Raw genomic sequence first — 46,269 nt, forward strand, 5'->3', positions numbered from 1 at the left:
CGGGCCGCGCCCGGCCTCGCCTGCCCGGGCCGCGCCGAGCCGCGCTGGGCCGAGCCGCGCTGGGCCGAGCCGGGCCGCGCCCGCGGCGCCACGCCGGACAATCCCGCGACGCCACCTCGTCGGGACAGTCCGGACACGAGCCGGCCCGGCGACGGTCGCCACCCTCGTGGGACGACGGCGCCGGACCGCTTCGACGACGCCGGCGGTGGGTAATACGGCGCACATCTGGGGCGCTCTATGACCAGGGCCCGTTGGGCCCCGGTAGTAGCCTGACCGACGGTCCCCCGCGGGGGGAGGAACGGCGAGGTGATCATGGCGGTGCGTCGGCACGCAGCGCGGTTGGCGACGGTCTGCGCGTTGCTGGGCGGCCTGGTGGCGCTCGGTGGGTCGCCGGCGCTGGCCGACGACGACCAGGTCCGGGTGCGCTCGGCGGGCAGCTTCACCGCCGGTGGTTCCGCCGAGGGCGTCTCGATGGAGGTACGCCGGCGCAAGGACGGCTGCGTGCTGCTGCGTACCGCGCTCGGGCTCCGCCTCCCCGGCGTCCGGCCCGACCAAGTGACTGTGCAGGTGAACTACGGCGGTCGCTGGTTCCCGGTGCCGCTGTCCGGCGGCGGGGGCAGTGTGGCCAGCACGACCACCTCGCCGGCGAACCCGCGGCTGTGCAAGGGCAAGAGCATCACGGTGCGCTACCGGGTGGCGTTCGCCGCCGCCGCGCCGAGCGGCCGGCTGACGGTCGCCGGTGAGGCGACCAGTGCCATGGGTCAGCTGCTGGGTCGGGGTGCGGTCGCGTCCCGGGTGGTCGGCGGTCGCGCCTCCGCGTCGCCGACGCCGTCGAAGAAGCCGTCGCCCACGCCGAGCGTGGCGCCCACCGAGGAGGCTGTCGACGACGTGTCGCCGGTGGCCGCGCTCGCCGCCGGCGGGGCCGCCTCGAACGCCGCCGAGGAGTCGTCGGGCGGTTCCCTGGTGATGTTCTTCGGCATCGCCATGGTGGCCGTCGGGATCCTGCTCATCGTGCTGCTCTTCCGCCGCTCGCGGGCCGACAAGGAGCACGTCGACGACGTACCGCTGCTGCTGGGGAACCCGGGCGGCACCACCTACCGCTCCGGGCAGGGCCCGGCCGCCGCGCCGGTCCGGCCCGGCCCGGTCTACGGCCAGCAGCCCCCGGCCACTGGCGGGGTGTACGGCGGTATGCCCGCCCCGCGTCCCGCCGGTGGGGTGTACGGCGGCCGTCCGACCGCTCCGCCCGAGGCGACCCAGGTGATGCCCGGCCGGCACGCCGCTCCCGCCCCGCCGGTCTCCGGTCCGCCCGCTCCACCGGTCTCCGGTCCGCCACACCCGCCCGCTCCGCCGGTCTCCGGTCCGCCGCACCCGCCCGAGCCCCGGCAGCCCGGGGCGTCGCCGGTCGCACCGACCTCGGCGCCGCCCGGGCGGCCCGGCACCCCGCCGGAGCCCGACGACGGGGGCGACCACACCGTCTTCATGCCTCGGCTACCCGGCTGAGCCGGGCAGCCCGATGGCGCTCCGATACGCTCAGGCCGTCGATGACGTGCGGCTGAGGAGTGGAACCGGTGTCTGATCTGTCCCAGATCGTGAAGGCTTACGACGTCCGTGGGACGGTGCCTGACCAGTGGGACGAGCGTGCCGCCGAGGCGCTCGGGGCGGCCTTCACCCAGGTGCTCAACGGCACCGGGGAGCCGGGCGAGGCCGTCCTCATCGCGCACGACATGCGTGCCACCGGGCCCGGCCTGGCGGCCGCGTTCGCCGCCGGCGTGCGCGCCGAGGGGCGCTCGGTGATCGAGCTCGGGCTCGCCTCCACCGACCTGCTCTACTACGCCTCCGGCTCGCTGAACCTGCCCGGCGCGATGTTCACCGCCAGTCACAACCCTGCCCAGTACAACGGGATCAAGATGTGCCGCTCCGGCGCCCGCCCGATCGGGCAGGACAGCGGGCTGGCCGAGATCCGCGACCGGGCCCAGGCGCTGCTCGACAAGGACGAGTCCCGTCCGGCGGGCGAGCCGACCGCGCCCGCCGAGCGGCGTGACCTGCTCCCGGACTACGCGGCCTACCTGCGGGAGTTGGTCGACCTATCCGGCATCCGGCCGCTGAAGGTGGTCGTCGACGCCGGCAACGGGATGGGCGGCTACACGGTGCCGACCGTGCTCGGCGACGCCGCCCTGCCGGCGCTGCCGCTGGAGATCGTGCCGCTCTACTTCGAACTCGACGGCACCTTCCCCAACCACGAGGCCAACCCGCTGGACCCGGCCAACCTGGTCGACCTGCAGCGCGCGGTGGTCGAGCACGGCGCGGAGATCGGGCTCGCCTTCGACGGCGACGCCGACCGCTGCTTCGTGGTGGACGAGCGCGGCGACCCCGTCTCGCCGTCGGCGATCACCGCGCTGGTCGCCGCCCGCGAGCTGGCCAAGCACCCCGGCTCCACGGTGATCCACAACCTGATCACCTCCAACGCGGTGCCGGAGATCATCCGTGAGCACGGTGGCGAGCCGGTGGTGGCCCGGGTCGGCCACTCCTTCATCAAGGCCGAGATGGCCCGGACCAACGCCGTCTTCGGCGGCGAGCACTCCGCGCACTACTACTTCCGGGACTTCTGGTTCGCCGACACCGGCATGCTCGCCGCGATGCACACGCTCGCCGCGCTCGGCGAGCAGTCGCAGCCGCTCTCCGTGCTGGCCAGCGTGTACGAGCGGTACGTCGCCTCCGGCGAGATCAACTCCACGGTGGCCGACCAGGCGGCGAAGGTCGCCGAGGTGCGGGCCGCGTACCCGGAGGCGGAGGCCGACGAGCTGGACGGCCTCACCCTGCGCTTCCCGGACGGCGCGTGGTTCAACCTGCGCGCCTCTAACACCGAGCCGCTGCTGCGGCTGAACGTCGAGGCGCCCACCGCGGAGCGGATGACCGCCCTCCGTGACGAGGTGCTCGACCGGGTTCGCCGATAAGATCGCCTGCGCCGGTCGGCACCGCCGCCCGTGACGCCGCATACGTGGAAGGAGCCGCGCCGTGGCCCTGGACCCGCAGTTGCTGGAAATCCTCGCCTGCCCGGACACGCACCACGCCCCGCTCGACTACGACGCGCAGGCGCAGACGTTGACCTGCACCGAGTGCGGCCGGATCTTCGAGGTCCGCGACGACGTGCCGGTGCTGCTGCTGGACGAGGCGCGCGGCCCCGCGGAGCGGTCGTGATCGACGGTACGGCCGGGGTCAGCGGCCAGCGTGACGCCGACGAGGCCCTGCTCGACGACCCCGCGGCGCTCGCCGAGCGCGACCCGGGCGGCATGCTGCGGCACATCGCCTCCGCCGGGGCGCAGGTCCGCGAGTCGGCCGCACTGGCCGCCGAGGCCAACCTCCAGGTGCTTGCCGACGAGGGGCGGCCCCGAGCGGTCGTCATCGCCGGCATCGGCACCGCCGGGCGCACCGGTGACGTGCTCGCCACGGTCGCCGGGCCGCGCTGCCCGGTGCCGGTCATCCCGCACCGCAGCGCCGGCGTGCCCGGCTGGGTGGGCGCCGCCGACGTGGTGATCGCGGTCAGCGCCTCCGGCCGCAGCCCCGAGGCGCTCGGCGCCGCCGAGGCGGCGCACCGGCGGGGCGCCCGGCTGGTCGCCGTCGGCGCGCCGGATTCACAGCTCCAGTCGGTGGCCGAGCGGGCTCGCGCCCCGTTCATCCCGGTGCCGCGGCGCGCGCCGGCCCGGGCCAGCCTCTGGGCGCTCACGGTGCCGGTCCTGCTTGCCGCCCGTACGCTCGGGCTCGTCAAGGTCAACGAGGCGGACCTGGCGGAGACCGCGGCCCGGCTGGACGCGGACGCCGACCGGTGCCGGCCCACCGCGGAGTCCTTCGTCAACCCGGCGAAGTCGCTCGCCCTCGGCCTGGCCGGGTCGATCCCGATCGTCTGGGGGTCGTCGCCGCTGGCCACCGTCGCCGCCCGCCGGTTCGGCGACACGCTCTCGGCGAACGCCCGCTACCCGGTGGTCAGCGGGGCGCTCGGCGAGGCCGGCCGGGGACGGGTCGGCCTGCTCGACGGCGTCTTCGGCGGGCTGGTCGAGGGGGGCCGGGACATCTTCGCCGACCCCGAGGAGAGCACCGGCGACGCCACCCGGCTGCGGCTGGTGCTGCTGCGCGACGGCGGGCTCAACGCCGAGGACGACACCGACGAGCCGCTCGCCGTCGAGGAACGCCGCGCGGAGGCGGTGCAGACCCTCGCCGAGCGGCGGGGGGTGCGCTGCGACGTGGTGACCGCCGAGGGCGGCTCGGCGCTGGAGCGGCTCGCCTCGCTGATCGCGGTGCCGGACTTCGCCTCGATCTACCTCGCGCTCGCGCACGGACTGGACCCGATGGCGGTGCCCGCCATCACCGAGATGAAGGAGCTGGCAAACCAGTGAGCGCCAATGGCGGGACGAAGGCGATCATCGCCGCCCTGCTGGCCAACGTCGGCATCGCGATCACCAAGTTCATCGCGTTCGCGCTGACCGGCTCGTCGTCGATGCTGGCCGAGTCGATCCACTCGGTCGCCGACTCCGGCAACCAGGGTTTGCTGCTGCTCGGCGGGCGGCGGGCCAAGCGGGCCGCGACCCCGCAGCACCCCTTCGGCTACGGCCGCGAGCGGTACATCTACGCGTTCATCGTGTCCATCGTGCTGTTCAGCGTCGGTGGCCTCTTCGCGCTCTACGAGGCGTGGCACAAGTGGTCGGACCCGCACCCGATCGACGAGTGGCAGTGGGTTCCGGTCACCGTGCTGGTGGTCGCCATCGTCATGGAGTCGTTCTCCTTCCGTACCGCGATCAAGGAGTCCAACCACATCCGGGGCAAGCAGTCCTGGGTGCACTTCGTCCGCCGGGCGAAGGCCCCGGAGCTGCCGGTGGTGCTGCTGGAGGACCTCGGCGCGCTGGTCGGTCTGGTCTTCGCGCTCTTCGGCGTCACCATGACCCTGATCACCCACAACGGCGAGTGGGACGCGATCGGCACCGCGATGATCGGTGTGCTGCTGGTGATCATCGCGATCGTCCTCGCGATCGAGACCAAGAGCCTGCTGCTCGGTGAGGGCGCCGAGGCGCACGACGTCGCCGCGATCGAGAAGGCGATCACGGACGGTCCCGAGGTCGAGCGGATCATCCACATGAAGACGCTCTACCTCGGCCCCGATGAGCTGATGGTCGCCGCGAAGGTCGGCGTGCCGGCGTGCGACAGCGCCGAGGAACTGGCCCGGGGCATCAACGCCGTCGAGGCCCGGATCCGCGCCGCCGTGCCGATCGCCCGGGTCATCTACCTCGAGCCGGACATCTACAGCGCCGCCGCCGCGCAGGCGGGCACCGGCACGGCGGCGCACACCGCCGTGCCGCAGCCGGAGCCTGGTTCGGACGAGGTCGCCGGGCGGCCCGGAAGCTGATCCGTGGAACTGCTGTATGGGCCGATCAAGGACTACGCCTGGGGGTCCCGCTCGGCCCTCGCCGAGCTCCAGGGGCGCCCGGCGCCAGCCGACGGCCCGGAGGCCGAGCTGTGGCTGGGCGCCCACCCGGGCGCCCCGGCCACGGTCGACCGGGGCGGCGCCCGGGTCAGCCTGGCCGAACTGCTGCGCGCCGAGCCGGGGCACTGGCTCGGCGCGCCGGTGGTCGACCGGTTCGGCGCCCGGTTGCCGTTCCTGCTCAAGGTGCTGGCGGCCGACGCGCCGCTGAGCCTCCAGGCGCACCCGGACGCCGAGCAGGCCCGGGCCGGGCACGCCGCCGACGCGGTTCGCACCGACGGGCACCGCAACTACGTGGACCCGTACCACAAGCCGGAGCTGCTGGTCGCGCTCTCGCCGTTCGAGGCGCTCTGCGGTTTCCGGGACCCGGCGGTGTCGGCCGCGGCGCTGGCCGCGTTCGGCGTACGCGAGCTGGAGCCGGTGGTGGCGGCGCTGCGGGCCGGGCCGGCGGGTCTGCGTGACGCGGTACGGCTATTGCTGACCTGGCCGCGGGTGGAGCGGGAGGCGCTGCTGGCGGCCGTACGGGCGGCGGGGCTCACCGGGCCGGACGCGGAGCTGGCCCAGGCGTTGGCCACCGCCTACCCTGGCGACCCGGGCGCCCTGGTCGCGCTGCTGCTCAACCGGGTGCGGCTGGCGCCGGGCGAGGCGATCTGGATGCCGGCCGGCAACCTGCACGCCTACCTGCGCGGTACCGGTGTGGAGATCATGGCGGCCAGCGACAACGTGCTGCGGGGCGGCCTGACGCCCAAGCACGTGGACGTGCCGGAGCTGCTCCGGGTGCTGCGGTTCGAGGTGCTGGCGGATCCGGTGGTCCCGCCGCGTCCGGTGGCACCCGGGGTGGTCTGCTGGCCGGTCCCGGTGGAGGATTTCGCGCTGCACCAGGTGACCCTGGGCCCGGAGGTGCCCGAGGTGAAGCTGGCGCTGGCGGGGCCTCGGGTGGTGCTCTGCTGCGGGGGTGAACTCGTGGTGGACGACGGCTCGGGCGCGGTGAAGCTGGGGCCGGGTCGGGCCGCGATCGGCTCCGCCGCCGGCGGTCCGCTGGTCGTCGCCGGAGCGGGTCATGCCTACGTGGCGACCACCGGCCTGCGCTGACCGTTCTCCCGCCGCTGGCCATGAGCAGGCGTTCAGGTGGTGAGCCAGCACCCCAGCCGAACGGCAAGTCCGACTTTCCCGAAATAGCTTGACGCGCTTCTTGCGCAGTGTGACTCTATGGGTGCGCAGCGTTATCGCGACGACGGTCCGAGAACGCGCGGGGGAACCAAACCGGGGGGATGCACGGGGCGGCCGGCGAGTGGACGGAAAGTCCGTCCATGACCGACCGCCCCGTGCGCTGTCCGCCGGCCGACCCCTGTCGCGCCCTCCGTCGACGCCCCTGCCCGCTGTCCGCCGGCCGCCCCCTGCGCCGTCCACCGACACGCGTAAGGTGGGGGGTCGCGCAGGACAACGTTCGACAGGAGCTTCCATGACCAGCACCCTCCCGGCGTCCGCCAGCGGCACGCCGTCCGAGGCCCGGCCGCGCACCCTCGCCGAGGGCGACTACAAGGTGGCGGATCTGTCGCTCGCCGAGTTCGGGCGTAAGGAGATCCGGCTCGCCGAGCATGAGATGCCGGGTCTGATGGCGATCCGCCGTGAGTTCGCCGAGGCGCAGCCGCTCGCCGGTGCGCGGATCACCGGCTCGCTGCACATGACGATTCAGACGGCCGTCCTGATCGAGACCCTGGTCGCGCTCGGCGCGCAGGTCCGCTGGGCGTCGTGCAACATCTTCTCCACCCAGGACCACGCGGCCGCGGCGATCGTGGTGGGCCCTGAGGGCACTCCGGAGGCCCCGGCGGGTGTGCCGGTGTACGCCTGGAAGGGCGAGAGCCTGGAGGAGTACTGGTGGTGCACCGAGCAGGTGCTCGCCTGGCCGGATGGTGCCGGCCCGAACATGATCCTCGACGACGGCGGTGACGCCACGCTGCTGGTGCACAAGGGCGTCGAGTTCGAGAAGGCCGGGGTCGTCCCGCCGGTCGAGTCCGCGGACTCGGAGGAGTACGCGGTCATCCTCGGGCTGCTGCACCGCTCGCTGGCTGAGGACGGGCAGCGGTGGACCCGGATCGCCGCCCAGATCAAGGGCGTGACGGAGGAGACCACCACCGGCGTGCACCGGCTGTACGAGATGCACCGGGCGGGCACCCTGTTGTTCCCGGCGATCAACGTGAACGACTCGGTGACGAAGAGCAAGTTCGACAACAAGTACGGCTGCCGGCACTCGCTGATCGACGGCATCAACCGCGCCACCGACGTGCTGATCGGCGGCAAGATGGCGGTCGTCATGGGCTACGGCGACGTGGGTAAGGGCTGCGCCGAGTCGCTGCGCGGGCAGGGCGCCCGGGTGGTGGTGACCGAGGTCGACCCGATCTGCGCGTTGCAGGCGGCGATGGACGGCTACCAGGTCGCCGCCCTGGACGACGTGGTCGAGCAGGCTGACATCTTCATCACCGCGACCGGCTGCTTCGACGTGATCACCAACGAGCACATGGCGCGGATGAAGCACCAGGCGATCGTGGGGAACATCGGCCACTTCGACAACGAGATCGACATGGCCGGGCTGGCGAAGCGTTCGGACGTGACGCGGGAGAACATCAAGCCGCAGGTCGACCTCTGGAAGTTCGACGACGGCCACGCGATCATCGTGCTGTCCGAGGGGCGGCTGTTGAACCTGGGCAACGCCACCGGTCACCCGAGCTTCGTGATGTCGAACTCGTTCGCCAACCAGACCATCGCCCAGATCGAGTTGTTCACCAAGACCGACGAGTACCCGGTCGGGGTGTACGTGCTGCCCAAGCACCTCGACGAGAAGGTCGCCCGACTGCACCTGGACGCCCTCGGCGCCAAGCTCAGCACCCTCACCAAGGAACAGGCCGCCTACCTCGGCGTCTCGGTGGAGGGGCCGTTCAAGCCGGAGCACTACCGCTACTGATCCGACGCGCTCCCGAACGGGCCGGCCGCATCCGCGGCCGGCCCGTTCGTCGTCCGGGGCCGGCCGCCCGCCGCCCCGGCCGATCAGCGTGGGCCGTGGCGGGTCAGCGCGGGTTGGGGCCTCGCCGGGTCGGGCGGAACCAGGTCCACACGCACCAGACCAGCCAGGCCAGCGAGACGACGGTGGCGAGCGCCCGCAGCCGCAGCGCGCTGAGCAGCAGCACGACGGCCAGCACCACCAGCCACGGCCCGAAGCCCCTCACGACCGCCACCGGCCCCGCACCATCCGCCGCACCAGCGGCGGCGCAATCCACGACCAGACGCAGAACAGCAGCCAGGCCAGCCCGAACAACCCGGCGAGCAGGTCCAGCCCGGACAGGTTGAGCGCCATGATCACGGCCACCGCGATCAGCCAGGTGCGCAGCGTGCCGAGCCGGTAGAGCGGGCGCAGCGGGCGCAGCAGCGGGTGGGTGTACACCCGGAACTCCCAGGCCGCGTCGGCGTAGTCGGCGTCGGTCGGATCGTGCGCCACCGCCTGGCCGAACGAGCGGTGGGCCGCGTCCACCCGGCCCCGCTGGGCGGCGGCCGCCCCGTGCAGCGCGAGCGCCACCGGATGGCCCGGCCAGGCGCCGAGGAACTCCCCGGCCACCCGCTCCGCTTCGCGGTCGTCGCCCCGGGCGTACGCCAGCTGGAAGCGGGAGGCGAAGACCGGCGGCGCCTGCGGCGCCAGCGCGGCGGCCCGGGCGACCAGCCGCTCCGCCTTGTCGGTCTGCCCCACCGCGCTGCACAGGTCGGCGTACTGGCAGAGCAGCCACGGGTTCTGCGGCTCGATCGCCAGCCCGTCGAGCAGCGCCCGCTCCGCCGGGGCGTACTCGTCGAGGTGGCGCAGGGCGAGGCCGAGCCGGCCGAGCAGCTCCGCGTCCGGACCGACCTCGGCGAGGCCCTGTCGGGTGACCGTGGCGACGTCGGCCCAGCGGTCCAGGTCGGACAGCGCGGCGGCCCGCAACCGGAACGCCGTCACGTCGATGGCGAGGGCGGCGGGGAGCCGGCTCAGCTCGGCCAGGGCCTGCTCGGCCCGGTTCAGCTCCAACAGCTGGGCGGCTCGGACGAGCGCCGTGTCGGGGGCGCTCATGCGGCGGCGGCCAGCAGGGCGATCAGCAGTGCCTCGGCACCGCCGAGCAGCAGCACCGCCGCGATGCCCGGTAGCCAGAGCGACGCCGGGTCGCCGCCGCGCAGCTGGTACGCCCGGAACCGGCCCTTCTGGGTGGCCGAGACGACCAGCCAGACCAGGGCGCCGGCCAGCGCGCCGATCAGCCGGACGGGTCGGCTCGCCTCGCCGGCGAAGACCGCCAGGGTGATCCCGGTCCGGGCGACCACGGCGGCCAGCCCGGCGCCGGCCACCGCCAGCCCGGCCCGCCGGGGCAGGCCCAACCGGGCGGCGTTGACCAGCGCGAGCACGGTGACCGCGGTCGGGCCGCCGAAGACGGCGGGGAAGAGCAACGACTGGGGACGCCACGGCGGGCGTTTCGGTTCGTACGCCGCCGCGGCGATGGTGGGGGTGAACAGGTCGTCGGCCACGGGTGGTCCTGTCTGCGATAGGGGCAGGCCGGATCCTGCCACAACCGACCCGTCCGGGCGGACCTCCCGCCGCGTCAGCCGAGGCGGCCACGCGCCGGCGCGGCGACGGTCACCCGCCGGGGCGGTCGTCGGGCACCGTCGCCGGCCGCAGTGTGGGCGGGCCGGCCTGCGCGGGCACGACCACCGGCGGCTCGCCGGGCACCGCCGGCCGGACGAACGACGGTGGCGCGGCGGTCGGCGGGGACGCGGTGGCCGGTGCTGGCGTCCCCGCCGCCGCGGTGGCCGGTGGGGTGGCCGGGCCGGGCAGCAGCTCCGGCCAGAGCGCCGCGGCGACCGCGCGTCCCCGGGCCAACCGGTGCCGCGCGCGGCGGTGCCGCTCACCGAGCACCGCGGCCAGGTAGACCGTCTCCGGCAGGCCCGGCGGCGGGGGCGGGGCGATCACCGCGGCGACCTCGGCCCACAGGCCGCGGGCCAGCCGACTGCGCGCCGGCTCGGCCAGCTGGTGCACCCGGGCCAGGTACTGCCGCGCGGCCAGCGCCAGGCGGTCGTCCAGCCGGCTCAGGTCCAGGGTGTACGCCCAGCCGACCAGCGCCGGCACCGAGGTGGCGACCGGTCGCCAGATCGTCGCCGAGCGGGTGTGCACGACCAGCGTGCCGGCCACCAGGTCACCCAGGCGCCGGCCGCGCCGGTCGGTCAGCATCACCGTCACGCCGGCCACCCAGCTGAGCAGCGGCAGCACCAGGCCCGGCCACTCCACCGCGACGCCGACCAGCGCGCGGGTCAGCGACTGCCGGACGCCGACCGGAGCGCCGTCGGCGCTGACCACCCGCAACCCGACCGCCATCTTGCCGGGCGTCCGGCCGTGGTTGAACCGTTCGAAGAGCACCGGGTAGCCGACCAGCACGGCGACCAGGGCGACGGTCCCGAACGCGTTGCTCAACGCCGCGTCCACCACGACCATCGGCAGCGCGGCGAGCACGATGCCGACGAGCATGGCCAGGGTCAGCGCGAGCAGCAGCTGCGCCAGCACGTCGAGCAGCAGTGCGAGCGCCCGCGAGCCGATCCGGGCGGCCCGCACGTCCAGCTCCACGGCCTCTCCGCTGACCAGCCCGGCGTCGCCCCAGCCCGGGGAGGGGGCCGGCGGTCGTGGTTGCGCGCTCACCCCGACAGTGAACACTATGATCCCCGGACGGGGGTGGGCGGTGGATCTCGACGCGTACGTCGCGGAGCATGGCGGGGAGTGGCGTCGGCTCGAGGTGTTGACCGGCCGGCGCCGGTTGGACGCCGACGAGATCGACGAGTTGGTCGTGCTCTACCAGCGGGCCGCCACCCAGCTGTCGGTGCTGCGCAGCCGCTCGCCCGACCCGGCGCTGGTCGGCCAGCTCTCCCAGGTGGTGCTCCGGGCCCGGGCCCGGCTCACCGGGCGGCCCCGGCCGTCCTGGGCGGCGGTGGGCCGGTTCCTGCTGGTCGGGTTCCCCGGCGCGGTCTACCGGGCCTGGCCGTGGTGGTGCGGGGTGGCGACCGCCTTCACGCTGCTCAGCTTCTTCCTGATCTGGTTCGTGGCCGGCAACCCGGACACCGCGGCGGCGTTCATCGGCGAGGAGGCGGCCGCCGAGCTGGTCGAGTCGGCCTTCGTCGACTACTACACCGAGTACTCGGCGCCGACGTTCGCCCTCCAGCTGTGGACGAACAACGCCTGGGTGGCCGCCCGCTGCCTGGCCGCCGGGGTGCTGATCGTCCCGGTGCTCTACCTGTTGTGGCAGAACGCGTTGAACATCGGCGTGACCGGCGGGGTGATGGTCGCGCACGGCCGGGCCGACGTCTTCTTCGGCCTGATCACCCCGCACGGGCTGCTGGAGCTGACCGGGGTCTTCGTGGCCGCCGGGGTCGGGCTGCGGACCGGCTGGGCGTGGATCGCACCGCCGGCCGGGCTGACCCGGGGCCAGGCGGTGGCCCGGGCGGGCCGCCAGGCCATCCTGGTCGCCGTCGGCCTGGTCGGGCTCTTCGCCGTCTCCGCCCTCGTCGAGGCGTTCGTCACCCCCGCGCCGGTGCCGGTCCCGCTCCGCGTCGCCGTCGGCGCCGCCGTCTGGCTGGCCTTCCTGGCCTACGTCCTCATCCTCGGCTCCCGTGCCCCGTCCCGCTCCGCCTCCGCCGCCGATCCGGTTGATCATGAGGTTGACGGCGTTCTCGATCTCCATAACCGCCGCTAACCTCATGATCAACAGCGGGGCTTGGCGAAGGGGGTTAGAGCTGGGCCTGGGATTTGAGGCGGAGGTAGGTGTCGGCGAGGGTGGGGGCCAGGCGGCCCGCGGGGGCGTCGACGACCGTGACGTTGTGGCGGGCCAGGGCGGCGCGGATGCGGTCCCGCTCGGCCAGCGCCCGCCAGCCGGCCGCCGCTGCGTAGGCGTCCCGCGGCTGGGCCGGTGCGGCGGTGGTGAGCGCGGTCAGCACCGGGTCGTGGGTCGCCGCGATCAGCACCCGGTGTCGGGCGGCCAGCCGGGGCAGTACGGGTAGCAGGCCCGCGCTCAGCGCGCCGGCCTCCAGCGCGGTGAAGAGCACCACCAGGCTGCGCTGCCGCTGCCGGCGCAGCAGCTCGCCGGCGATCAGGTCGAAGTCCGTCTCCACCAGGGCCGGTTCCAGCGGGGCCAGCGCGTGCACCAGCCGGGGCAGCAGCGCCGGCCGCCCGGTCCCGGTCACCGTGGCGCGTACGGCGGTGTCGGCGGCCAGCAGGTCGACCCGGTCACCGGCGCGCGCGGCGAGGGCGGTGAGCAGCAGCGCCGCGTCGATCGCGGTGTCCAGCCGGGGCTCGTCGCCGACGCGTACCGCCGAGGTGCGGCCGGTGTCCAGCACGCAGACCAGCCGCCGGTCCCGTTCCGGCCGCCAGGTGCGCACCAGCACGTCGGCCCGGCGGGCGCTGGCCCGCCAGTCGATCGAGCGCACGTCGTCGCCGACCACGTACTCGCGCAGGGTGTCGAACTCGGTGCCCTGGCCGCGCCCCCGGGTGACCTGGGTGCCGTCGATCACCCGGAGCCGGGAGAGCTTCTCCGGCAGGTGCCGGCGCGAGTCGAAGCGGGGCAGCACGCGCAGCGTCCACGGCGGCGTGGCCGGGCGGCCCGAGCGCTGGCGGAACGCCAGCCCCAACGGGCCGAGGGAGCGGACGGTCAGCGCCACCGCCGGCCGGTCGCCGCGGCGGGTGGGGGTGAGCCGGCTGGGCAGCGCGACGGTCTGGCCCGGCTCCACCCGCACCACCCGCTTGGGCGGGACGTCCGGGCGGGCGCCGGCCGAGGGCACCCAGGCGTCGCGCACCAGCGCCCGCAGCGTACGGCCGGAGGTGTTGCCCAGGTGCAGCACGACGGTGGCGGTCTCGCCGAGCCGGACCGCGCGGTCCCCGTCCCGGGCGGCGGTCACCGCGCCCGGCGGCACCGCCAGCGCCCGGTCCAGCGCCACCAGGAGCAGCACCACCCCGGTCATCACCAGCACTCCGGCGAGCGGCGACGGCCAGGCCGGCAGGGTCAGCGCGCCGGCCGCCAGCAGGAGCGCCGCCCGCCAGGTCATCGCGGCGTGGGCACGGTGGCCAGCACCGTGTCCAGCACCGCGTCCACGCTGACGCCCTCCAGCTCGACCTCCGGCCGCAGCCGCAGCCGGTGCCGCAGGGTCGGCCGGGCGACCGCCTTGACGTCGTCCGGGACGACGTGGTCGCGGCCGGCCAACCAGGCCCACGCCTTGGCGGTGCTGAGCAGGGCGGTCGCGCCCCGGGGCGAGGCGCCCAGCTCCAGCGCGGGGGTGGCCCGGGTGGCCCGGCACAGGTCGACCAGGTAGCCGAGCAGCGGCTCGGCCACGTGCACCCGGCCCACCGCGGCCCGCGCCGCGGCCAGGTCGGCGGCCCCGGCCACCGGTCGTACGCCTGCCGCGGCCAGGTCGCGCGGGTCGAAGCCGGCGTGGTGCGCCCGCAGCACGCCCAGCTCCTCGTCCCGGCTGGGCAGCGGCACGGTGAGCTTGAGCAGGAACCGGTCCAGCTGAGCCTCCGGCAGCGGGTAGGTGCCCTCGTACTCGATCGGGTTCTGGGTGGCGGCGACGATGAACGGGTCGGGCAGCGGCCGGCGGTCACCCTCGACCGAGACCTGCCGCTCCTCCATCACCTCCAGCAACGCCGACTGGGTCTTCGGCGGCGTCCGGTTGATCTCGTCGGCGAGCAGCAGGTTGGTGAAGACCGGCCCCTCCCGGAAGGTGAACGCGGCGGTGTGCGGGTCGAAGATCAGTGACCCGGTGACGTCGCCGGGCATCAGGTCCGGGGTGAACTGCACCCGCTTCGAGCCCAGGTCGAGCGCGGTGGCCACGGTGCGGATGAGCAGCGTCTTGGCCACCCCGGGCACGCCCTCCAGCAGCACGTGCCCACGGCAGAGCAGGGCGATCACCAGACCGGTGACCACCGCGTCCTGCCCGACGACCGCCTTGGCCACCTCGGCGCGCAGCCGGTGCAGGGCGGCACGGGCGTCGTCGGGGTAGGCGGTCCGTGGCTCGGCGGTTCCGGCGGGTCGGGTCACCGGGGTTCTCCTTCGGGTCGGTCCGGCAGTGGCGCGTCGGGGGAGGCGGGCGGCGACGCCACCGTACGGGTCACCCCGTCCAGGCCGCGCGCCAGCTCCAACAGCTCCTGGTCGGTCTCCGGCTCGCCGCCGTACAGCAGCTCCTCGGTGGCGGCGGGGTCGCCGCCGGCGCGGGCGGCGACCGCGCCGGCCACCCGGTCCGGTGGGGCGTCCGCCGGCAGGTTGAGCCGGGGCCGCAGCCGGGTCAGCGCGGCCTCCCGCAGGGTCCGGGCGGCCGCCTCGCGGGCTCCGGCGCGCTGGTAGAGCCGGGCCCGGCCGAGGACCGTCTCGGCGGAGCGGACGGTCACCGGCAGCGGCTCGGCCGCCGGCGGGCCGAGCCGACGGGCGCGCCAGAGCGCGAGGACGAGCGCCGCCAGCGCGAGCTGGGCCAGCAACGCCCAGAACCAGGGCGGGAAGGCGGCCCAGAGCGGGTTCGGCGGGTCGTCCTGGTCGGCGGCGTCGTTGCCGTCGCCGGAACCGGACGAGTCACCCCCACCCGGGTTGCCGGGCCCGCCGGGCTGCCCCGGGTCGCCCCGGCCGTCCCCGGTGCCGTCGCCGGTGCCGTCGCCGTCGCCGGTGTCGTCGTCCGGCCCGTCCCCCGGGCCGTCCCCGGTCGCGGGCGGGCGGCCGGTGCCGGTGGCCGGCGGCGGTTCCGCCTCGGCCAGGTCGAGCCAGACCACCCGGCCGGCGACGCCGAGCAGGCCGGTGGCGAAGGCGAGGTTGTCCCACTCGGCGATCCGGTCGTTGCGGAACGGGTCGCTGGCGCCGACCACCACCTGCTCGGCCGGCCCGGGCAGGTGGGCCAGCGCGCCGGCGAAGCAGAACTCGACCTGGCCGGAGCGGTAGGCGCCGGTGGTGTAGCGCTGCAGCCCGACGGCGGCCGTACCGATCGCGTCCAGTTCGGGCAGCCGGCAGGGCAGCCCGTCGGCCGCCGGGCCCAGGGCCCGGGCCGCCCATCGGCGCTCGGCGGGCAGCAGCGGCAGGCCGGCGGCGGACAGCACCGGGCGGGCCGGGTCGACCAGGATCAGCCGGGTGCCGGCCGGGAGCCGGCCCAGCGTCCGGACGGTGTCCGGGCGCAGCAGCTTCGGCGCGGGGACGAAGAGCGTGGCCGGTCCGGACCGGACGGCGGTCAGCGCCGCCCGGGTGGTGGTCTCCCGCTGCACGGTGACCCCGCGGTCGCGCAGCGCCGCGGCGAGGCGGCTGCCGCCGTGCTCGCCGGTGGCGACGGGGGAGAGGAAGCCGCCGTCGGCGTCGGGCTGGTCGACGGCGTGGGTGACCAGGGTGGTGGTGAGCAGCAGGGCGGCCAGCCCGATCGGGATCAGGATCCGGTGTCGCCGCCGGCGTCGCCAGGTGCCGGTCCGCGCGCCGGGGGGCGTCGTGGTCGTGGTCGGGGTCACGGCGTGCCCTGCCCCTCGGTCGGGTCGGCCAGCACCCGGTGCAGCTCGCGGGCGTGCTCCCGCATCCGCCGGTCGTGCTCCGCGGTGGCGGGACGCTCGGCGTACCAGAGCTCGGAGAAGATCGCGCCGGCCGCGCGCAGCGGCGGGCCGGCCGGCGGGTGGCCGTCACTCGCCGCGGTGATCACCTCGATGACGGTCATGCCGGAGCGCAGCCGCACCGGCCGGCGGGTGACCAGCTCGCGGAGCATGCCGCGCAGCCGCTCGCGGACCGCCTCGGCGTAGCGCCCCTCGGCGGCCAGCCGGTCGGCCAGGGACAGGTGGACGGCGGCCGGCGGCTCGTCGGCCGGCTCCCGGGCCGCCGGCACGGCCGGCGCGGCGGCGGTCACCGGGCGCGGCCGGCTTCGCCGCGGGGACCGCAGCCGGGGCAGCCGGCGGGGCACCCAGGCCGGGTAGGCGTACCAGGCCGCGGCGACCAGCACCGCCGCGAGCACGAGCAGCAGCGCGGCCAGCGGCAGCGGTACCCGGTCGCCGAGGGCCGCCGTGGTCTCGGTCCACCACCGGCTGAAACTCATCGCCCGGCCGCCAGCAGCACGGCGTCCGGCGTGCCGGCCGGCGCCCGGGCGAGCAGGATGTCCAGCCCCTCGGTGCGGGTCCGGGTCTCCAGGTGGACCGCCGCGTCGAGGCAGGCGATCGCCGGGTACGCGACGCTGTTCACCCCCGCCCAGATGATCAGGGAGACCGGCAGCTGCCACGCCTCGGGCAGCAGGTCGAGCCCGTCCAGCCCGTAGTAGACGCCCACCCCGAGGCCCACCCGGACCAGCCACCAGGCGAGGTAGCCGAGCAACCGGACCGCGCCGGCCCGGCCGCCGGCGCGGACCGCGAGCGTGGCCGAGCGCAGCGGGGCGCGCAGCGGGTGGACCCGGTCCACGACCAGCGCCGGGGTCACCGCGCCGAGCAGGGCGAAAGCGATGATCCAGGCCGGCCCGAGCAGGGCGGCGGTGGCCATCACCGCCCCGACCAGCGGCACCAGCAGCAGGGTGGCGCCCCAGCGGGCCCCGGCGGGGCGGAGCAGCTCCCGGGCGCCGGCCCGGCGGCCGAGCAGCGCGGCGCCGGCGGCCCGGGCGGCCGGGTTGCCCAGCAGCGCGATGATCATCGCCTCGGTCGCCGCGCCGACGGCCAGCAGCAGCCAGTACCAGGCGAAGTGGCCGAACTCCACGAACCAGAACGGCTGCTCCGTGTCGGCGGCGAGGCGCAGCGGCAGGAGCAGGAGCTGTTCGCCCGCGGCCAGCACGGCGGCGAGCGGGACCAGCACCCGGGCGTGGTCGCGCAGCAGCAGGACCGCCGAGTCGAGCAACTCACCGACGGTGAGCGGGCGACGCGGGAGCACGGCGGTCGGGCCGGCGTCGGGCACGCGTACTCCTGACGGACGAACGGTGGTGGCGCGTGACGGCACACGCGGGGATCATGGTGTCACGCGCGGTCCGGCGGGGTGGACCCGCACGCCGGGCGGCGCCGTCCGGAGCCGGTTGCTGGGCACCGGCGTCCCGCGGCAGTACCGTGCCGGGGTGACGTTGATCCCACCGAACTGAACGGGGATGGAAAATTAATCCCATGAGAGCCCGGGTACTGGTGGTCGACGACGACCCCGCGCTCGCCGAGATGCTCGGCATCGTCCTGCGCAGCGAGGGGTTCCTGCCCTCGTTCGTGGCCGACGGGGAGCGGGCGTTGGCCGCCTTCCGTGACAACAGGCCCGACATCGTGCTGCTCGACCTCATGTTGCCCGGTATGAGTGGTATCGACGTGGCCCGGTCCATCCGGGCCGAATCGGGCGTCCCGATCGTCATGCTGACCGCCAAGAGCGACACGGTCGACGTGGTCCTCGGCCTGGAGTCCGGCGCCGACGACTACGTGGTCAAGCCGTTCAAGCCCAAGGAGTTGGTGGCCCGGATGCGGGCCCGGCTGCGGCGCGGCGAGGACGTCGCCCCGGAGATGCTGACCATCGGGCCACCCGGCAACCAGATCACCATCGACGTGCCGGCGCACACGGTGAGCCGCAACGGCGAGGAGGTGAAGCTCACCCCGCTGGAGTTCGACCTGCTGGTCGCGCTGGCCCGCAAGCCGCGGCAGGTCTTCACCCGCGAGGTGCTGCTGGAGCAGGTGTGGGGCTACCGGCACGCGGCGGACACCCGGCTGGTCAACGTGCACGTGCAGCGGCTGCGCGCCAAGATCGAGCCGGATCCGGAGCGGCCGGAAATCATCCTCACCGTGCGGGGCGTGGGCTACAAGGCGGGGACCGGATAGCCTGGTCGTACTGTGGTCACCTCCCCGGTCCCGGACTCCCCGTCAGCAGCTCCCCGCCGCCGTGGCGGCGGGTGGGAGCTGTGGCGTGGGCTCGCTGCCCGGGGTGCCCGGCTGCTCGCCGCGCTGCACCTGACCTGGCGGCGTTCGTTGCAGCTGCGGGTGGTGACCATCACCCTGGTCGCCTCCAGCCTGCTGGTGGGCGGGTTCGCCTACGTGATCGCCAACAAGATCACTGACATCCTGCTGGAGAACGCCGTCACCGACGCGCGGCTGCGGCTGACCAGCGGGGCGGACTACGCCGCCAAGCAGGTCTACCTCTTCCGGCAGCCGCAGGAGGCCCAGCTCCAGGACACCATCGAGGGCACGGTCAACTACCTGGCCGGCGGCGACCCGCAGCAGACCAGTGGCGTGGTGGTGGCGATCACCGCCGACGACTACACCGGCCTCCTGCACACCCGCAGCTCGCCCGCCGTCGACGTCCGGCCGCTGATCAGCCGGGAGATGCGCGCCGCGGTCGCCGACGGCAACGTGGCCAAGCAGATCCGTACCGGCCGGCTCACCGGCGAGCGCACCAAATACCTGGTGTACGGCTCGCCGGTGCCCACCCAGTTCGGCCAGATCGAGCTCTACTACTTCGTCCCGCTGGCCCGGCAGGACGCCACCGCCGCCGACGCCCGGGCCACCGTGGCGGCCACCGGCGTCGCCCTGGTGCTGCTGCTCGGGCTGTTGGCCGCGCTGGTCACCCGGCTGGTGGTGACCCCGGTCCGGGTGGCCGCCCGGACCGCGCAGCGACTCTCGGCCGGGCTGCTCGACCAGCGGATGGCGGTCAACGGCGAGGACGACCTGGCGCTGCTCGCCGCCTCCTTCAACCAGATGGCCACCAACCTGCAACGGCAGATCCTCCGGCTGGAGGAGATGTCCCGGTTGCAGCGCCGCTTCACCTCCGACGTGTCGCACGAGCTGCGGACGCCGCTGACCACGGTCCGGATGGCCGCCGACCTGATCTTCGCCGAGCGCGACGGGTTCGACCCGGCGGTCGCCCGCAGCGCGGAGCTGCTCCAGGCCGAGCTGGACCGGTTCGAGGAGCTGCTCACCGACCTGCTGGAGATCAGCCGCTTCGACGCCGGGTTCGCCATGCTCGACGCCGAGCCGACCGACCTGGTTCCGGTGGTGCACCGGGTGGCCGACCGGCTGGCCGGGCTGGCCGAGCGGGTGGGGGTGCCCATCGAGCTGGACGTGCCGACCGCCCCGGTGATCGCCGAGGTGGACCCCCGCCGGGTCGAGCGGGTGCTGCGCAACCTGGTCGGCAACGCGGTCGAGCACGGCGAGGGCAAGCCGGTGCTGATCACCCTGGGCTCGGACGAGACCGCGGTGGCGATCACCGTGCGCGACCGCGGGGTGGGGCTCAAGCCGGGCGAGGAGAAGCTGGTGTTCAACCGGTTCTGGCGGGCCGATCCGTCCCGGGCCCGGCAGACCGGCGGCACCGGGCTCGGGCTGTCGATCAGCCTGGAGGACGCCCGGCTGCACGGTGGCTGGCTGGAGGCGTGGGGGGCGCCGGGGCAGGGCGCACAGTTCCGGCTCACCCTGCCGGCCCGCGCCGGCGACCGGCTCACCACCTCGCCGCTGCGGCTGGTGCCGGCCGACGCGGCCCTGCCCTTCGGCGGCCCGCGCGACGGCGGGCTGCTGGCCATCGGCCCGGGCCCGGATGGTGCGCTGGCGATCGCACCGGCTCCGAGGGCGGCCAGCGGTGGCGACGACCCCGCCGGCCCGGCCGGCGGGGGCGCCGCCGGGGCGAAGGCGGAGGCGCGGTCGTGAGACGCTCGCTGCTCACCGGCGTCGCCGGCCTCGCCCTGCTGGCCACCGGGCTGACCGGCTGCGGCATCCCGGACCGCACCGACGTCGAGGTGGAGCGCCGGGTATCGACGGCGGAGGCCGGGCCGTTCAGCGGTCACAACCTGGAGCCGCCCACCCGGAAGGCCGCCGGGGGTAACGCCGACACCTTCGTCCGCAACTTCCTGGCCGCGGCCGCCGGCGAGCCGGACCGCGCCTACCAGCGGATCAAGGACTACATCGACCCGCAGCACCACGACCGGCTCCAGGAGAAGCAGGGCAGCGAGATCGCGCTCACCGTGGTGCGGCTGACCGACGATCCGGTGATCACGCCCGACGTCGACAGCACCAAGGTGACCATCAACGTGCAGCAGATCGGCGTGCTCCGGGCGAACGGCACGCTGGTGCCGCCGGTGGCCACTGAGCGGAGCTACGAGTTCAAGCTCGTCAGCGCGGCCACGCCCGGGCAGGGCGACGTGGAGCAGGCCGGTCTCTACCTGCAGGACCCGCCGAACGTGCTGCTGCTCAGCGACGTGGCGTTGGAGCAGTACTACAAGCCCTCGTCGGTCTACTTCTGGAGCTCGGACCGCAGCCGACTGGTGCCCGACCTGCGCTACCTGCCCGAGGCGGTGCCGGAGGAGCGGCAGGTGACCGAGGTGGTCCGGTGGCTGATCGGCGGTCCGTCCGACTGGCTGCGGCCGGCGGTCACCGCGCTGCCGGACCGCACCGAGCTGATCAACAACGCCACCGGGAGCGCCGGCCGGTGGGAGGTCAACCTGGCCATGTCCGGCAACGACGAGCGGCGGCTGGACCAGTTCGCCACCCAGCTCGCCTGGTCGCTGCCGGACGTCAACGGCCAACTGGAGCTGAAGGTCCAGAACCAGTCCCGCCGGGTGGTCGACCTGGGCGGCCAGCGGCTGGCCAATCGGGTCTACCCGCTGACGCAGAACCCGCAGCGGTTCTGCGTATACGACGGCGCGGTGCACCCGCTCGCCGTCGTCGGGGAGCCGGGGACGGTGCCGGTGACCGCGGAGGTCAACCGCAACGTGGTGTGGGCCAACTTCGGCCGCGCCGGTGACCGGACGCTGGCCGCGCTGGTGGTCACCGGGCCGAACAAGCGGCAGCGGCTCGCGCTGGGCAGCGGCGTCGCCCCGCTGGCCGACCTGCGCCGCGGGCCTGAGCACACCGCGATCGGCCGGCCGGTCTGGCTGCGTACCCTCGACCCGCTGAAGCCGCGCGGGCTGGTGGTGGCCGACAAAAACCTCTACCGCTTTGACGGGGAAGCGGCGATGAGCCAGGTGCAGCTCAACGGCGTGACGGGCGAGGTCACCGCCGTGGCGACGTCGCTGGACGGTCACCGGGTCGCGCTGATCGTCGGTGGCGGGCTCTACGTGGCCGCGGTCAGCCTGGACGGCGACCAGGTCAGCATCGGGCCACTGCGGAAGGTGTTCACCTCGCTGACCGCCCTCTCGGCGGTCGACTGGAGCGGGGAGGATCAGCTGGTCGTGGCCGGTTCGGTCGACCGTCCGGCGGTCTACCAGGTCAGCATCGACGGCGCCCGGCAGGCCGGGCTGCACGAGAAGTTGGGCGCCAAGGTGACCCACCTGGCGGCCTATCCGGTCAACCCGGTGGTGCGGCAGCCCAGCGTGGTGCTGTACGAGGCGAACGGCGTGGCGTACAGCGGGTCGTCGCGGATCCAGCGGGACCAGGTGCTGAACGTGAGCCCGTCGCCGACCGGGGACCGACCCGGCAACCCGACCGCCCCCTTCTTCCTCTACTGATCCCGGTGCGGGACATCGGCGCGCTCTGGGCGGACCTCGCCGACCTGGTGCTGCCCGCCACCTGCGCGGGCTGCCGGGAACACCGCCCCGGCCTGCGACACGGGGTGTGCCCGGAGTGCGCCGGGCAGTTGCAGGTGCTGCGCCCCCGCCCGGTACGGCCCACCCCCGCCCCGCCCGGCCTGCCGCCCTGCGTCGCCCTCGGCCCGTACGCCGGGCCGCTGCGGGAGACGCTGCTGGCGCACAAGGAGCACGGCCGGCATAGGTTGGCCCGGCCGCTGGGCGGGCTGCTCGCCGAGGCGGTGGCGACCGCGCTCGGCGGGACCCGCCCGGTGACGCCGGTGCCGGTGCCGGACACCGCGGCGGCGGCCCGGGCCCGCTACGGCGACCACCTCGGCCGGCTGGCCCGGCACTGCGCCCACCGGCTGCGGCGGGCCGGCTGGCCGGTGCGGGTACGCCGGCCGTTGCGCGCCCTGCCCCGCCCGGACTCGGTGACCCTGGACAGCGCGGGCCGGGCGGCGGCGGCCGAGTCGGCGTTCCGGGTGCGCTCCCGGGTGGCGCCGGTGGCGGAGGGGACCGCCGTGGTGGTGCTGGACGACATCGTCACCACGGGCGCCACCCTCGCCGCGGTCAGCCGTGCGCTGGCCGCGACCGGCCTGTCACCGGCGGTCGCCGTGGTGCTCGCGGCGACCGAGAAACGGCAACAGTCGTAACCGTTCGTGTTTCCGTTTCACCCGTTGGTGTATGAGCTGTGAAAATTTCTGAGCGGTCTCCGCAACCAGGGGTGACTGTGCCATGAACAGGCGTTAGCGTTTTGCTGTCGGGGGTAGGAGGTCTTTCAGCCGCCCCCGGCGGTGAGAGGAGGCGTAGCCGTATTGACCGGTCGACGCCGAGTGGGGCCTCCCCGGAGCGCGCGACCGGATGCCGGAACGAACGACCATCCGAACGAGGAGGTCACGTGGACATCGTGGTCAAGGGCCGGAACGTCGAAGTTCCCGACCATTACCGGGTGCACGTCGCGGAGAAACTCGCGAAGATCGAACGCTACGATCACAAACTTATTCGCGTCGATGTGGAGCTGTTCCACGAGCGCAATCCGCGTCAGGCGGACCACTGCCAGCGGGTGGAGATAACCTGTGTCTCCCGCGGTCCGGTGATCCGGGCCGAGGCCTGCACGAACGACTTCTACAGCGCGCTCGACGCGGCGATCGCCAAGCTCGACACCCGGTTGCGCCGGGCGGCCGACCGCCGCCGGGTCCACCGGGGGCGGCACGCGCCGCTCTCCGTCGCCGCCGCCACCGCCGGCCTGCCCGTGGCGGACCTCGACGTCCCGCCGCTGTCGACGTCGGTGAACGGCGCGAGCGCGGCCACCGCCACGGCGGTCGCGGAACGGGTCGACGCCGAGGACGAGTACGACGACCAGCCCTGGCACATCGCGCGGGAGAAGGTGCACCCCGCCGAGCCGATGACCGTCGACGACGCGCTGTTCCAGATGGAACTCGTCGGCCACGACTTCTACCTGTTCCAGGACAAGGAGTCCGGCCGGCCGAGCGTCGTCTACCGCCGGCACGCCTACGACTACGGCATCATCTCGCTGGCGATCTGAGGAGTCGAGCGCGGTCGTGGTGGCGGCACCGCCCGCCGCCACGACCGGCCGGGTCAGCGCAGTTCCTCCGGCAGCAGCCCGAAGACCAGGTCGTCGATGCGGCTCCCGGCCAGGCCGGGCAGCCGTCCCCGCAGCAGCCCCTCGCGCCGGAAGCCGACCTTCTCCAGCACCCGGTGCGAGGCGATGTTGTCGGGCATGGTGCCGGCGGTCAGTCGGGCGATTCCGGCCGGCCCGAAGGCCCAGCCGGCGAGCAGCCGGACGGCCCGGGTGGCGAGGCCGCGACCCCGCGCGGCCGGCAGCAGCGCGTAGCCGACGCTCGCCTCGCCGGCCGGCAGGTCGGTGTAGGAGAGCCCGCAACTGCCGACCGACTCGCCGGTGGCCGCGTCGAGGATCAGCAGCCGGGCGATGGCGCCGGTCAGCCAGCCGCTCTCCGCCAGCCGGCAGCGCCGCTCGATCGCGTCCCGGCCGGGTGGCACCGGGGGCGCCTGGTTCGCCACCACCTCGGGGAGCGTGTGCAGCCGGAACATCAGGTCCGCGTCGTCCGGGGCGAGCCGGCGCAGGGTCACCACGCCGTCGTCGAGCCGGCCGTCGGGCAGGTCGGGCAGCGGGCGCGGGGTCGGCCCGGGCGGGTCGTCGGCGAGACGTACCCAGGCGAGCAGGTCGTGCCGGCCGCCGCCCCGGGTCGGGTTGGCGTCGCGGCGTACGCCCTCGTAGCGGAAGCCGGCGGCGAGCGCGACCCGCTGGCTGGCGGCGTTCTCGGCGTGGGTGAGCAGTTCCAGCCGGGCGGTCCCGGTGGCGAACGCGTGCTCGGCCAGCGCCCGGGTCGCCGCGGTGGCCACCCCCCGCCCGCGCGCCCACGGCGCCACCCAGTAGCCGATCTCGGCCTGGCTCCGGTAGGCCACCGGCTGGCTCAGTCCGACCCCGCCGAGCAGCCGGTCGGTGTCCCGGTCCGCCACCGCGTAGGCGGCCCCGCCGGTGGCCCAGGCCGCGGGTGCGCCCTCGGTGACCCACCAGCGGGCGTCCGCCTCGGTGTACGGCGACGGCATGCCGGAGATAAACCGCTGGGTCAACGGGTCGGCGCAGGCGGCGGCGGTGTCGGCGACGTCGTCGTCGCGGAACTCCCGCAGCCGGACACCGTACGCCTCGACCACCTTCGGCGTCACGACAGGTCCTCGGCGAGCAGCCCGGCCACCCAGGCGTCCAGCCGTTCGCCGCGGTGGTTGACCCCGCCGCGGGCGGTGCCCTCGAAGGTGAAGCCGGCCTTCTCGGCGACCCGGCGGGACGCGGTGTTGCCCACGTTCGCCCGCCACTCGGTCCGGGCCAGGCCGAGCGTGGCGAAGCCCCAGGCGCAGAGCGCGGCGAGCGCGGCCGGCTGGTAGCCCCGGCCCCGGGCGTGCGGCGCGGTCATGAAGCCGACGTCGGCCAGCAGCGGGTCGGCCGGGGAGAGCCGCAGGTCGACCGAGCCGGCGTACCGGTCGTCGGCGTCGGCGATCGCGTACGACGCGCCGGTGCCGCCCGCCCAGGCCGCCTCGGCGACGTCCCGGCGGAACCCCTCGGCGTGCTCGCGCCGGTACGGGTCGGGCACGGTGGTCCAGCGGACGGTCTCCGGGTCCTGGCAGGTGGCCACGACCGCGTCGAGGTCGCGTTCCTCCATCGGGCGCAGCCGCAGTTCGGTGGCGCCGGCGGTGGCGAAGAGGACCGGCTGCGGGCGGCCGAAGACGGCGGCCCGCCGGGCCTCCAGGGTGCCGGGGCCGGCCGGGCCGGTGCTGCCGGCGGCCGGCACCTCGCCGGTCAGCAGTGAGCCGATCCAGCCCTGGTTGCCGCCGTCGGGCGCCGGGTCCGCCAGCCGCAGCCGCCCATCGATCCGGAACCCGGTGCGCAGCGCCACCAGCCGGGACGCGTGGTTGCCGACCTCGGCCTGCCAGATCAGCCGGCGCAGCTTGAGGGTGTCGAAGGCCCAGCGGGCGACCGCCCGGGCGGCCCGTACGGTGACGCCGCGCCCGCGGGCCCAGGGGGCGACCCAGTAGCCGATCTCGCCGGAGCCCAGGCCGGTGTCGATGGAGACCAGCCCGCACGAGCCGAGCAGCTCACCGGTGGCCGCGTCGCAGACCGCGAACGGCGCTCCCCGGCCGGCCGACCAGTCGCCCGGAGCCACCTCGGTGACGAACCTCTGGGCGTGTTCGGGCAGGTACGGGCGGGGTACGGTGGTCCAGCGCTGGATGTCCGGGTCCTGGCAGGCACGGTGCACGGCGTCGGCGTCGGTGGCCTGCCAGGGGCGCAGCAGCAGGCCGTCCTCGATGATCTCCACGGGTTCCACCCGACTCATCGTGCCGGATCGTTCGCGGACGGCGTAACGGATATCCGGGCCGCCGGCGGACGTGCTGCGTGTTATGTCGTTTTCGTCGGGACGGACCCCCGCCACCAGTGACCATCGCCCCGATGGAGCGCCTACGATGGTTCGAGACTGTCTAGGGGAGCGTTGATCCGTGTCGATTCTGGAAAAGGTCCTCCGCGCGGGCGAGGGCCGTATGGTGCGCCGGCTCAAGGCCATCGCCGCCGCCGTCAACTCGATCGAGGACGACTACGTCAACCTCACCGACGCCGAGCTGCGCGGCATGACCGAGCAGTTCAAGGAGCGGCTGGCCGACGGCGAGACCCTCGACGACCTGCTGCCCGAGGCGTTCGCGGTGTGCCGCGAGGCGGCTGCCCGGGTGCTCGGCCAGCGCCCGTACGACGTCCAGGTGATGGGCGGCGCGGCGCTGCACTTCGGCAACATCGCCGAGATGAAGACCGGTGAGGGCAAGACCCTGACCTCGGTCATGCCGGTCTACCTGAACGCGCTCTCCGGCGAGGGCGTGCACGTGGTCACGGTCAACGACTACCTGGCCCAGCGGGACGCCGCGTGGATGGGCCGGGTGCACGAGTTCCTCGGCCTCACCGTCGGCGTGGTGATGCCCAACCGCCCGGCCGCCGAGCACCGGGCCGCGTACGAGTGCGACATCACCTACGGCACCAACAACGAGTTCGGCTTCGACTACCTGCGCGACAACATGGCCTGGTCGCGGGACGAACTGGTCCAGCGCGGGCACAACTTCGCGGTGGTCGACGAGGTCGACTCGATCCTGATCGACGAGGCCCGGACCCCGCTGATCATCTCCGGACCGGCCGAGCACTCCGCCCGCTGGTACGGCGAGTTCGCCGCCGTGGTGGCCCGGCTCCAGCCCGGCAAGGACGGCGAGGGCGACTACGAGGTCGACTACGCCAAGCGGACCATCGCGGTCACCGAGCGCGGCGTCGCCAAGGTCGAGGACCGGCTCGGCATCGACAACCTCTACGAGTCGGTGAACACCCCGCTGGTCGGCTACCTGAACAACGCCATCAAGGCCAAGGAGCTCTACAAGCGCGACAAGGACTACATCGTCAGCGACGGCGAGGTCCTGATCGTCGACGAGTTCACCGGCCGCATCCTGCACGGCCGCCGCTACAACGAGGGCATGCACCAGGCGATCGAGGCCAAGGAGGGGGTGGAGATCAAGCAGGAGAACCAGACCCTGGCCACCATCACCCTCCAGAACTACTTCCGCCTCTACGAGAAGCTCTCCGGCATGACCGGTACCGCGCAGACCGAGGCGGGCGAGTTCAACAAGGTCTACAAGGTCGGCGTGGTGACCATCCCGACGCACCGGCCGATGGTCCGGCAGGACCGGCCGGACGTCATCTACAAGACCGAGAAGGCCAAGTTCAACGCCGTGGTGGAGGACATCGCCGAGCGGCACCAGGCCGGGCAACCGGTGCTGGTCGGCACCGTCTCGGTGGAGAACTCCGAGATCCTCTCCCAGCTGCTGCGCCGCCGCGGCATCCCGCACTCGGTGCTGAACGCCAAGTTCCACGCCCGGGAGGCCGAGATCGTCGCCCAGGCCGGGCGCAAGGGCGCGGTCACCGTGGCCACCAACATGGCCGGCCGGGGCACGGACATCCTGCTCGGCGGCAACCCCGAGTTCCTCGCCGCGAGCGAGCTGCGCCAGCGCGGCCTCGACCCGCTGGAGCACGAGGAGGAGTACGCCAAGGCGATGGAGGAGGTCCTGCCCAAGTGGAAGCAGGCCTGCGAAGCCGAGGCGGAGGAGGTCGCCGCCGCCGGTGGCCTCTACGTGCTGGGCACCGAGCGGCACGAGTCCCGGCGGATCGACAACCAGCTGCGCGGTCGCTCCGGCCGGCAGGGTGACCCGGGCGAGTCCCGCTTCTACCTGTCCCTGCAGGACGAGCTGATGAAGCGGTTCCGCTCCGGCGCGGTCGAGGCGGTCATGGACCGGTTCAACATCCCGGAGGACGTGCCCATCGAGTCGAAGATGGTCACCCGGCAGATCAAGAACGCGCAGGCCCAGATCGAGGGCCAGAACGCCGAGATCCGCAAGAACGTCCTGAAGTACGACGAGGTGCTGAACAAGCAGCGCCAGGTGATCTACGCCGAGCGCCTCCGGGTGCTCAACGGCGAGGACCTCTCCGACCAGGTCCGCAACATGATCGACGACGTCATCGAGGCGTACGTGCAGGGCGCCACCGCCGAGGGCTACGGCGAGGACTGGGACCTCGAGCAGCTCTGGTCCAGCCTCAAGCAGCTCTACCCGGTCGGCATCACCATCGAGGAGCTGGAGGAGGAGGCGGGCGGCTCGCGGGCCGGCATGGACGCCGACTTCCTGATGTCCCGCCTCAAGGAGGACGCGCACGCCGCGTACGACCGGCGGGAGGAGCAGCTCGGCGAGGACGCGGTACGCCAGCTCGAGCGGATGGTGCTGCTCCAGGTCATCGACCGCAAGTGGCGTGAGCACCTCTACGAGATGGACTACCTGCAGGAGGGCATCAACCTGCGGGCGTACGCCCAGCGCGACCCGGTGATCGAATACCAGCGCGAGGGCTTCGACATGTTCGCCACCATGATGGACGGCATCAAGGAGGAGACGGTCGGCTTCCTCTACAACCTGGAGGTCCAGGTCGCGGAGCCGGAGCCGGAGGCCGAAGAGGTCAAGCTGCTCGACAAGCCGGTGGAGATCCGGGCCAAGGGCCTGAACCGGGCGCCGCAGCAGCAGGGCCTGCAGTACTCCGCGCCGACCATCGACGGCGAGGCGGGTCGCGGCTCGGTGGCCGTCGAGCCGGCCGAGGAGCAGGCTCCCGCGCTCGGCATCGGGCGGGCGGCCAAGGCCGCTCCGGCGGCGCCGGGGACGACCGCGCCGAACGCCCCGCAGCGCCCGGCGACCGGGCTGCGCGGCCCGGCCGTCGCGTCGAACGCGGCCCGCCGGCCGGCTCCGGGGCAGGCGGAGGCGGGCAACGGCCCGTCCCGCAACGCGCCCTGCCCGTGCGGCTCCGGCCGCAAGTACAAGCGCTGCCACGGCGCGCCCAACGGCGGCGCCTGATCCGACGCTCGCCCGACGGGCCCCGGCCAACCGGCCGGGGCCCGTCGGCGTCTCCGGCCCGACGCTGCGATCACCGACGTCCGCCGTCTTGATCGACCCCGTTTGCGGATGGCGCGGTATCCGGCCGCCGGGACACCCCGATCTGCCGCAACCGGAGCTTCCGCCCTCGCCGCTCGTCCTCGGACGGCCGACGGCTGCGGTCCGGCCGGACGGGCCCGTCACAGGACTTGGAGGGCGGTGCAGAGCCAGGTGCCGCGGCGGTGTTCCAGGCGGAGCGCCATCGCCCAGGCGTGACCGTTGCCGCCGGCGAGCACCGCGGCCACCTCGACCGCGGCGGCCCGGGGCTCGCAGACCCGCAGCCGGCGCAGCCGCACGGTGGGCCGGGTCGACCGGCGGCGCACCGGGCCGGTCCGCGCGCCGGCCCGGGCCAGCTCGGGCAGCAGCTCGGCGGCCCGGGCCGGGTCGAGCAGCGGCCGGAGCTGCCCGGGCGGACGGTAGCCGTTGAGCACCTCGAGACACGTGCCGACGAAGCGGTGGGCGGCCCGGGTCGCCTCGGGCGTGGCGGTCACCAGGGCGCCGGGCGGCAGCGGGCCGGGGGCGCGGCGGCCGGGCCCGGCGGGGGTCGGCCCGGGCCGCAGCCGCCGGTCGGGCGGGCGGCCGGGCTCCCGGCGGACCCGCTCGAACAGGTCGAGGGCGAGCTGGCCGTCGCCGGGCAGTGGCCAGTGGCTGCCGTCCTCGTCGACGAAGGGTGGCTCGAACGAGGGCGCGGGCCGCAGCCGCACGGGTGGCCGGGACGGGCCGGGTCGGCGGGAGTCGGTCATCGCGCTGCCCCCTGATCTTGCGTTTGCCTTCGTTTGCCTCTGATCGCCTCTCATCTTTGAGCATGGGAGAGCCTGCGGTCAATGGCTCAGCGCGTCGGCGGGGTCACTCCGGGTCGCGGTCGGCGAGCGGGTTGCTGCGCACCCACTCCGCGGTCTCCGCGTACTTGCGCTGGATGTACTCCTCCAGTTGGGCGCGCTCCACCCGCCACTGGCCGCGCCCTCCGATCTTGATCGCGGGCAGTTCGCCGCTGCGCACCATGTGGTAGACCTGCGAATCCGACACGTTGAGCTCGGCGGCCACGTCGGAGAGGAGCAGGAACCTCGGCTCCACGGAAACTCCCGGGGTTGGCGTCGTTTGGCTCAGTTTGCCACCGCCTGCCGGCCTCGCCCAGCACCCGCCGGTCGCCCCGGCCACTTCCGGTGGCGGACACACCGGCGCGGAACTTCCACCGGGCGACGTACGAGGTGTATGACGGTCACGGCGTACGGCATGATCGGCGCCCGGGCCGGTGGACGCCGGCGGAGGACTTAGCAGGGAGACGACCGGTGAGCGACGACCTTGTCCGGGTGTACGTGCCCGCGACCGTCCCGATGCTGTCCCGGCTGCGTGAGCAGGGGCTCGCCGCGGCGCGGGCGCACGCGGTGACTCCGGCCCTGCGGGAGTGGTACGCCGAGGGCGACGAGGAGGAGTTGGAGTACGTCGCCTTCACCCGCGCCGCCCAGGACGCGTTGCAGCTGCTCCGGGCCGACCCGGGCGCGCCCCGCCGCCGGGTGGTGGTCTCGGTGGACCTGCCGGCCGCGGCGGTCGGGCGCGGTGACGGCGAGCTGGGATCGAGCGGGGTCGAGCTGGCCCGGCCGGTGCCGATCGAGGCCGTCGCCGCGATCCACGTGGACGGGTCGGAGGCGGTCGAGGACGTGGCCGCCGCCGCCGAGGTGGTCGCCGAGGCGCTCGCCGGTGACCCGGACGCCCAGTTCACCGTCGACGGCGCCGAGGACCACGAGCTGGAGTGGTACGACGTCACCGAGCTGGACCTGCTGCTGCGTACCGCCACCTGACCCGCTCCGGTGCGGGGCGGCGGCCCGGCGACGCCGACCTGCGCGCCGTCCGGCCGCACCCGGATCAGCGGTCGGCCGTGGCCTCCGCGGGCTCCGGGTCGTCGTCGGTCCGCACCGGGCCGAGCGTCCGGCCGAACAGGACCAGCGCGGTCAGCGCGCCCACGAAGAGCACCCAGATGCCGTTGTCCACCCGCGAGGTGCCCAGTGACGTCTGGGCCACCGCGTCCGCCTCGCTCAGCGCGGCGGCCAGGTCGAGCAGGGAGCGCCCGCCGATCCGGATGACCACCTCGGCGACCAGCAGGAGCAGGCCCGGGCCGGCCCCGGCCAGCAGGTACGCCGGCCAGCGCAGCGCGGGGGCGTCCGGGTCGCGCCGGGTGGCCCGGCGGCGGGCCCAGGTCAGGTAGCCGAAGGCGAGCAGCCCGGCGACCAGCCCGGCGAGCAGGGACTCGGTGCGCGACACCCACTTGGCCGCGGTGACCAGCGACTCCTGCGTCTCGCCGGCGCCGAAGAGGTCGAAGAGCGGGTCCCGGGCCCGGCTGAACGCCACCACGAAGACCAGCGTGCCGAGCGCGGCCGCCACCACCGCGCCGACGGTCGGGGCGCTGCGGGCGCCGGCGACGGCCCCGCCGATGATCGCCGCGGCGGCGGCGGTGCCGGCGATCACGTTGGTGGTCGCGTTGTCGGCGTAGGTCAGGTTGATCGCGAACGCGGCGGCGAGCCCGATCAGCAGGCCGGCGCCGATCGCCGCGAGGAAGCGCAGGGTGGCCCGGTCGCCGACCCGGCGGCCGAGCAGGTCGACCCCGGAGAGGGCGAAGGCGGCGCCGGCGACCAGCGCGGCGGAGATCACCCCCGGCAGCGCGAAGGCGGAGAGGCTGATCGCGGTCACCCCGGCCGCCGCCGAGGTGATCGCCTCGCGGGTCGACCAGAGCATCGCGGCCAGCCACCCCAGCGCCAGCAGCGCGAGCACCGGCGCCGCGGGCGCCGCCGCTCCTGCCGGAGCGTCGTCGGCCGGTTCTGCGACCGCACGGACCGCACCGGCGGATCCTGCCCGCTCGGCGTCCGTCGGGTCGGCGGCACCGTCCGCCGGTCCCGCCTCGTCCGCCGCCGTCCGGGCGGCGGCCGGTCCGGCGGTCGCGGGTGCGGTGCCCGGGCCGGCGGCCGCAGTGGTGTCGTCGGCCACCGGCTGGTCCGACTCCGCGGCCGCGGAGCCGCCGGGCTGCTTGGTCATCGTCTCCCCTTCGAGGCGGGCCGGCCCCCGGGCGGTCGGCCGGGCACGGGGCGGGCAGGTCACCGGCAACCCAGGGTACGCGCCCACCCGCCCCCGCCCCGCCGCCCCGCCCGGCACCCCGGCGCACCCGATGATCGAGAGGTTCGGGTCAGCGTCGGCGGGGCTTCGACGCCAACCTCTTGATCAGCCGGACGGGAGGCGGCGGGGTCGGGCGGGGAGCCGGCTGAGGCCGGGTGGGCTCGGTGAAGGGCCTGGCAGGGCGGCCGGCGCCGCGGCCCGGCGGGGAGGGCGGGGGAGGCCGGGCGGGCTCGGTGAAGGGCCTGGCAGCGCGGCCCGGCGGGCAGGGCGGGGGAGGGTGGAGGCGAGGGGCCCGCATGGGAGAATTGGCCCCGGTCCCGCCGCCGCGACCGGCTACCGTCGCGCGGCGTCCCGGCGCAGGTCACCCGGCCGCGCGCCCGCGGGTCCGGTTTCGCCACCGCTGTCGAGATCGCCAGGAGCCTTGATGGACGCCGTGTTCTCCGTACCCGAGCCCCGCAACGAGCCGGTACGCAACTACGAGCCGGGCAGCGCCGACCGGGAGCGGCTCCAACGGCGACTGGCCGAGCTGGCCGCCGAGCGGATCGACCTGCCGATGACCATCGCCGGTGAGCAACGGATGGCCGGCGGCGAGTCGATCGACGTGGTCCAGCCGCACAAGCACGCGCACGTGCTGGGCGTCACCGCGCACGCCACCCACGACGACGCCCGCGCGGCGGTCAAGGCGGCCAAGGACGCCGCCCCGATGTGGCGGGCGCTGCCGTTCGAGGAGCGGGCGGCGATCTTCCTGCGCGCCGCCGAACTGCTCGCCGGCCCCTGGCGGGACACCCTGAACGCGGCCACCATGCTCGGCCAGTCCAAGACCGCCATCCAGGCGGAGATCGACTCGGCCTGCGAGTTCATCGACTTCCTCCGGTTCAACGTGCACTTCGCGCGCCGGCTCCTGGCCGAGCAGCCGCTCTCGTCGGCCGGCACCTGGAACCGGTTCGACCACCGGCCGCTGGAGGGCTTCGTCTACGCGATCACCCCGTTCAACTTCACCGCGATCGCCGGCAACCTGCCGTCGGCGCCGGCCCTGCTGGGCAACACCGTGGTCTGGAAGCCGGGTCCGACCCAGCAGTTCGCCGCGCACTTCACCATGCGGCTGTTCGAGGCGGCCGGGCTGCCGGCCGGTGTGATCAACATGGTCACCGGTCGGGGCGAGGAGGTCTCCGACGTGGTGCTCGCCGACCCCGACCTGGCCGGCATCCACTTCACCGGCTCGACCAAGGTCTTCCAGCACCTGTGGAAGACCGTCGGCGACAACATCTCCCGCTACCGGGGCTACCCGCGGCTGGTCGGCGAGACCGGCGGCAAGGACTTCGTCGTGGCGCACTCCAGCGCCGACGTGGACGCCCTGCACACCGCCCTGATCCGCGGCGCCTACGAGTACCAGGGCCAGAAGTGCTCGGCGGCGTCCCGGGCGTACGTGCCGCGGTCGATCTGGGAGGGCGGGCTGCGGGACCGCCTGGCCGCCACCGCGGAGTCGCTCACCTACGGTGACGTCACCGACTTCGGCAACTTCGGCGGCGCGGTGATCGACGCCAAGGCGTTCGACCGGCACACCGCCGCGCTGGAGCTGATCGGCGGCGACGACACCTGCCGGATCATCGCCGGGGGCACCGCCGACGACTCGGTCGGCTACTTCGTCCGGCCGACCCTGTTCGAGTGCACCGACCCGGCGCACGAGACGTTCACCACCGAGTACTTCGGCCCGATCCTCGGCGTGCACGTCTTCGACGACGCCCGCTTCGACGAGGTGGTCGCCCAGGCCGAGTCGATCGCCCCGTACGCGCTGACCGGTTCGATCTTCGCGACCGACCGCCAGGTGGTCGACGCGGTGGCGGAGAAGATGCGGTACGCGGCCGGCAACTTCTACATCAACGACAAGCCGACCGGTGCGGTGGTCGGGCAGCAGCCGTTCGGCGGCGCCCGGGCCAGCGGCACCAACGACAAGGCCGGCTCCTGGCACAACCTGGTGCGCTGGATGTCGCCGCGGACGATCAAGGAGACCTTCGTCCCGCCGACCGACCACACGTACCCGCACATGGGCTGAACCGGCGACGGTGGCCGGCGGCGCGTTCCGCGTCGCCGGCCACCGGTCCGTCGGCGGTGAGCGGGGGCCGGAGCGCGGCGGTAGCGTGGCGCGATGAGCCACCCCACCCCCGCGTACGACCCCCGGTTCGGTGAGCAGGGTGGCCTGCTCACCTACAGCGACTACCTGCGGCTGGCCGACCTGCTCGCCGCGCAGGTGCCGGAGTCCGATCCGGCCTCCCACGACGAACTGCTCTTCATCACCATCCACCAGGTCTACGAGCTGTGGTTCAAGCTGCTGCTGTCCGAACTCTCCGACGCCCGGGACCGGATGCTCGCCGGCGAGACCTACCTGCCGCGGGTGCGGCTGGAGCGCTGCCACGTGGTGGAGCGGGTGCTGATCGGCCAGGTTGACGTGATCGACACCATGACCCCCCAGGACTTCCTGGTCTTCCGGACCAAGCTCGCCCCGGCCTCCGGCTTCCAGTCGGTGCAGTTCCGGGAGATCGAGTTCCTCTCCGGGCTGAAGGACCCGGACTTCCTGCGCCGGTTCCGGGGACTGTCCGCCGCGGACCGGGAGCGGCTGGAGCGGCGGCTGGCCGAGCCGAGTCTCTGGGACGGCTTCCTGGCCGTGCTCGACCGGGCCGGCTTCGACGTCTCCCAGGCGGAGGCGCGCTTCGCGGCGTACGCCACGATCGCCGCGGACCGGGAGCGGTTCGGGCCGCTGTGGGATCTCGCGGAGGCGCTGGTCGCCCACGACCAGGCGTTCTCGCTGTGGCGGGCCCGGCACGTGCTGATGGCCGAGCGGCAGATCGGCACCAAACCGGGCACCGGCGGCTCGGCCGGCGGGGCGTACCTGCGCTCCCGGGTGGAGACCCGGTTCTACCCGGAACTGTGGGAGCTGCGCAGCCGGTTGTGAGGCATCGACGCTCCGCCACGGACTGTCTTGCGCCGACAGTGCACATAGGAACCCCTACCGGGTGGCGAAACTGTGAAATCCTGGACGGAGGGTCGGCAAAGTGGCAGCGTGAGGGGCATGGCGGATTCCGGAGTCAACCCCACGGCGGCGGCCCTGCTCGGGCTGCTCCATGAGGGCCCCATGACAGGTGGCCAGTTGATGGCCGCCGCCGAGCGCCGGCTGGCGCCGTACTGGTCGATGACCCGCAGTCAGGTCTACCGGGAGTTGCCGGTGCTCGCCGAGCGAGGGCTCGTCCGGATGGGCAAGCCCGGCCCGCGCATGAGCCAGCCGTACGCGATCACCGCGGCCGGAAAACGGACGTTCTCCCGCTGGTTGGCGGAGGATCCCGGGCGGGACACCATCCGCAACCCGATCGCGCTGCGCATCGCCTTCGGTGACCTGCACTCGCCCAGCCAGCTGCAGAACCTCCAGGCGGCGGCGAACGAATACCACACCGAGGCCCTCGCCCGGGTCCGGGAGCAGGTCAAGAGCGCCAAGAAGGAGGGCGAGACGTACGACGCCAGCGCGCTGGAGTTCGCCGTCGCCTACCACAAGGCCGCCCTGTCGTGGCTCAAGAGCGCCCCCGTCGGGTGATCCTCGGCCGACCCGCCCGCCCGGGAGCGCGGGGCTCGCAAGCTCACTCCGCACCCTCGCAGTACGCTTGTCAGTCGTGACCGCTGCCGATTACGCTGAACAGCTCAAGGACCTCGACGCCACCCTGCGCAACATCGAGTCGGTGCTCGACATCGACCGGCTGCGCGCGGACAAGGCCCGCCTGGAGCAGGAGGCGTCCGCCCCCGACCTCTGGGACGACCAGGCCAAGGCCCAGCAGGTCACCTCCCAGCTGTCGTACGTCAACGGCGAAATCGGCAAGCTGGGCAGCCTCCGCTCCCGGCTCGACGACGCCGGCGTACTGCTGGAGCTGGCCGAGGCGGAGTCCGACCCGGGCGTGCTGGCCGAGGTCGAGTCGGAGATCACCGGGCTGACCAAGGCCATCCAGGAGATGGAGGTCCGCACCCTGCTCTCCGGCGAGTACGACTCCCGGGAGGCGCTGGTCGCCATCCGGGCCGGCGCCGGCGGCGTGGACGCGGCGGACTTCGCCGAGATGCTGCTGCGGATGTACCTGCGCTGGGCCGAGCGGCACGGCTACCCGACCGAGGTCTACGAGACCTCGTACGCCGAGGAGGCGGGCCTGAAGTCGGCCACCTTCACGGTCAAGGTCCCCTACGCCTACGGCACGCTCAGCGTCGAGTCGGGCACCCACCGGCTGGTCCGGATCAGCCCGTTCGACAACCAGGGCCGCCGGCAGACCAGCTTCGCCGGCGTCGAGGTGCTGCCGGTGGTGGAGCAGACCGACCACATCGACATCCCCGAGAACGAGATGCGGATCGACGTCTACCGCTCCTCGGGGCCGGGCGGGCAGAGCGTGAACACCACCGACTCGGCCGTGCGGATCACCCACCTCCCGACCGGCATCGTGGTCACCTGCCAGAACGAGAAGTCCCAGCTGCAGAACAAGGCCTCCGCGCTGCGGGTGCTCCAGGCCCGGCTGTTGGAGCGCAAGCGGCAGGAGGAGCAGGCCAAGCTCCAGGGGCTCAAGACGGACGCCGCCGGCTCGTGGGGCGATCAGATGCGCTCGTACGTGCTGCACCCTTATCAGATGGTGAAGGATCTCCGAACCGAGCAGGAGACCGGCAATCCGTCGTCGGTCTTCGACGGCGACCTGGACGCCTTCATCGAGGCCGGGATCCGGTGGCGCAAGCAGCAGCAGCTCGCTGGCGACAGTGCGTGACCGGGCACGGGCGGAGCGCTTCGTCGATCTTCCCGATACGCCCTAGATTGATGACTCGCCCCGCAACCGCGGGGCGTGGGGCTTGGCTCTTCCGTTACACCGCGTAGACTCACCACCCGTGATTCAGCTTGAGCAAGTGACGAAGACGTACCCGAAGGCGTCCCGGCCTTCGCTCGACAACGTGTCCGTCTCGATCGAGAAGGGCGAGTTCGTCTTCTTCATCGGTCCATCCGGCTCCGGCAAGTCCACGATCATCAAGATGCTGCTGCACGAGGTCACGCCCAACAAGGGCCGGGTCATCGTGAACAGCAAGGACGTCACCTCGATGCGCTCCTGGAAGCGACCCCACTTCCGGCGCTCGATCGGCTGCGTCTTCCAGGACTTCCGGCTGCTGCCGAACCGCACCGCCTACGAGAACGTGGCGTTCGCTCTCGAGGTGATCGGCAAGACCAAGGCGGTCGCCCGCCGGGTCGTGCCGGAGGTGCTGGAGCTGGTCGGGCTCGGTGGCAAGGAGCACCGCTACCCGCACGAGCTCTCCGGTGGTGAGCAGCAGCGGGTCGCCGTCGCCCGGGCGTTCGTGAACCGCCCGCTCATCCTGCTCGCGGACGAGCCGACCGGAAACCTGGACCCGGACACCTCGATCGAGATCATGCGCCTGCTGGACCGGATCAACCGCACCGGCACGACCGTCGTGATGGTCACGCACGACTCCAACATCGTGAACCAGATGCGCCGCCGCGTCATCGAGATCGAGAGCGGCCGCATCGTGCGCGACCAGGCCCGCGGCGTCTACGGGTGAGCCGAGCGGCCACCCCCAGCCGTACGACCTGACGACGAACACCTCACGCCGGAGAGCCGGAGGAATTCCCGATGCGGATGAAGTACGTCCTGTCCGAGGTACTGGTCGGACTGTGGCGCAACGTCACCATGACCATCGCCATGATCATCACCATGGCGGTGTCGTTGTTCATGCTTGGCGCGAGCGGCCTGCTGTACCAGAAGGTCGGCGACATGAAGGACCTCTACTACGAGAACGTCGAGGTCTCGATCTTCCTGGACCAGGAGGTGACCGAGCAGCAGCGCACCGACCTGGACGCCAAGCTCAAGGGCGACCCCCTGGTCGAGGAGGTGCACTACGTCAACAAGGACGAGGCGTACAAGCGCTTCCAGGAGATGTACCAGGACGCCCCCGACCTGGTGAGCGCGGTCAAGCCGGACCAGCTGCCCGAGTCCTTCCGGCTCGAGCTGGTCAACCCGGAGCAGTACAAGAACATCTACGACCAGTACAAGGACGCCGAGGGGGTCGACGAGATCGTCGACCAGAGCCGGCTGCTGGACAAGGTCTTCGGCGTGCTCAGCGGGATCCAGAACTTCGCGCTGGCCATCGCGGTCGTGATGGCCATCGCCGCGCTGCTCCTGGTCGCCAACACGATCCAGGTGGCCGCGTACAGCAAGCGGCGTGAGGTCGCGGTCATGAAGCTGGTCGGCGCCTCCAACTGGTTCATCCAGGCGCCGTTCGTGCTGGAGGCCGTGGTCGCCGGCCTGATCGGCTCGATCTTCGGCCTGGTCGCGCTGGCCGGGCTGAAGGTCGCCGCCGGCGGTGGCTCGTTGGCCGCCCTGGAGGGCCTGATCACGCCGATCTCCTGGTCCGACATCGCCCTGACGTTCCCGCTGATGGCCGCCGTCGGTGGTCTCGTCAGCGCGGTCACCGCCTGGGTCACGCTCCGCTTCTACCTGCGGGTCTAGTTACCGTACGGCTCTCCGAGGGCCCTCCCGCGCCGGAATAAACGGTGCGGGAGGGTCCTTGTCATTCGGGTAGCATGATCTCCGCCCCGGGCCGGTCCGACCGGTCACGGGTCACCTGGAAGGGGGTGGCGCCGATGCCACGGGAAAAGGGACGCAAGGTCGTCGCCTCCAACAAGAAGGCCCGGCACGACTACTCGATCCTCGACACCTACGAGGCGGGGATGGCGCTGACCGGCACCGAGGTCAAGTCGCTGCGGGCCGGGCGGGCGTCGCTGGTCGACGCGTTCGCCCAGGAGCGCAACGGCGAGCTCTACCTGCACGGGATGCACATCCCCGAGTACACCCAGGGCACCTGGACCAACCACGAGCCCCGGCGTACCCGGAAGCTGCTGCTCAAGCGGCTGGAGATCGACCGGCTGATCGGCAAGACCCGCGAGGGCGGCCTCACCATGGTGCCGTTGCAGGTCTACTTCTCCGACGGCTGGGCGAAGGTGGAGATCGCCCTGGCCAAGGGCAAGAAGTCGTACGACAAGCGGCAGGACCTCGCCAAGCGGGACGCGGACCGGGAGATCGCCCGGGTCAGCGGCCGGCGCGGCAAGGGAATGAACGACTAACATATCCGCTTCGTCCCGGTCGGCACGCCCGGCCGGGGCTCGGGATGAAACCCGTTGCGGCAGGCGTTAGGCTTGATGGTGCCGCCGACAGGGGCGGCCCGTCGAGGGGGTGACTGGTTTCGACTTCGTACGTTGCGGCAGGGGAAGCGAGCCGAGGAAGCCGACGTCGTCTCGAGAATCGTTCGTCGGAAACCAATAAGCGCCAAGAACAATCGCGCTGACTTCGCTCTCGCCGCCTGAGGCGAGTAGTGAGTCTGTCGGCCTGGGAGCGCCTTCGACCCAGTTAGCCGGCATCAGCTAGAAGGCTGGCCAACCGGACCCGGTCGCGGGGTCCGTGCGGCGAGATCAATCAGCGACTGGGCCCGTCACACCGACTCGCTCGCGTGATCGGAGGGGCCGAGTAGAGGCACAGCGAGCTGCGCTCGGAGAAGCCCTGACAAACCGGCGAAGGACCCGGGTTCGATTCCCGGCACCTCCACCACCTGACCTGTGCGCCCCGGTCCACCGGACCGGGGCGCACAGTCGTCTCCGGACCCGGTGCGGCCGGGTCGCCGGATCACCCCTGCCCGCGGTGGGTTTGCGGGCGTGTCCGCTGGGGCCGGTGTGACCTGCGGGAGCAGCGAGGCACACGGGACGGATGAGGCGGGCCCGCACCCTGGACACCGGGCACCGACGGGTCCACCATCGCTGTACGCGGTCAGACGCAGCGCGGGGAGGTGCCCATGGTCACCGGTCCGATCCAGCAACCGTCAGCCGTCTTCGAGGAGGTCCGCCCGCAGGACGCCGTCCACCGGGCCACCCTGGCCGGCGACCTCCACGCCCTGACCCGGGCGTTGGCCGTCCCGCCCGGGGAGCCGCGCTGGCGGGAACGGCTCGTGCTCCGACTGGGGCCGGTGGGGCAGGGCTTCGCGGAGCACGTCCAGGTCACCGAGGGGCCCTGCGGCCTGTATGCGGAACTGCTCGCCCACGCCCCCCGCCTGGCCCGTGGGGTGCGGCTGCTGACCCGCGAACACGCCACGATCGGAGCCGCGCTCGCCGCCCTTCAGGAGGCCGTGGAACGGCCCGGGGTGCCGGTCGACGACCTGTGGGTCGGCACCAGGCACCTGCTGCGGGTGCTGGGCCGGCACCGGCAGCGCGGCGCGGACCTGCTCTGGCAGGCGTACCAGACGGATCTCGGCGGGGAGACCTGAGCGGCCCGGCGGCAGTGCCGGGAACCGGGCCGGCCGGGCCGGCGTCGAATCCGGTATGCGTCGATCAGTCGCCCTGCTGGGTCTGCCCCTGATGGTGATCGTGGCCGGCTGCGCGCCGGCCGGCTCCGACGGGGGGCCCGCCGCCCCAGACCACCGGCAGGAGGCCTTCGCGCAGCGGGCCACCGAGGTGGCCGAGGCGTGGCGGCCCGGCCCGGCGTGGCGCAGCGGGTATGTGCCGATGCAGGAGCCGACCGTGCTGCTCGGCGATCCCGGCTTCACTCCGGAGACCGAGGCGGCCTTCCGGGCGGGTTGGTACCGCGAGCAGATCGAGCTGCCCACCGCCCGCCCGGCGGACGGCACCATCCGGTTCCCGGACGGCACCCTCACCGTCCCGCTGGTCACCGCGGCGGAGGCGTACCGGCAGCTCGACCAGGGAGACCCGCCGCCCTGTCCGGGGCGGCCGACGGAGCCCGACCGGCCGAAGTCCGGCCCGACCATCGAGCCGGGTCCGGACGGCCCGGTGAGCAGCAGCCCGCAGACCGCGTGCGTCCCGCTGACCGTCACCGAGGTGCGGCTCGGCACCGCTGCGGTGCGCACCAGCCGGGGCGAGGCGCAGGTGCCGGCCTGGCTGTTCACCGTGGCGGAACTCGGCGCGCCGGTGGCCCGGGTCGCGGTCGCCCCGGGCGCGACCGCCGCCGTACCCGAGCCGACCGCGCCGGGCCGGCCTGCGCCGGACGGGGTGGTCGGCGCGCAGGACCTCGAAGCGGTCGACGGCGCGACGGTGACCTACCGGCTCGGCGTGGGCGCGTGCGACAGCGGCATCACCCCGCTGGTGCAGGAGCACGACGACGTGGTGGTGGTCGGTGGCGGCGTGGTCCGCGCCACCGGCGTCTGCACCGCGATCCTCAAGCTCCAACCGGTCACCGTGACGCTGGCGGCGCCGCTGGGCGCCCGCCCGGTGCTCGACGTGCTCACCGGCACCCCGCTGCGGCTCACTGCGAACTGACGCTCGACGCCGGACGGTCAGAGGATCGCCGGCACGTCGGTGCTGATCGGCACCGGCAGCACGGTCGGCCCGTCCGCCCGCAACCCGGCGGCCACCGCTTCGCCGAGCTGCTCCGGCGTCTCGACCACCTGCGCGGCGCAGCCGTAGCCGCGGGCCAGCGCGGTGATGTCCATCCCGGGCAGGTCCAGCCCGGGCACCCCGGGGGTGTGCTTGAACTCGGCGAACGCCTTGAGGATGGCGTACTGCTGGTTGACCGGGACCACGACCACCAGCGGCAGCCGCAGCCGCGCGGCGGTCCAGAGCGACTGCACCGAGTAGTGGAAGGAGCCGTCGCCGATCACCGCCACCACCGGCCGGTGCCGTCCGGTGTCCCGCTCGGCGAGCGTGACCCCGACCGCCGCCGGCAGGCCGTAGCCGAGGCCGCCGCTGGCCATGGTGAAGTACGACGCCGGCCGGGTGATCCGCAGCCGGCGGCGCAGCGCCGGCAGGTTGGACGGGGTCTCCTGGATCAGCACCCCGTCGGCCGGCCAGTGCCGGGCCAGCGCGGCGAAGAGCGCGTCGGCGCTCAGCGGTCGCCCGTCCGGGGGCGGCGCCGGCTCCGCGCGCAGCGGCGGAGCCGGCCGGTCGGTGGCGGGCAGCAGGTCGAGCAGGGCGGCCAGGGCCAGCCCGGCGTCGCCGAGCAGGCTGTCGCCTACCGGGGCACGGGCCGCCTCGTCCGGATCGTCCGTGACGTGCAGCAGCCGGGTGCCCTCGGGCAGGTGGTCGCCCGGCACGTGCGGGTAGTAGCGGAACACCGGGGCGCCGACGACCAGCACGGTGTCCCGCCCGCGCAGCTTCTCGGCCAACGGCCCCATCGCGAACGGGAGCACCCCCTGGTAGTGCGGGTGGTCCTCGGGGAAACAGGCCCGCTCCGGCGCGGGCGCGGACCAGACCGGCGCGGCCAGCCGCTCGGCCAGGGCCACGGCGGCCGGCCAGCCGCCGGCCCGGTCCACCGCCGCGCCGAGCACCAGGGCGGGTGCCCGGCTGTCGGCCAGCACGGCGGCGAACTCCCGCAGCCGCTGTGGATCCGGGGCGTACCGGGTGGCCACGGTGCGCACCGGCGGTGGCGGATCGGCGGGCTGCGACCAGTCGTCGAGCGGGAGCGAGAGGTAGACCGGGCCGGACGGCGGCTGCACCGCGGTCGCGTACGCCCGCATCAGCGCGGCCGGGATGTCCTGCGCGCGGACCGGCTCGTGGCTCCACTTCACGTACGGCTGGGGCAGTTCGGTCGCGCGGCGGTTGGTCAGCCGCGGCTCGGCCAGCAGCATCTCCCGGTTCTGCTGGCCGGCGGTGACGATCAGCGGGGTGCGGTTGTGCCAGGCGGTGACCAGGTTGCCCATCCCGTTGCCGGTGCCCGGTGCGGTGTGCAGGTTGACGTGCCCCGCCCGGCCGGTGGCCTGTGCGTACCCGTCGGCCATCCCGACCGCGGACGCCTCGTGCAGGGCGAGCACGTAGTGGAAGTCGTCCGGGAAGTCCTTCAGGAACGGCTCCTCGGTGGAGCCGGGATTGCCGAAGACGGTGGTCAGGCCGAGGGCGCGCAGCAGGTCGTACGTCGTGTCACGGACCGTTGCCATCGCCACCCAATCTATCGGCGCAGACCGGGCGTGTCGGGCGATTCGCCCGCGCTCCCCGGGTCAGGGCAGCGCGAAGGGCAGCTTGATCCCGTCCAGCGCCCGACCGCAGTAGCAGTTCCGCTCGGCGGGTAGCTCGGCGAGGGCCGCCAGCAGCAGCCCCCGCAGCCGGTCGGTGTTCTCCCCGAAGACCCGGAACACCTCCTCCTGGGTCACCGCGCCGCCGCCCTCGACGCCGGCGTCCAGGTCGGTGACCAGAGCGATCGACGAGTAGCAGAGGGCCAGCTCGCGGGCCAGCACGGCCTCCGGGTGGCCGGTCATGTTCACCACCGTGCCGCCGATCGAGGCGAGCCAACGGGACTCGGCGCGGGTGGAGAAGCGGGGGCCCTCCACCACCACGACCGTGCCGCCGTCCACCGCCGGGATGTCCCGGTCGGCCGCCGCGGCGAGCAGCGTGCGCCGGCCGTTCGGGCAGTACGGGTCGGCGAAGGAGACGTGCACCGCGCCCTGGTCGTAGTAGGTCTGGGTCCGGCCGCTGGTCCGGTCGATCAGCTGGTCCGGCACCACGAACGTGCCCGGCCCGAGGTCCGGGCGGAGCCCGCCGACCGCGCACGGGGCGAGCACCTGCCGCACCCCCAGCGACCGCAGCGCCCAGAGGTTGGCCCGGTAGGGGATCAGGTGCGGCGGGTGCCGGTGGTCCCGGCCGTGCCGGGGCAGGAACGCCACCCGGCGGCCGGCCACCTCGGCGATGGTGACCATGTCCGACGGCGGCCCGTACGGTGTCTCCACCTCGTGCTCGGTGGCGCCGTCGAGCAGGGCGTAGAGGCCCGATCCGCCGATCACCGCGAGTTCCGCCGTCGGGCCCATCGGTCCTCCCCTTTTCCTGTCGATCACGCGCCTGTCAGACCTTAACCAGCGCCCCGGGCGCAGGCTATGGTGCCAGGCATGGCGTTGACAGCGCGGATGGTCCCGGAGGCCCCTGCCCACCCGGCGGGCAACGGGCGCCGCGTCCGGCCGCACGGCTGACGGGTGTACGGGATGCAGGGAGAGGGACAGGCGATCGGCGGGCGGGCGATGGAGTCGATGACCGGGCGGCTGCTGGTCGCGACTCCGGTGCTCAAGGACCCGAACTTCGATCGTACGGTGGTGCTGCTGGTCGCCCACGAGCCCGGCGGGGCGCTCGGCGTGGTGCTGAACCGGGCCACCGAGGTGCCGGTCGCGGACGTGCTCGGCGACTGGAACGACCTGGCACGCCACCCGGCGGTGCTCTTCGAAGGCGGCCCGGTGCAGCCCGACTCGGCGATCTGCCTGGCCCGGATGCGCAACCCGGTACGCCGGCTCAAGGGCTTCCACCAGGTCTCCGGCGCGGTCGGCACGCTGGACCTGTCGGTCGACCCGGAGCGGCTGCGGGAGAGCATCACCGGCATCCGGGTCTTCGCCGGCTACTCCGGCTGGGGCTCGGGGCAGCTGGAGCAGGAGATCGAGGACGGCTCCTGGTTCGTGCTGGACGCGCTGCCCGGCGACGCCTTCGTCGACCGCCCCGACGACCTGTGGCCGATGGTGCTGCGCCGGCAGGGCGGCATGATGGCGGCGGTGGCCCACTTCCCGCCGGACGTGGCGCTCAACTGAGTCGCCGGCGTCCCGGTGGCGGCATCTGCCGGCGGGCGGCACCCCCGCGAGATGACCATGCCGGCGGGCGTGTGTATAGTTCTCCCAGTGCCCGGGCGACCGGGTAGCAGCAAGGGGCCGTGGCGCAGCTGGTAGCGCACCACACTGGCAGTGTGGGGGTCAGGGGTTCGAGTCCCCTCGGCTCCACCCTTTCACGACCAGGGCGTTCGTCGCAATGACGGACGCCCTTCGTCATTTCGGACACCAGAAGTAGCCAAGCAAGTAGCCACAGCTACCGCTCCTCGCCCCACAGCACGTTCTTCATGGCGTCGGCCGCCTGAACGAGCTGGGTGGGCATGACGTGGCTGTAGATGTTCGTGGTGATGCCGATCTGGGAGTGGCCCAGGAGTTCCATGAGCACCCGGGCTGGCACGGTGACTCCGAGACGGGCAAGGTGCTCCGGTGGGAGTTCGACACAGAGGACGAGGCCCGGTCGATGTTGCGTCTTGTTCAGGCCGACGGCGGCCAGGGGCGTGAGCAAACCGGCGACGCGGCCACACAGCCGTCGAGTTAAGGCCGGCCGGCTGCCGGCGATGCCTAGAAGTCATCCGAGCCCCCTGCTCGCCTTCTAGCTTGGCAGCCGCGCTGGTCCGCGGGTTGAGCCTACCGACGGCGCGTGGCAGGCTCGTGCGCCATGATCGATGATTTCGCGAAGGAGTACCTGCACAGCGACCTGCGAGAGATCCGCGAGACGATGCTGTGGAAGCTCGACGGGTTGCCCGAGTACGACATCCGCCGCCCTTTGACCTTGACTGGGACCAACCTTCTCGGCCTGATCAAGCACCTGTCGATCTCGGAGTCCTGGTACTTCGGCGAGGTCTTCGAACGGCCGTTTCCCGAGCCCCTGCCCCGGTGGGACGACGTCCGGGAGCGCGGCGCACTTATGTGGGCGACGGAGTACGAGACCCGCGAGGAAATCATCGACCGTTACCGGCGCGTGTGGGAGCACTCGGACGCGACGATCACCGCTCTCGCCATCGACTCTCCTGGCCACGTGCCCTGGTGGCCACGCCCCGACGTGAAGCTGTTCAACATCCTGGTCCACGTGCTCACCGAGACCAACCGGCATGCCGGACACGCCGACATCCTGCGCGAACAGCTCGACGGCTCGACCGGGATGGCAGCCCAGTACGCGAACACGCAGCGCGATGCGGCGTTCTGGGAAGCCCAGCTCGCGAGGATCGAGCGGGCTGCCAAGGCAGCCGTCACCAAGCTCGATCACGATGAGTCCATCAACGCACACGACTGAACCGCGACGCGGCCACCCAGCCGCCGACATGAGGCCGGCCGGCTGCCGTGGATGTCGGGCTCCACTTGATGGATTACGCATCTGTTCCAGTTGATGGGTGACAGTTCGTCGGCCGACGGTGCCAGGTCGTCACACTTTGTGACGGATCCGCTGCCTGCTACCGGGCGACGGACAGTGCGCGCCAGGGACGCGCGGACAGCGGCATAGCGGACGTCCGCGCACTACTCGTTGATGAGCTGCTCTCGAAGAATGTCTGCGTGCCCACAGTGCTGGGCGAGCTCGCGCAGCACGTGGAGATACACCCACCGCA

The 46,269-nt window shown here is 73.6% G+C and carries 45 protein-coding genes, 1 tRNA gene and 1 other RNA gene; 29 read left to right on the forward strand and 18 right to left on the reverse strand.

Features of this window, described 5'->3' with window-relative positions; all coding sequences use genetic code 11:
* From ACVCAH_RS30865 to ahcY, 8 genes are all read left to right on the forward strand, one after another.
* The coding region (locus tag ACVCAH_RS30865; RefSeq protein WP_447139762.1) for a hypothetical protein at positions 1 to 213 on the forward strand (213 nt) is incomplete at its 5' end.
* A 99-nt stretch (positions 214 to 312) separates the two neighbouring features.
* On the forward strand, positions 313 to 1,500 hold the full coding sequence (locus ACVCAH_RS30870; RefSeq protein WP_447139800.1) for a hypothetical protein: 1,188 nt from the start codon (positions 313 to 315) through the stop codon (positions 1,498 to 1,500).
* A 68-nt stretch (positions 1,501 to 1,568) separates the two neighbouring features.
* A complete protein-coding gene (locus ACVCAH_RS30875) occupies positions 1,569 to 2,954 on the forward strand; it encodes a phosphomannomutase/phosphoglucomutase (RefSeq protein WP_447139763.1) in 1,386 nt (461 codons plus the stop codon).
* 61 nt (positions 2,955 to 3,015) lie between these two features.
* Positions 3,016 to 3,198, forward strand: coding sequence for a Trm112 family protein (locus tag ACVCAH_RS30880; protein WP_013731721.1), 183 nt, complete (start codon positions 3,016 to 3,018; stop codon positions 3,196 to 3,198).
* The gene (locus tag ACVCAH_RS30885) at positions 3,195 to 4,391 is read left to right on the forward strand and encodes an SIS domain-containing protein (RefSeq protein WP_447139764.1); all 1,197 of its coding nucleotides are present in this window, start codon (positions 3,195 to 3,197) and stop codon (positions 4,389 to 4,391) included. Before ACVCAH_RS30880 ends, ACVCAH_RS30885 begins: the two co-directional genes overlap by 4 nt.
* Positions 4,388 to 5,395, forward strand: a complete 1,008-nt coding sequence (locus tag ACVCAH_RS30890; protein ID WP_447139765.1) for a cation diffusion facilitator family transporter — start codon at positions 4,388 to 4,390, stop codon at positions 5,393 to 5,395. The genes ACVCAH_RS30885 and ACVCAH_RS30890 overlap by 4 nt, the downstream gene beginning before the upstream one ends.
* A gap of 3 nt (positions 5,396 to 5,398) precedes the next feature.
* A complete protein-coding gene (manA, locus tag ACVCAH_RS30895; RefSeq protein ID WP_447139766.1) occupies positions 5,399 to 6,562 on the forward strand; it encodes a mannose-6-phosphate isomerase, class I in 1,164 nt (387 codons plus the stop codon).
* Between the two features lie 370 nt (positions 6,563 to 6,932).
* Positions 6,933 to 8,432 carry an adenosylhomocysteinase gene (ahcY, locus tag ACVCAH_RS30900; protein ID WP_447139767.1) on the forward strand — a complete coding sequence of 500 codons (1,500 nt, stop codon included), beginning with the start codon at positions 6,933 to 6,935 and terminating at the stop codon, positions 8,430 to 8,432.
* A 103-nt stretch (positions 8,433 to 8,535) separates the two neighbouring features.
* Here the strand turns inward: ahcY and ACVCAH_RS30905 are convergent, their stop codons facing one another.
* The 4 genes from ACVCAH_RS30905 to ACVCAH_RS30920 form a co-directional block, all read right to left on the reverse strand.
* Entirely contained in the window at positions 8,536 to 8,703 is a 168-nt protein-coding gene (locus tag ACVCAH_RS30905; RefSeq protein WP_447139768.1) for a hypothetical protein, read from the reverse strand.
* Positions 8,691 to 9,563 carry a hypothetical protein gene (locus tag ACVCAH_RS30910; RefSeq protein WP_447139769.1) on the reverse strand — a complete coding sequence of 291 codons (873 nt, stop codon included), beginning with the start codon at positions 9,561 to 9,563 and terminating at the stop codon, positions 8,691 to 8,693. Before ACVCAH_RS30910 ends, ACVCAH_RS30905 begins: the two co-directional genes overlap by 13 nt.
* Positions 9,560 to 10,009: a hypothetical protein gene (locus ACVCAH_RS30915; protein WP_447139770.1), complete on the reverse strand. Its 450-nt coding sequence runs from the start codon at positions 10,007 to 10,009 to the stop codon at positions 9,560 to 9,562. Before ACVCAH_RS30915 ends, ACVCAH_RS30910 begins: the two co-directional genes overlap by 4 nt.
* A gap of 109 nt (positions 10,010 to 10,118) precedes the next feature.
* Complete coding sequence (locus tag ACVCAH_RS30920; RefSeq protein ID WP_447139771.1) at positions 10,119 to 11,171, reverse strand: RDD family protein; 1,053 nt, start codon at positions 11,169 to 11,171, stop codon at positions 10,119 to 10,121.
* Positions 11,172 to 11,187: 16 nt separating this feature from the next.
* On the opposite strand from ACVCAH_RS30920, the gene ACVCAH_RS30925 reads away from it, so the two are divergent.
* Positions 11,188 to 12,219, forward strand: coding sequence for a stage II sporulation protein M (locus ACVCAH_RS30925; RefSeq protein WP_447139772.1), 1,032 nt, complete (start codon positions 11,188 to 11,190; stop codon positions 12,217 to 12,219).
* 34 nt (positions 12,220 to 12,253) lie between these two features.
* On the opposite strand, the gene ACVCAH_RS30930 is transcribed toward ACVCAH_RS30925, so the two are convergent.
* The 5 genes from ACVCAH_RS30930 to ACVCAH_RS30950 are packed head-to-tail and all read right to left on the reverse strand — an operon-like array spanning position 12,254 to position 17,400.
* Positions 12,254 to 13,564: a DUF58 domain-containing protein gene (locus ACVCAH_RS30930; protein ID WP_447139773.1), complete on the reverse strand. Its 1,311-nt coding sequence runs from the start codon at positions 13,562 to 13,564 to the stop codon at positions 12,254 to 12,256.
* Positions 13,561 to 14,553: an AAA family ATPase gene (locus ACVCAH_RS30935; RefSeq protein ID WP_447139774.1), complete on the reverse strand. Its 993-nt coding sequence runs from the start codon at positions 14,551 to 14,553 to the stop codon at positions 13,561 to 13,563. The genes ACVCAH_RS30930 and ACVCAH_RS30935 overlap by 4 nt, the downstream gene beginning before the upstream one ends.
* Entirely contained in the window at positions 14,550 to 15,989 is a 1,440-nt protein-coding gene (locus ACVCAH_RS30940) for a DUF4350 domain-containing protein (RefSeq protein ID WP_447139775.1), read from the reverse strand. Before ACVCAH_RS30940 ends, ACVCAH_RS30935 begins: the two co-directional genes overlap by 4 nt.
* Positions 15,986 to 16,561 carry a DUF4129 domain-containing protein gene (locus ACVCAH_RS30945; RefSeq protein WP_447139776.1) on the reverse strand — a complete coding sequence of 192 codons (576 nt, stop codon included), beginning with the start codon at positions 16,559 to 16,561 and terminating at the stop codon, positions 15,986 to 15,988. The genes ACVCAH_RS30940 and ACVCAH_RS30945 overlap by 4 nt, the downstream gene beginning before the upstream one ends.
* The gene (locus ACVCAH_RS30950) at positions 16,558 to 17,400 is read right to left on the reverse strand and encodes a hypothetical protein (protein ID WP_447139777.1); all 843 of its coding nucleotides are present in this window, start codon (positions 17,398 to 17,400) and stop codon (positions 16,558 to 16,560) included. The genes ACVCAH_RS30945 and ACVCAH_RS30950 overlap by 4 nt, the downstream gene beginning before the upstream one ends.
* A 200-nt stretch (positions 17,401 to 17,600) precedes the next feature.
* Here ACVCAH_RS30950 and mtrA point away from each other — a divergent pair, with 200 nt between their 5' ends.
* The 5 genes from mtrA to hpf all read left to right on the forward strand — a co-directional run bounded on the left by mtrA (position 17,601) and on the right by hpf (position 23,504).
* Positions 17,601 to 18,290, forward strand: a complete 690-nt coding sequence (gene mtrA, locus ACVCAH_RS30955; RefSeq protein ID WP_109906154.1) for an MtrAB system response regulator MtrA — start codon at positions 17,601 to 17,603, stop codon at positions 18,288 to 18,290.
* A gap of 12 nt (positions 18,291 to 18,302) precedes the next feature.
* A complete protein-coding gene (gene mtrB, locus ACVCAH_RS30960; protein ID WP_447139778.1) occupies positions 18,303 to 20,105 on the forward strand; it encodes an MtrAB system histidine kinase MtrB in 1,803 nt (600 codons plus the stop codon).
* A complete protein-coding gene (locus ACVCAH_RS30965) occupies positions 20,102 to 21,901 on the forward strand; it encodes an LpqB family beta-propeller domain-containing protein (RefSeq protein WP_447139779.1) in 1,800 nt (599 codons plus the stop codon). The genes mtrB and ACVCAH_RS30965 overlap by 4 nt, the downstream gene beginning before the upstream one ends.
* A 14-nt stretch (positions 21,902 to 21,915) precedes the next feature.
* Positions 21,916 to 22,611, forward strand: a complete 696-nt coding sequence (locus ACVCAH_RS30970; protein WP_447139801.1) for a ComF family protein — start codon at positions 21,916 to 21,918, stop codon at positions 22,609 to 22,611.
* A 245-nt stretch (positions 22,612 to 22,856) separates the two neighbouring features.
* The gene (hpf, locus tag ACVCAH_RS30975) at positions 22,857 to 23,504 is read left to right on the forward strand and encodes a ribosome hibernation-promoting factor, HPF/YfiA family (protein ID WP_447139780.1); all 648 of its coding nucleotides are present in this window, start codon (positions 22,857 to 22,859) and stop codon (positions 23,502 to 23,504) included.
* Positions 23,505 to 23,557: 53 nt separating this feature from the next.
* Here the strand turns inward: hpf and ACVCAH_RS30980 are convergent, their stop codons facing one another.
* Positions 23,558 to 24,667, reverse strand: coding sequence for a GNAT family N-acetyltransferase (locus ACVCAH_RS30980; RefSeq protein ID WP_447139781.1), 1,110 nt, complete (start codon positions 24,665 to 24,667; stop codon positions 23,558 to 23,560).
* On the reverse strand, positions 24,664 to 25,830 hold the full coding sequence (locus ACVCAH_RS30985) for a GNAT family N-acetyltransferase (RefSeq protein ID WP_447139782.1): 1,167 nt from the start codon (positions 25,828 to 25,830) through the stop codon (positions 24,664 to 24,666). Before ACVCAH_RS30985 ends, ACVCAH_RS30980 begins: the two co-directional genes overlap by 4 nt.
* Positions 25,831 to 25,990: 160 nt before the next feature.
* On the opposite strand from ACVCAH_RS30985, the gene secA reads away from it, so the two are divergent.
* Positions 25,991 to 28,912 carry a preprotein translocase subunit SecA gene (gene secA, locus ACVCAH_RS30990; RefSeq protein ID WP_447139783.1) on the forward strand — a complete coding sequence of 974 codons (2,922 nt, stop codon included), beginning with the start codon at positions 25,991 to 25,993 and terminating at the stop codon, positions 28,910 to 28,912.
* Between the two features lie 218 nt (positions 28,913 to 29,130).
* Here the strand turns inward: secA and ACVCAH_RS30995 are convergent, their stop codons facing one another.
* The gene (locus tag ACVCAH_RS30995) at positions 29,131 to 29,733 is read right to left on the reverse strand and encodes an Rv3235 family protein (RefSeq protein WP_447139784.1); all 603 of its coding nucleotides are present in this window, start codon (positions 29,731 to 29,733) and stop codon (positions 29,131 to 29,133) included.
* Between the two features lie 103 nt (positions 29,734 to 29,836).
* The gene (locus tag ACVCAH_RS31000) at positions 29,837 to 30,064 is read right to left on the reverse strand and encodes a helix-turn-helix transcriptional regulator (protein ID WP_088995866.1); all 228 of its coding nucleotides are present in this window, start codon (positions 30,062 to 30,064) and stop codon (positions 29,837 to 29,839) included.
* 215 nt (positions 30,065 to 30,279) lie between these two features.
* On the opposite strand from ACVCAH_RS31000, the gene ACVCAH_RS31005 reads away from it, so the two are divergent.
* Entirely contained in the window at positions 30,280 to 30,789 is a 510-nt protein-coding gene (locus tag ACVCAH_RS31005; protein WP_447139785.1) for a DUF6912 family protein, read from the forward strand.
* 64 nt (positions 30,790 to 30,853) lie between these two features.
* Here ACVCAH_RS31005 and ACVCAH_RS31010 read toward each other — a convergent pair whose 3' ends face one another.
* Positions 30,854 to 32,017 (reverse strand): hypothetical protein, encoded by a 1,164-nt coding sequence (locus ACVCAH_RS31010; RefSeq protein ID WP_447139786.1) that lies wholly within the window; start codon positions 32,015 to 32,017, stop codon positions 30,854 to 30,856.
* Positions 32,018 to 32,519: 502 nt separating this feature from the next.
* Between ACVCAH_RS31010 and pruA the strand changes: the two genes are divergently transcribed.
* The 10 genes from pruA (at position 32,520) to ACVCAH_RS31060 (ending at position 41,432) form a co-directional block, all read left to right on the forward strand.
* The gene (gene pruA, locus ACVCAH_RS31015) at positions 32,520 to 34,148 is read left to right on the forward strand and encodes an L-glutamate gamma-semialdehyde dehydrogenase (RefSeq protein ID WP_447139787.1); all 1,629 of its coding nucleotides are present in this window, start codon (positions 32,520 to 32,522) and stop codon (positions 34,146 to 34,148) included.
* Positions 34,149 to 34,241: 93 nt separating this feature from the next.
* Complete coding sequence (locus tag ACVCAH_RS31020; RefSeq protein WP_447139788.1) at positions 34,242 to 35,045, forward strand: tryptophan 2,3-dioxygenase; 804 nt, start codon at positions 34,242 to 34,244, stop codon at positions 35,043 to 35,045.
* 117 nt (positions 35,046 to 35,162) lie between these two features.
* Positions 35,163 to 35,678, forward strand: coding sequence for a PadR family transcriptional regulator (locus tag ACVCAH_RS31025; RefSeq protein WP_447139789.1), 516 nt, complete (start codon positions 35,163 to 35,165; stop codon positions 35,676 to 35,678).
* Positions 35,679 to 35,754: 76 nt separating this feature from the next.
* On the forward strand, positions 35,755 to 36,876 hold the full coding sequence (prfB, locus tag ACVCAH_RS31030; RefSeq protein ID WP_447139790.1) for a peptide chain release factor 2: 1,122 nt from the start codon (positions 35,755 to 35,757) through the stop codon (positions 36,874 to 36,876).
* A 118-nt stretch (positions 36,877 to 36,994) separates the two neighbouring features.
* A complete protein-coding gene (ftsE, locus tag ACVCAH_RS31035) occupies positions 36,995 to 37,675 on the forward strand; it encodes a cell division ATP-binding protein FtsE (protein WP_007455859.1) in 681 nt (226 codons plus the stop codon).
* Positions 37,676 to 37,746: 71 nt separating this feature from the next.
* Entirely contained in the window at positions 37,747 to 38,622 is an 876-nt protein-coding gene (ftsX, locus tag ACVCAH_RS31040) for a permease-like cell division protein FtsX (RefSeq protein ID WP_447139791.1), read from the forward strand.
* A 134-nt stretch (positions 38,623 to 38,756) separates the two neighbouring features.
* A complete protein-coding gene (gene smpB / locus ACVCAH_RS31045) occupies positions 38,757 to 39,236 on the forward strand; it encodes an SsrA-binding protein SmpB (RefSeq protein ID WP_447139792.1) in 480 nt (159 codons plus the stop codon).
* A 105-nt stretch (positions 39,237 to 39,341) separates the two neighbouring features.
* Positions 39,342 to 39,717: a transfer-messenger RNA gene (ssrA, locus tag ACVCAH_RS31050) on the forward strand.
* A gap of 241 nt (positions 39,718 to 39,958) precedes the next feature.
* The gene (locus ACVCAH_RS31055; RefSeq protein ID WP_447139793.1) at positions 39,959 to 40,426 is read left to right on the forward strand and encodes a hypothetical protein; all 468 of its coding nucleotides are present in this window, start codon (positions 39,959 to 39,961) and stop codon (positions 40,424 to 40,426) included.
* 55 nt (positions 40,427 to 40,481) lie between these two features.
* Positions 40,482 to 41,432 (forward strand): hypothetical protein, encoded by a 951-nt coding sequence (locus tag ACVCAH_RS31060; protein WP_447139794.1) that lies wholly within the window; start codon positions 40,482 to 40,484, stop codon positions 41,430 to 41,432.
* Between the two features lie 17 nt (positions 41,433 to 41,449).
* Here the strand turns inward: ACVCAH_RS31060 and mdlC are convergent, their stop codons facing one another.
* Positions 41,450 to 43,045, reverse strand: coding sequence for a benzoylformate decarboxylase (mdlC, locus tag ACVCAH_RS31065; RefSeq protein ID WP_447139795.1), 1,596 nt, complete (start codon positions 43,043 to 43,045; stop codon positions 41,450 to 41,452).
* A gap of 60 nt (positions 43,046 to 43,105) precedes the next feature.
* Positions 43,106 to 43,909, reverse strand: a complete 804-nt coding sequence (locus tag ACVCAH_RS31070; protein ID WP_447139796.1) for an S-methyl-5'-thioadenosine phosphorylase — start codon at positions 43,907 to 43,909, stop codon at positions 43,106 to 43,108.
* A gap of 171 nt (positions 43,910 to 44,080) precedes the next feature.
* On the opposite strand from ACVCAH_RS31070, the gene ACVCAH_RS31075 reads away from it, so the two are divergent.
* Together ACVCAH_RS31075 and ACVCAH_RS31080 are read left to right on the forward strand one after the other, a co-directional pair.
* Positions 44,081 to 44,671: a YqgE/AlgH family protein gene (locus ACVCAH_RS31075; protein ID WP_447139797.1), complete on the forward strand. Its 591-nt coding sequence runs from the start codon at positions 44,081 to 44,083 to the stop codon at positions 44,669 to 44,671.
* Between the two features lie 113 nt (positions 44,672 to 44,784).
* Positions 44,785 to 44,857, forward strand: a tRNA-Ala gene (locus ACVCAH_RS31080).
* A gap of 85 nt (positions 44,858 to 44,942) precedes the next feature.
* Here the strand turns inward: ACVCAH_RS31080 and ACVCAH_RS31085 are convergent.
* Positions 44,943 to 45,071 (reverse strand): hypothetical protein, encoded by a 129-nt coding sequence (locus ACVCAH_RS31085; RefSeq protein WP_447139798.1) that lies wholly within the window; start codon positions 45,069 to 45,071, stop codon positions 44,943 to 44,945.
* A gap of 273 nt (positions 45,072 to 45,344) precedes the next feature.
* Between ACVCAH_RS31085 and ACVCAH_RS31090 the strand changes: the two genes are divergently transcribed.
* Positions 45,345 to 45,959, forward strand: a complete 615-nt coding sequence (locus ACVCAH_RS31090) for a DinB family protein (RefSeq protein WP_447139799.1) — start codon at positions 45,345 to 45,347, stop codon at positions 45,957 to 45,959.
* Positions 45,960 to 46,180: 221 nt separating this feature from the next.
* Here ACVCAH_RS31090 and ACVCAH_RS31095 read toward each other — a convergent pair whose 3' ends face one another.
* The gene (locus ACVCAH_RS31095; RefSeq protein WP_447139802.1) at positions 46,181 to 46,261 is read right to left on the reverse strand and encodes a mycothiol transferase; all 81 of its coding nucleotides are present in this window, start codon (positions 46,259 to 46,261) and stop codon (positions 46,181 to 46,183) included.
* Positions 46,262 to 46,269: the final 8 nt, after the last annotated feature.

The sequence above is a fragment of the Micromonospora sp. LZ34 genome (assembly GCF_052981855.1).

Coding starts and splice junctions, on each gene's coding strand:
- ACVCAH_RS30870 (WP_447139800.1), top strand. CDS start 313: ATGGCGGTGCGTCGGCACGCAGCGCGGTTGGCGACGGTCTGCGCGTTG.
- ahcY (WP_447139767.1), top strand. CDS start 6,933: ATGACCAGCACCCTCCCGGCGTCCGCCAGCGGCACGCCGTCCGAGGCC.
- ACVCAH_RS30910 (WP_447139769.1), bottom strand. CDS start 9,563: ATGAGCGCCCCCGACACGGCGCTCGTCCGAGCCGCCCAGCTGTTGGAG.
- ACVCAH_RS30925 (WP_447139772.1), top strand. CDS start 11,188: ATGATCCCCGGACGGGGGTGGGCGGTGGATCTCGACGCGTACGTCGCG.
- ACVCAH_RS30930 (WP_447139773.1), bottom strand. CDS start 13,564: ATGACCTGGCGGGCGGCGCTCCTGCTGGCGGCCGGCGCGCTGACCCTG.
- ACVCAH_RS30945 (WP_447139776.1), bottom strand. CDS start 16,561: ATGAGTTTCAGCCGGTGGTGGACCGAGACCACGGCGGCCCTCGGCGAC.
- mtrA (WP_109906154.1), top strand. CDS start 17,601: ATGAGAGCCCGGGTACTGGTGGTCGACGACGACCCCGCGCTCGCCGAG.
- ACVCAH_RS30985 (WP_447139782.1), bottom strand. CDS start 25,830: ATGAGTCGGGTGGAACCCGTGGAGATCATCGAGGACGGCCTGCTGCTG.
- ACVCAH_RS30995 (WP_447139784.1), bottom strand. CDS start 29,733: ATGACCGACTCCCGCCGACCCGGCCCGTCCCGGCCACCCGTGCGGCTG.
- ACVCAH_RS31010 (WP_447139786.1), bottom strand. CDS start 32,017: ATGACCAAGCAGCCCGGCGGCTCCGCGGCCGCGGAGTCGGACCAGCCG.
- pruA (WP_447139787.1), top strand. CDS start 32,520: ATGGACGCCGTGTTCTCCGTACCCGAGCCCCGCAACGAGCCGGTACGC.
- ACVCAH_RS31020 (WP_447139788.1), top strand. CDS start 34,242: ATGAGCCACCCCACCCCCGCGTACGACCCCCGGTTCGGTGAGCAGGGT.
- ACVCAH_RS31025 (WP_447139789.1), top strand. CDS start 35,163: ATGGCGGATTCCGGAGTCAACCCCACGGCGGCGGCCCTGCTCGGGCTG.
- ftsX (WP_447139791.1), top strand. CDS start 37,747: ATGCGGATGAAGTACGTCCTGTCCGAGGTACTGGTCGGACTGTGGCGC.
- smpB (WP_447139792.1), top strand. CDS start 38,757: ATGCCACGGGAAAAGGGACGCAAGGTCGTCGCCTCCAACAAGAAGGCC.
- ACVCAH_RS31055 (WP_447139793.1), top strand. CDS start 39,959: ATGGTCACCGGTCCGATCCAGCAACCGTCAGCCGTCTTCGAGGAGGTC.
- ACVCAH_RS31060 (WP_447139794.1), top strand. CDS start 40,482: ATGCGTCGATCAGTCGCCCTGCTGGGTCTGCCCCTGATGGTGATCGTG.
- mdlC (WP_447139795.1), bottom strand. CDS start 43,045: ATGGCAACGGTCCGTGACACGACGTACGACCTGCTGCGCGCCCTCGGC.
- ACVCAH_RS31070 (WP_447139796.1), bottom strand. CDS start 43,909: ATGGGCCCGACGGCGGAACTCGCGGTGATCGGCGGATCGGGCCTCTAC.
- ACVCAH_RS31075 (WP_447139797.1), top strand. CDS start 44,081: ATGCAGGGAGAGGGACAGGCGATCGGCGGGCGGGCGATGGAGTCGATG.
- ACVCAH_RS31090 (WP_447139799.1), top strand. CDS start 45,345: ATGATCGATGATTTCGCGAAGGAGTACCTGCACAGCGACCTGCGAGAG.